Source organism: Sphingomonas sp. MM-1 (assembly GCF_000347675.2).
Taxonomy (GTDB): domain Bacteria; phylum Pseudomonadota; class Alphaproteobacteria; order Sphingomonadales; family Sphingomonadaceae; genus Sphingomonas_E; species Sphingomonas_E fennica.
In genome coordinates, this window is sequence record NC_020561.1 from 343,905 (window position 1) to 399,845 (window position 55,941).

The 55,941-nt window shown below is 67.0% G+C and carries 55 protein-coding genes (2 of these 55 running past the window's edge); 21 read left to right on the forward strand and 34 right to left on the reverse strand.

Going from position 1 to position 55,941, the window contains the following annotated elements:
• On the reverse strand, positions 1–239 hold the start of the coding sequence (locus tag G432_RS01595; protein ID WP_015457059.1) for a peroxiredoxin. Its footprint begins 307 nt before the window's first position; 239 of the gene's 546 nt are visible here — the first part of the coding sequence; the start codon lies at positions 237–239; its stop codon lies off the left edge, out of view.
• Between the two features lie 111 nt (positions 240–350).
• Between G432_RS01595 and G432_RS01600 the strand changes: the two genes are divergently transcribed.
• Complete coding sequence (locus tag G432_RS01600; RefSeq protein WP_015457060.1) at positions 351–1,256, forward strand: hydrogen peroxide-inducible genes activator; 906 nt, start codon at positions 351–353, stop codon at positions 1,254–1,256.
• Between the two features lie 92 nt (positions 1,257–1,348).
• Positions 1,349–1,789, forward strand: a complete 441-nt coding sequence (locus tag G432_RS01605; protein WP_015457061.1) for a DUF6628 family protein — start codon at positions 1,349–1,351, stop codon at positions 1,787–1,789.
• Positions 1,790–1,807: 18 nt separating this feature from the next.
• On the opposite strand, the gene G432_RS01610 is transcribed toward G432_RS01605, so the two are convergent.
• Positions 1,808–3,142, reverse strand: coding sequence for an AmpG family muropeptide MFS transporter (locus tag G432_RS01610; RefSeq protein WP_015457062.1), 1,335 nt, complete (start codon positions 3,140–3,142; stop codon positions 1,808–1,810).
• A gap of 55 nt (positions 3,143–3,197) precedes the next feature.
• Positions 3,198–3,638 carry a response regulator gene (locus G432_RS01615; RefSeq protein ID WP_015457063.1) on the reverse strand — a complete coding sequence of 147 codons (441 nt, stop codon included), beginning with the start codon at positions 3,636–3,638 and terminating at the stop codon, positions 3,198–3,200.
• A gap of 134 nt (positions 3,639–3,772) precedes the next feature.
• Here G432_RS01615 and G432_RS01620 point away from each other — a divergent pair, with 134 nt between their 5' ends.
• The 3 genes from G432_RS01620 to rsmD are packed head-to-tail and all read left to right on the forward strand — an operon-like array spanning position 3,773 to position 6,769.
• Entirely contained in the window at positions 3,773–5,092 is a 1,320-nt protein-coding gene (locus tag G432_RS01620) for a dicarboxylate/amino acid:cation symporter (RefSeq protein WP_015457064.1), read from the forward strand.
• A 44-nt stretch (positions 5,093–5,136) separates the two neighbouring features.
• A complete protein-coding gene (locus tag G432_RS01625) occupies positions 5,137–6,219 on the forward strand; it encodes a pseudouridine synthase (RefSeq protein WP_015457065.1) in 1,083 nt (360 codons plus the stop codon).
• Between the two features lie 4 nt (positions 6,220–6,223).
• Entirely contained in the window at positions 6,224–6,769 is a 546-nt protein-coding gene (gene rsmD, locus G432_RS01630; RefSeq protein WP_015457066.1) for a 16S rRNA (guanine(966)-N(2))-methyltransferase RsmD, read from the forward strand.
• On the opposite strand, the gene G432_RS01635 is transcribed toward rsmD, so the two are convergent.
• From G432_RS01635 to aqpZ, 3 genes are all read right to left on the reverse strand, one after another.
• Positions 6,738–8,012, reverse strand: coding sequence for an MFS transporter (locus G432_RS01635; protein WP_041864753.1), 1,275 nt, complete (start codon positions 8,010–8,012; stop codon positions 6,738–6,740). The genes rsmD and G432_RS01635 overlap by 32 nt on opposite strands.
• Before the next feature lie 52 nt (positions 8,013–8,064).
• Positions 8,065–8,895, reverse strand: coding sequence for a PEPxxWA-CTERM sorting domain-containing protein (locus G432_RS01640; RefSeq protein WP_015457068.1), 831 nt, complete (start codon positions 8,893–8,895; stop codon positions 8,065–8,067).
• A 228-nt stretch (positions 8,896–9,123) separates the two neighbouring features.
• Positions 9,124–9,834: an aquaporin Z gene (gene aqpZ, locus G432_RS01645; RefSeq protein WP_041864754.1), complete on the reverse strand. Its 711-nt coding sequence runs from the start codon at positions 9,832–9,834 to the stop codon at positions 9,124–9,126.
• 123 nt (positions 9,835–9,957) lie between these two features.
• Here aqpZ and G432_RS01650 point away from each other — a divergent pair, with 123 nt between their 5' ends.
• The 3 genes from G432_RS01650 (at position 9,958) to G432_RS01660 (ending at position 15,958) form a co-directional block, all read left to right on the forward strand.
• Entirely contained in the window at positions 9,958–12,255 is a 2,298-nt protein-coding gene (locus G432_RS01650) for an ATP-dependent helicase (protein ID WP_015457070.1), read from the forward strand.
• Between the two features lie 117 nt (positions 12,256–12,372).
• Entirely contained in the window at positions 12,373–13,530 is a 1,158-nt protein-coding gene (locus G432_RS01655; RefSeq protein ID WP_015457071.1) for an LLM class flavin-dependent oxidoreductase, read from the forward strand.
• A gap of 178 nt (positions 13,531–13,708) precedes the next feature.
• Positions 13,709–15,958: a TonB-dependent receptor gene (locus tag G432_RS01660; protein WP_015457072.1), complete on the forward strand. Its 2,250-nt coding sequence runs from the start codon at positions 13,709–13,711 to the stop codon at positions 15,956–15,958.
• Between the two features lie 49 nt (positions 15,959–16,007).
• Here the strand turns inward: G432_RS01660 and G432_RS01665 are convergent, their stop codons facing one another.
• The 6 genes from G432_RS01665 to G432_RS01690 all read right to left on the reverse strand — a co-directional run bounded on the left by G432_RS01665 (position 16,008) and on the right by G432_RS01690 (position 22,502).
• A complete protein-coding gene (locus tag G432_RS01665) occupies positions 16,008–16,538 on the reverse strand; it encodes a nuclear transport factor 2 family protein (protein ID WP_015457073.1) in 531 nt (176 codons plus the stop codon).
• A 128-nt stretch (positions 16,539–16,666) separates the two neighbouring features.
• Positions 16,667–18,970: a TonB-dependent receptor gene (locus tag G432_RS01670; protein WP_015457074.1), complete on the reverse strand. Its 2,304-nt coding sequence runs from the start codon at positions 18,968–18,970 to the stop codon at positions 16,667–16,669.
• A gap of 29 nt (positions 18,971–18,999) precedes the next feature.
• Positions 19,000–19,752 (reverse strand): glutathione S-transferase C-terminal domain-containing protein, encoded by a 753-nt coding sequence (locus G432_RS01675; RefSeq protein ID WP_015457075.1) that lies wholly within the window; start codon positions 19,750–19,752, stop codon positions 19,000–19,002.
• The gene (locus G432_RS01680; RefSeq protein WP_015457076.1) at positions 19,752–20,249 is read right to left on the reverse strand and encodes an SRPBCC domain-containing protein; all 498 of its coding nucleotides are present in this window, start codon (positions 20,247–20,249) and stop codon (positions 19,752–19,754) included. The genes G432_RS01675 and G432_RS01680 overlap by 1 nt, the downstream gene beginning before the upstream one ends.
• 178 nt (positions 20,250–20,427) lie before the next feature.
• A complete protein-coding gene (gene hutC / locus G432_RS01685; RefSeq protein ID WP_015457077.1) occupies positions 20,428–21,132 on the reverse strand; it encodes a histidine utilization repressor in 705 nt (234 codons plus the stop codon).
• Positions 21,129–22,502: a formimidoylglutamate deiminase gene (locus G432_RS01690; RefSeq protein ID WP_015457078.1), complete on the reverse strand. Its 1,374-nt coding sequence runs from the start codon at positions 22,500–22,502 to the stop codon at positions 21,129–21,131. The genes hutC and G432_RS01690 overlap by 4 nt, the downstream gene beginning before the upstream one ends.
• Before the next feature lie 64 nt (positions 22,503–22,566).
• Here G432_RS01690 and hutI point away from each other — a divergent pair, with 64 nt between their 5' ends.
• Genes hutI through hutU form a run of 4 tightly spaced genes read left to right on the forward strand, consistent with a single transcriptional unit; the run spans position 22,567 to position 27,777 of the window.
• Entirely contained in the window at positions 22,567–23,778 is a 1,212-nt protein-coding gene (gene hutI / locus G432_RS01695) for an imidazolonepropionase (RefSeq protein WP_015457079.1), read from the forward strand.
• Positions 23,775–25,298 (forward strand): histidine ammonia-lyase, encoded by a 1,524-nt coding sequence (hutH, locus tag G432_RS01700; protein ID WP_015457080.1) that lies wholly within the window; start codon positions 23,775–23,777, stop codon positions 25,296–25,298. The genes hutI and hutH overlap by 4 nt, the downstream gene beginning before the upstream one ends.
• On the forward strand, positions 25,295–26,116 hold the full coding sequence (gene hutG, locus G432_RS01705) for an N-formylglutamate deformylase (protein ID WP_015457081.1): 822 nt from the start codon (positions 25,295–25,297) through the stop codon (positions 26,114–26,116). Before hutH ends, hutG begins: the two co-directional genes overlap by 4 nt.
• Positions 26,113–27,777 (forward strand): urocanate hydratase, encoded by a 1,665-nt coding sequence (gene hutU, locus G432_RS01710; RefSeq protein WP_015457082.1) that lies wholly within the window; start codon positions 26,113–26,115, stop codon positions 27,775–27,777. Before hutG ends, hutU begins: the two co-directional genes overlap by 4 nt.
• 33 nt (positions 27,778–27,810) lie before the next feature.
• Here the strand turns inward: hutU and G432_RS01715 are convergent, their stop codons facing one another.
• The 8 genes from G432_RS01715 to G432_RS01750 form a co-directional block, all read right to left on the reverse strand.
• Positions 27,811–28,155: a DUF423 domain-containing protein gene (locus G432_RS01715; RefSeq protein ID WP_015457083.1), complete on the reverse strand. Its 345-nt coding sequence runs from the start codon at positions 28,153–28,155 to the stop codon at positions 27,811–27,813.
• Positions 28,152–29,927, reverse strand: a complete 1,776-nt coding sequence (locus G432_RS01720; RefSeq protein ID WP_015457084.1) for a cation:proton antiporter domain-containing protein — start codon at positions 29,925–29,927, stop codon at positions 28,152–28,154. The genes G432_RS01715 and G432_RS01720 overlap by 4 nt, the downstream gene beginning before the upstream one ends.
• Positions 29,924–30,367: an iron-sulfur cluster assembly scaffold protein gene (locus G432_RS01725; RefSeq protein ID WP_015457085.1), complete on the reverse strand. Its 444-nt coding sequence runs from the start codon at positions 30,365–30,367 to the stop codon at positions 29,924–29,926. Before G432_RS01725 ends, G432_RS01720 begins: the two co-directional genes overlap by 4 nt.
• A 42-nt stretch (positions 30,368–30,409) precedes the next feature.
• Positions 30,410–30,955: a CvpA family protein gene (locus G432_RS01730; protein ID WP_015457086.1), complete on the reverse strand. Its 546-nt coding sequence runs from the start codon at positions 30,953–30,955 to the stop codon at positions 30,410–30,412.
• A 68-nt stretch (positions 30,956–31,023) separates the two neighbouring features.
• Positions 31,024–32,388, reverse strand: a complete 1,365-nt coding sequence (radA, locus tag G432_RS01735; protein WP_015457087.1) for a DNA repair protein RadA — start codon at positions 32,386–32,388, stop codon at positions 31,024–31,026.
• Between the two features lie 115 nt (positions 32,389–32,503).
• Positions 32,504–33,799 (reverse strand): dihydrolipoamide acetyltransferase family protein, encoded by a 1,296-nt coding sequence (locus G432_RS01740; RefSeq protein ID WP_015457088.1) that lies wholly within the window; start codon positions 33,797–33,799, stop codon positions 32,504–32,506.
• A gap of 5 nt (positions 33,800–33,804) precedes the next feature.
• A complete protein-coding gene (locus G432_RS01745) occupies positions 33,805–34,809 on the reverse strand; it encodes an alpha-ketoacid dehydrogenase subunit beta (protein WP_015457089.1) in 1,005 nt (334 codons plus the stop codon).
• A gap of 20 nt (positions 34,810–34,829) precedes the next feature.
• Positions 34,830–36,101 carry a 3-methyl-2-oxobutanoate dehydrogenase (2-methylpropanoyl-transferring) subunit alpha gene (locus G432_RS01750; RefSeq protein WP_015457090.1) on the reverse strand — a complete coding sequence of 424 codons (1,272 nt, stop codon included), beginning with the start codon at positions 36,099–36,101 and terminating at the stop codon, positions 34,830–34,832.
• Between the two features lie 431 nt (positions 36,102–36,532).
• Here G432_RS01750 and G432_RS23995 point away from each other — a divergent pair, with 431 nt between their 5' ends.
• On the forward strand, positions 36,533–37,132 hold the full coding sequence (locus G432_RS23995; protein ID WP_015457091.1) for a PEPxxWA-CTERM sorting domain-containing protein: 600 nt from the start codon (positions 36,533–36,535) through the stop codon (positions 37,130–37,132).
• 94 nt (positions 37,133–37,226) lie between these two features.
• Here the strand turns inward: G432_RS23995 and G432_RS01760 are convergent, their stop codons facing one another.
• The 8 genes from G432_RS01760 to G432_RS01795 form a co-directional block, all read right to left on the reverse strand.
• On the reverse strand, positions 37,227–38,579 hold the full coding sequence (locus G432_RS01760; RefSeq protein ID WP_015457092.1) for an ATP-binding protein: 1,353 nt from the start codon (positions 38,577–38,579) through the stop codon (positions 37,227–37,229).
• The gene (locus G432_RS01765; protein ID WP_015457093.1) at positions 38,576–39,277 is read right to left on the reverse strand and encodes a response regulator; all 702 of its coding nucleotides are present in this window, start codon (positions 39,275–39,277) and stop codon (positions 38,576–38,578) included. Before G432_RS01765 ends, G432_RS01760 begins: the two co-directional genes overlap by 4 nt.
• Positions 39,274–39,930 carry a hypothetical protein gene (locus G432_RS01770; protein WP_236626831.1) on the reverse strand — a complete coding sequence of 219 codons (657 nt, stop codon included), beginning with the start codon at positions 39,928–39,930 and terminating at the stop codon, positions 39,274–39,276. The genes G432_RS01765 and G432_RS01770 overlap by 4 nt, the downstream gene beginning before the upstream one ends.
• The gene (locus G432_RS01775; RefSeq protein WP_041865064.1) at positions 39,927–41,135 is read right to left on the reverse strand and encodes an ABC transporter permease; all 1,209 of its coding nucleotides are present in this window, start codon (positions 41,133–41,135) and stop codon (positions 39,927–39,929) included. The genes G432_RS01770 and G432_RS01775 overlap by 4 nt, the downstream gene beginning before the upstream one ends.
• 68 nt (positions 41,136–41,203) lie before the next feature.
• Complete coding sequence (locus G432_RS01780; protein ID WP_015457096.1) at positions 41,204–41,908, reverse strand: ABC transporter ATP-binding protein; 705 nt, start codon at positions 41,906–41,908, stop codon at positions 41,204–41,206.
• Complete coding sequence (locus G432_RS01785; protein ID WP_084673611.1) at positions 41,898–43,397, reverse strand: efflux RND transporter periplasmic adaptor subunit; 1,500 nt, start codon at positions 43,395–43,397, stop codon at positions 41,898–41,900. The genes G432_RS01780 and G432_RS01785 overlap by 11 nt, the downstream gene beginning before the upstream one ends.
• On the reverse strand, positions 43,397–44,860 hold the full coding sequence (locus G432_RS01790) for an efflux transporter outer membrane subunit (RefSeq protein ID WP_015457098.1): 1,464 nt from the start codon (positions 44,858–44,860) through the stop codon (positions 43,397–43,399). Before G432_RS01790 ends, G432_RS01785 begins: the two co-directional genes overlap by 1 nt.
• Before the next feature lie 91 nt (positions 44,861–44,951).
• Positions 44,952–45,884, reverse strand: a complete 933-nt coding sequence (locus G432_RS01795; RefSeq protein WP_015457099.1) for a LysR family transcriptional regulator — start codon at positions 45,882–45,884, stop codon at positions 44,952–44,954.
• 121 nt (positions 45,885–46,005) lie between these two features.
• On the opposite strand from G432_RS01795, the gene wrbA reads away from it, so the two are divergent.
• From wrbA to G432_RS01810, 3 genes are all read left to right on the forward strand, one after another.
• Positions 46,006–46,605, forward strand: coding sequence for an NAD(P)H:quinone oxidoreductase (gene wrbA, locus G432_RS01800; protein WP_015457100.1), 600 nt, complete (start codon positions 46,006–46,008; stop codon positions 46,603–46,605).
• Between the two features lie 92 nt (positions 46,606–46,697).
• Positions 46,698–47,012 carry a hypothetical protein gene (locus G432_RS01805; protein WP_015457101.1) on the forward strand — a complete coding sequence of 105 codons (315 nt, stop codon included), beginning with the start codon at positions 46,698–46,700 and terminating at the stop codon, positions 47,010–47,012.
• Positions 47,013–47,032: 20 nt separating this feature from the next.
• Entirely contained in the window at positions 47,033–47,944 is a 912-nt protein-coding gene (locus tag G432_RS01810) for a pirin family protein (protein ID WP_015457102.1), read from the forward strand.
• Between the two features lie 105 nt (positions 47,945–48,049).
• Here the strand turns inward: G432_RS01810 and mltG are convergent, their stop codons facing one another.
• From mltG to fabD, 5 genes are all read right to left on the reverse strand, one after another.
• The gene (gene mltG, locus G432_RS01815; protein WP_015457103.1) at positions 48,050–49,051 is read right to left on the reverse strand and encodes an endolytic transglycosylase MltG; all 1,002 of its coding nucleotides are present in this window, start codon (positions 49,049–49,051) and stop codon (positions 48,050–48,052) included.
• A gap of 25 nt (positions 49,052–49,076) precedes the next feature.
• Entirely contained in the window at positions 49,077–50,339 is a 1,263-nt protein-coding gene (gene fabF / locus G432_RS01820) for a beta-ketoacyl-ACP synthase II (protein ID WP_015457104.1), read from the reverse strand.
• A 162-nt stretch (positions 50,340–50,501) separates the two neighbouring features.
• A complete protein-coding gene (locus tag G432_RS01825) occupies positions 50,502–50,738 on the reverse strand; it encodes an acyl carrier protein (protein ID WP_015457105.1) in 237 nt (78 codons plus the stop codon).
• A 153-nt stretch (positions 50,739–50,891) separates the two neighbouring features.
• Positions 50,892–51,632: a 3-oxoacyl-[acyl-carrier-protein] reductase gene (gene fabG, locus G432_RS01830; protein ID WP_015457106.1), complete on the reverse strand. Its 741-nt coding sequence runs from the start codon at positions 51,630–51,632 to the stop codon at positions 50,892–50,894.
• 58 nt (positions 51,633–51,690) lie between these two features.
• Positions 51,691–52,626 carry an ACP S-malonyltransferase gene (fabD, locus tag G432_RS01835; protein WP_015457107.1) on the reverse strand — a complete coding sequence of 312 codons (936 nt, stop codon included), beginning with the start codon at positions 52,624–52,626 and terminating at the stop codon, positions 51,691–51,693.
• A gap of 190 nt (positions 52,627–52,816) precedes the next feature.
• On the opposite strand from fabD, the gene G432_RS01840 reads away from it, so the two are divergent.
• From G432_RS01840 to rplI, 4 genes are all read left to right on the forward strand, one after another.
• Positions 52,817–53,170, forward strand: a complete 354-nt coding sequence (locus G432_RS01840; protein WP_015457108.1) for a hypothetical protein — start codon at positions 52,817–52,819, stop codon at positions 53,168–53,170.
• A 122-nt stretch (positions 53,171–53,292) separates the two neighbouring features.
• Complete coding sequence (rpsF, locus tag G432_RS01845; RefSeq protein WP_015457109.1) at positions 53,293–53,697, forward strand: 30S ribosomal protein S6; 405 nt, start codon at positions 53,293–53,295, stop codon at positions 53,695–53,697.
• 14 nt (positions 53,698–53,711) lie between these two features.
• A complete protein-coding gene (rpsR, locus tag G432_RS01850) occupies positions 53,712–53,936 on the forward strand; it encodes a 30S ribosomal protein S18 (protein ID WP_010125005.1) in 225 nt (74 codons plus the stop codon).
• A gap of 13 nt (positions 53,937–53,949) precedes the next feature.
• Complete coding sequence (gene rplI / locus G432_RS01855) at positions 53,950–54,546, forward strand: 50S ribosomal protein L9 (protein ID WP_015457110.1); 597 nt, start codon at positions 53,950–53,952, stop codon at positions 54,544–54,546.
• An 83-nt stretch (positions 54,547–54,629) separates the two neighbouring features.
• Here rplI and G432_RS01860 read toward each other — a convergent pair whose 3' ends face one another.
• Positions 54,630–55,532, reverse strand: coding sequence for a PAS domain-containing protein (locus G432_RS01860; protein ID WP_015457111.1), 903 nt, complete (start codon positions 55,530–55,532; stop codon positions 54,630–54,632).
• A 232-nt stretch (positions 55,533–55,764) separates the two neighbouring features.
• On the opposite strand from G432_RS01860, the gene G432_RS01865 reads away from it, so the two are divergent.
• Positions 55,765–55,941: the 5' end (the start) of a TadE/TadG family type IV pilus assembly protein gene (locus tag G432_RS01865; RefSeq protein WP_015457112.1), read on the forward strand. The gene runs 258 nt beyond the window's last position; only the first 177 of its 435 coding nucleotides appear in the window; its start codon is at positions 55,765–55,767; the stop codon falls past the right edge of the window.

A 55,941-nucleotide genomic window follows, 5' to 3' on the forward strand; every position in this document is an offset into this window, starting at 1 on the left:
GTATCGGTCGAGGCGCCGATCAGCACCGCGTCGCGATCGGCGAAATCCTTCACCAGCTCGCCATAGCCGATGATCTCGGTCGGGCAGATGAAGGTGAAGTCCTTCGGCCAGAAGAACACGACCTTCCACTTGCCGTCGGTCTTCGACAGGTCGATCGTCTCGCCGGCCGGAAGCGCGGACACGCCCTGCTGGACGGGAACGGTTACGCCGGGAAACTGATCGCCAACGGTGAGGGCCATAAGGATGCTCCTTCGAGTGGGTGGGTTGAAACTGACGAGGAGCGATATGGGGGGATAGCATCGAAAGAGCAAATTGATTATTTGTGGCTCATTGATCGACAGAGGCGATGAATGAGCACCTATCTCCCGACGCTGAAACAACTGCAATATCTGGTGGCGCTGCGCGACCACGGGCATTTCGGCCGGGCGGCGGAGGCGTGCTTCGTCACGCAATCCACGCTTTCGGCGGGTTTGCGCGAGCTGGAATCGCTGATCGGCATCACGCTGGTGGAACGCACGCGCCGCGTCGTCCGCTTCACGCCGCTGGGCCTGCGCATCGCGGACAAGGCCCAGCGCGTGCTGCGCGAGGCGGAAGAACTGTCCGATCTGGCGCGGGCGGCCGGAAAGCCGCTTTCGGGCGAACTGCGCATGGGCGTGATCCCCACGATCGCCCCCTTCCTCCTGCCGCGCATCCTGCCCCGCATCCGCGCCGAATGGCCGGACCTGAAGCTCTATCTGCGGGAGGAGACGACAAGCGCCGCCTGCGATTCGCTGCACCGCGGCCATGTCGACTGCGTGCTGCTGGCGCTGCCCTATCATTGCGGCGACATCGAGCATGAGGATCTGTTCGACGACCGGCTGTTCGTGGCCTTCCCCGCCGGCGAGGCGCCGACCGGCAGCAATGCGATCGAGGCCGATGCCATCGACGAGCGGCGCCTGCTGCTGCTGGAGGACGGCCATTGCCTGAAGGATCATGCGCTCGCCGCCTGCAACCGCCCGGAATTGCGGGCGGAAGCCGCGATGCTGGGCACCTCGCTCCATACGCTGGTGCAGATGGTGGACAACGGCCTGGGCGTGACCTTGCTGCCGGAAATGGCGATCAAGGCCGGCATCCTCGACAATACCGATATCATCGCGCGGCCGCTGGATGCGGATCACCCCGCCCGCCGCATCGCCATCGTGTGGCGCAAGGGCAGCCCGCGGGAAAAGGAATTTCGCATGCTCGCCCATGCACTTGCCAAAAGCCATGTCGATTGAGCAGCCACGGATCGTCGCAATCCCCCTTAATTGCGATTGACTCGCAATAGCCGGACTGCTTTCATCCTCCTCCAATCTCGGGAGAGGAAAGCATGCCCGGCGAGACCGTCCATCCGATCGAACTCCTGCCCCACCCCACGCCGATGGACGAAAACCGCCGGCTGCTGCTCTTCGGCATCCGCCGCGTCGCCGCCCATGGGCTGGACGATGCGCATGCCGCCCACGCCATGCTCTGCGGCTTCGGCCTCAGCTTCCGCCGGCCGCTGGTGCTGCTGCGCGCGCTGATGGCGGAAGCCTCGCGCGTATCGAGCCGCCGCATCCTGGTCGCCCCCTGCTGCTGCCCTCGCATGACGGACGCCGAGGCGACCATGCTGGCCGCGATCGGCGTGGCCCGGAACGACGCGCCCGCCGCCCACCGGTTGCTGGCCGGCATGCTGGGCGTCGCCAACTGCCTCGGCGCGCTCAGCAGCGCCCAGGCGCTGGCACAGGCGTTCGAGGATCTGGGCAAGCCGCTGCCTGCCCGGCACGGCTGACTTTCGTCGGGTGCGGGCTCAGCCCGCGTCCATCTTGGTCTCCGTTCCCGCCGTGCCGATCGAACGATCGATCAGGCCGGCCCGCATCATCAGCCAGAACAGGATGATGCCGGGCAACGCCAGCACGGTCGTCAGCAGATAGAAATTCACGTAGCCGACGGCCTCGATCATCGCGCCGGCGCCATATTCGGGGTTGCCGGTCAATATGCGGCCCACCACGCTGGCCGCCGCCGATATCAAGGCATACTGGGTGGCGGTGAAGCGCAGGTCGCACAGCGCGGAGAAATAGGCGACCACGCAGACCCCGCCCACGCCGCTGGCGAAATTCTCGAACCCGATGGCTCCCGCCATGCCGAGGTTGGAATGCCCGGCGGCGGCGAGCAGCGCGAAGCTGAAGTTGGAAACGCCCATCAGGATCAGGCTGAGCAGGACCGATCGCTTGAGCCCCAGCCGGGCATAGAGCACGCCACCCACGAATATCCCGAGCAGCAGCGCCCAGAAGCCGACGCCGACGTCATAGATGGCGATCTCGTCATTGCTGTAGCCGAGATCGTTGAACAGGAGGCGCAGGGTAAGGTTGGCCAGCGTATCCCCGATCTTGTGAACCAGGATGAACAGCAGCACCAGCCAGGCGCCCGATCGCTGGAAAAATTCCACGAACGGCCCGATCACTGCCCTGCCGAGCGACGAGAGCGATTTGCGTTCGCTTACCTCGCGATGCCGTGGCGGCTCGCCCATCGCCAGCGCCACCACCATCGCCGGCAGCGCGAACATGGAACAGGCGATATAGGCAAACGCCCATCCGGTGCGCGCCGCCAGCACGAGCGCCAGCGCGCCCGCTGCGGCCGATCCGATCCGCCAGCCATATTGCGACATGCCGGCGCCCACGCCGAGCTGCCGGGGCTCGAGCTGCTCGATACGATAGGCGTCGATGACGATATCGTAGGTAGCGCCCGCGACGCCCACCAATATGGCGGCGATCGCGGTAGCCATGATGTCCGCCTGCGGATCGACCAGCGCCAGATTGACGACGGCGGCGATGACCAGCGCACCCGCAAGCAGCATCCACGACACGCGCTGCCCCAATCGACCGATCAGCGGCAGCCGGACGCCCTCGACGATCCAGGCCCACAGGAATTTGAAATTATAGGCCAGGAAGACGAGCGAGAATGTCGTCACGCTCTTCTTGTCGATCCCGTCCTGGGCAAGGCGTGTCGAAAGCGTCGCGCCGATCATCGCATAGGGAAAGCCCGATGATATGCCGAGGAACAGGGCCGCCAGCGGGGCGGGCTCGAGATAACGCTTGGTGGCGGCGAGAAAGCCCGGGCGGGCGGCGCTGGTCGTGTCGGTCATCGCCGCGACAATAGCGTCGCGCGCGCCGGCGCAAAGGGAATTGTCGCGGCGTTCGCTACGCCACGGCGCCGCCTTCGCGGTCGTAGAGGACGAGGCCGGCCGGGAGCCGCCTGGCCCTGCCGCCGGAAAGGCGATTTTCCACCGCCTCGATGGCCGCCTTCAGGCCGCGATGGGAATAGGGCTTGGCAAGGCAGCCGACCGCGAAATCGCTGGCGCCGGGCGGGCATGTGCCGGTGACGAACAGCACAGGCACGCCCTGTTCCAGCGCGACGCGGGCGACATCCAGCCCGCTTCCCGCCGAAAGCTTCACGTCCGCCAGCACCAGATCGACCGGCTCGCGCTTCAGCACCTTCACCGCCAATGTCGCTCGATCGACGGTGGCGACCACATGATAGCCGACATCCGACAGGAAATGCTCGCTATCGAACGCGACCAGCGGCTCGTCCTCGACGATCAGAAGCCGCCTTATCGCCCGAGCCCGACCACCGAAGATCATCGCGTCGAACCTCCCTGTCGCCGGGGATAATGGCGCATGGTCGCCAAATGTTCCACCCCTGTTCGAGGCTGGCGGCTTGACCCGGACGCACTTTCCGTCAACGAGTGCCCGCTTTCCAACTCTCGGAGACGTCGGTGGCGAAGCGCCTCACACTCTTCATTCTTGTCGCCATGGTCGCCGGCATCGTCGTGGGCCTCGCGATCAACGCGATGGTGCCGGACAAGGCGCAGGTTGCCGCCATCACGGATTATTTCTCGATCGTCACGGATCTGTTCCTGCGGCTGATCAAGATGATCATCGCGCCGCTGGTCTTCTCCACGCTGGTCGCGGGCATCGCGCATATGGGCGACACGGCGGCGCTGGGCCGGGTGGGCGCGCGGACGATCGCCTGGTTCCTGTGCGCCAGCCTCGTGTCGCTCACGCTCGGCCTGATCCTCGTCAACATCCTCCAGCCGGGCGCCGGGCTCGCCTTGCCGCTGCCGGAGGTGACGGCGGCGAGCGGCGTCGACAAGGCTACCTTCACGCTCAAGGATTTCGTGACGCATCTGGTGCCGAAATCGATCTTCGAGGCGATGGCGACCAACGAAATCCTGCAGATCGTGGTCTTCTCGATCTTCACCGGCGTCGCCATCACCGCCGTGGGCGAAAAGGCCGCGCCGCTGGTGCGCGGCGTCGAGGCGCTCGTGCAGGTGATGCTGCAGATCACCGATTATGTGATGCGTTTCGCGCCCTTCGCCGTGTTCGCGGCCGTCACCAGCGCGCTGGCCAAGGAAGGCGCGTCGATCCTCATCACCTTCGGCTATTTCATGGGCGGGTTCTATATCTCGCTCGTGCTGCTCTGGTCGCTGCTGCTGTTCGCCGCCTTCCTGATCGCAGGCGGGCGGGCGCGCATCCTGTTCCGCTATATCCGCGATCCCATCCTCCTCGCTTTCTCGACCGCATCGTCCGAAGCCGCCTTCCCGCGCACGCTGGAGGCGCTGGACCGCTTCGGCGTGCCGCGCAGGATCGCCAGCTTCGTGCTGCCGCTGGGCTATTCGTTCAACCTCGACGGCACGATGATGTACTGCACCTTCGCGACCATGTTCATCGCGCAGGCTTATGGCATCCATATGTCAGTGGGCGAGCAGGTGACGATGCTGCTGCTGCTGATGGTGACGTCCAAGGGCGTGGCGGGCGTGCCGCGCGCCAGCCTGGTGGTGATCGCCTCCACGCTGGCCTTCTTCAAGATACCGGAAGCGGGCCTGCTGCTGATCCTCGCGGTCGATCATTTCCTCGACATGGGCCGGTCGGCGACCAATGTGGTCGGCAACGCCGTGGCCAGCGTCGTCGTGGCGAAGTGGGAAAAGGCGCTGGAGGTGGTGGAATCGCCGGTCATCGAACCGGCCCGCGCGCCCAGCCATACGCCGGAGAGTGGCCGGCGCGGCCTCGATCTCGATCCGGATGCCAATCGCTGAAGCTGGCGCTGGCCTGAAAGCGCGATCGGGGCTAGGGGATCGCGATGCGACCTCCCCGCCCCCCGCGCGACGATAAACGGCCCAACCGGCAGCGCCCCGGCACCGACCGGCCCGTGAAAAGCCATCCCCCCAAAGCCCGACCCCGCAAGGCGGCGGCCGAGGGAGAGGGCGCCTCCGCCGACAAGCCGCTTCGCGCCAAGAGTCCCTCGGCATCCGCCCGCGATGCGCGCCGCGCCGCCGACCACGCGCTGCGCACCGGCAAGCCCAGGGCCACTCCGCGCCCGAAGGATGGCGTGGCCAAGGCAGGCACCACCGGAACCCCGGCCCGCGACGCCCGCCCCCGGCGCGGCGCGGCGCGGCTGGAACGGGCCGCCGTCCCCGCCCGGCCGGCCACGCCCGTGGCCCCCGGCGAAGGCGATCGGATCGCCAAGCTGCTGGCCCGCGCCGGCATCGCATCCCGCCGCGAAATCGAACGGATGATCGCCGAAGGGCGCATCGCCATCGGCGAGGATGTGGTGGAAACGCCCGCCACGATCCTGAAATCGCTCGCCGGCGTCACCGTGGACGGCAAGCCCGTCGCCGCGCCCGAGCCGACCCGCCTCTTCCGCTTCCACAAGCCCAACGGCGTCCTGACCACCGAGCGCGATCCCAGGGGACGCGCCACCATCTATGATCGCCTGCCGCGCGGCCTGCCCCGGCTGGTGCCGGTCGGCCGGCTCGACCTCAACACCGAAGGGCTGCTGCTGCTCACCACCGATGGCGGCCTGAAGCGCCAGCTCGAACTGCCGGCCACCGGCGTCGAGCGCAGCTACCGCGCCCGCGTGTTCGGCGAGGTCAGCCAGGCGATGCTGGAGGACCTGATCGAGGGCGTGGAGATCGAAGGCGTCCGCTACGGATCGATCGATGCCAATCTCGAACGGCGCACCGGTCGCAACGCCTGGGTGGAAATGAAGCTGAAGGAAGGCAAGAATCGCGAGGTCCGCCGCGTGCTGGAATATCTCGGCCTCCAGGTCAGCCGGCTGATCCGGACCAGTTACGGCCCCTTCCGCCTCGGCGATCTTCCCGTCGGCGCGGTGGACGAGGTGCTGCAGCACGAACTGGTCGCCTTCCGCAAGACGCTGAAGTGAGATCATGCGCATAATCGCAGGCAAATGGCGCGGCCGCACGATCGCCGCCCCTCCGGGAGACGCCACCCGCCCCACGAGCGACCGCACGCGCGAGGCGCTCTTCTCCATGCTGGCCAGCCGGCTCGGCGATTTCGAAGGGCTTCGCATAGCCGATCTGTTCGCGGGATCGGGGGCGCTGGGCTTCGAGGCGCTGTCGCGCGGCGCGGCGCACGCCATTTTTGTCGAGCAAGATCGCAAGGCGGTGGAGATATTGCGCGCCAATGCCGCGAAGCTGGGCGCGGTTGCCGATATCCGGGCGCAGCCTGTCGCCACGCTCGGCCCCGTGTCGCAGCCCCACGATCTACTGCTGTTCGATCCGCCTTATGGCAGCGGCGGCGCGGGCGCGCTGCTGGAGCGCCTCACCCGGCTCGGCTGGGCGAGCCCCGGCGCTTGGGCGAGCATCGAGACGGGCCGGGACGAACCCGTTTCCGCCACCGGCTGGTCCGTGGATGCGGAACGCACCCACGGCAAGGCCAAGCTCACGCTGCTGCGGCGCGACGCAGCGGAATAAGCGCGATCAGGCTGAGCAGCGCGGCCGCGGCGAGGTAGAGGCCGACGGGCACCAGGCCATGGTCCCGCGCCAGCACCTGCGCCACGGCCGGCGTCAGCCCGCCGCCGATGATGCCGCCCAGGTTGAAGGCCATGGACGCGCCGGTATAGCGCACCCGGGCCGGGAACAGCTCCGGCAGCCAGCCGCCCAGCGGGCCGTAGACGAAGCCCATCACCCATAGCGACAAGGCCAGATAGGCGCCAGCCATCAGCAGGCTGCCGCCGCCCAGCATCGGCGCCATCAGCATCCCGGTGACGATGGTGGCGATGCAGCCGCCCATCAGCACGCGGCGGGGATCATGCAGGTCGGCCAGCCAGGCCGCCGCGACGATGCCGGCCGCCATGAACAGGATCGCGACGAGCTGCACCGCGAGGAACGTCTCGCGCGGGTAGCCGAGCGTGGTGGTGCCGTAACCCAGCGCGAAGGCGGTCGCGATGTAGAAGAGCGCGAAGCAGGCGACGACGGCGAAGGTGCCGCCGATCGTTTCCACCGCATGGTTGCGGACCAGTTCGGCGATCGGCACCCGGGCCGGCGGCGCTTCCTCCAGCGCGGCGGCGAAGGCCGGCGTCTCGGTCAGCTTCAGCCGCACCCACAGGCCCAGCATCACGAGCACGGCGCTCGCCAGGAACGGGATGCGCCAGCCCCAGGCGCGGAACTGATCGGGCGAGAGGATCAGGCCCAGCAGCAGGAACAGGCCGTTGGCGGCGATGAAGCCTACCGGCGCGCCAAGCTGCGGCGCCATGCCGAAACGCGCCTTCCAGCCGGGCGGGGCGTTTTCCACCGCCAGCAGCGCGGCGCCGCCCCACTCCCCGCCCAACCCGAAACCCTGGCCGAAGCGGAGGAGGCAGAGCAGCGCCGGCGCGACCCAGCCGATCGACTGGTAGGTGGGCAGGAAGGCGATCGCCATCGTCGACCCGCCCATGATGAGAAGCGACGCAACCAACGTGGATTTGCGCCCGATCCGGTCACCAAAATGGCCGAAGGCCACGGCGCCGACCGGCCGGGCGATGAAGGCCACGGCAAGGCTGGCATAAGCGGCGAGCAGCTGGATGCCGGGATCGGCCGCGGGAAAGAATAACGGCCCGAAGACCAGCGAGGCGGCGGTCGCGTAGATATAGAAGTCGTAGAATTCGACCGCCGTGCCGATCAGGCTCGCCCCCAACACCCGCCTTGTCGAGGGCGCGTTCGCTTTGCTTCCCGTCATCCGGCTCCATCCCTGAAATGCGGGCGGGGATTGGAGCCTCGGGCGCCACGCGTCAAGCCATGGCCGGACGCGCCTTCCTGATCCGCATCGCGCTGCCCACCAGGCCGAAGCCCATGATCATCAGCGCCCAGCTCGCCGGTTCGGGCACCGCGTTCTGCTGCACGAAATCGGTGATCGAGGCCTGCGAATGGCCAAGGATGACGTCACCGGAGACGAGCCGCCCGCCCAGCAGGAAATCGTCGAAGGTGATGCGCAGCGCATTGGTGGCAAGGCCTATGCTGTTCACGCCGTCGCCCCAGCTCGTCTGTTCGTTGAGGACGATGCGCAGGCCCAGGAGGTCGAGCAGCACGGTGTTGGGATCGGGGTTCACGAACAGCGCCGCGTCAATGAACAACCCGCCCAGGCCAAGGCCGGTGAGGTCGAGCCCGGCGATCGTGGTCGCCCCGGTGGCGCTCAACCCGCCCACCGCGCTCACCGATGTGGTGGAGGTGATCGCATCCGCCGTAAGGCCGAGGATAGTCAGGGGCGGCAGGAACAGCACCTGCGTCTCCAGCCCGATATCGATGCCGGCGATCGCGGAGGTGGCCGTGCCCGTCGGCATCACCGGATAAGGCGACGAGGCGGAGCTGGTGACGACCCCGGTGTTGAGCCGCTGGTTGATCGATACGAGGCCGAGGCCGGCGAACTGCAATTGCTGGTCGATCGTCGCCAGCGCGGCGCTGTCGTTATAGGCCGGCGCGGCGGTGCCGTCCGCGGCGGCGAGCGGCCCGATATCGACCAGCACGGCGTTGACCGCGCTCAGCGAGGCGCTCAGCGCATAGGCCGAGCTGTCGACCGTCGTCACGGCATGTGCCGGTGCTGTGATGAAAGGCAGGGCTAGCACGCAAAATGCAGAAAGTTTTACAAGGGATTTCATGATCCTAGCCTCCTGTTTTGGCGACAGGGAATAGGCAGGAACCATGCCAGTCACGGGAATGCGCCATATATGGGCGCAGGCGCACAGCGCGCTGTCAGCGGCCGCGACATGGAAAATACCGAAATGACGAAGGCCCGCCAGCGCCTGCGGACGGGCCTTCCGTTCGACGAGCCGGCCGATACCGGCCGAGGCAGGTTAGCGGGCCGGAGGCGGATCCCCCGCAAGCGCGCGATAGGCGAAGCCGCCCAGCGCACCGCCGATGATGGGGGCGACCCAGAAGGCCCAGAGCTGCTGCAGCGCCAGCCCGCCCACGATCAGCGCCGGCCCCGTGCTGCGCGCCGGATTGACCGATGTGTTCGTCACCGGGATGGAGATGAGGTGGATCAGCGTGAGCGCCAGGCCGATGGCGATCGGCGCGAAGCCGATCGGTGACCGGCTATCCGTCGCGCCGAGCACGACGATCAGGAAGCCGAAGGTCAGCACCGTTTCGATCGTCAGGCCCGCGCCCAGCGTATAGCCGCCGGGCGATTGCGGCCCATATCCGTTCACGGCAAGGCCGTTGGGGCCGAGCACGAAATCGGGCGATCCGCTGGCGATCTGGAGGAGGATGAAGGCGGCGATGATCGCGCCCACCACCTGGGCGACGATATAGGGCACCACGTCCTTCGCCGGAAAGCGGCCGCCGGCCCACAGGCCCACGGTGATCGCGGGGTTGAGGTGGAAACCGGAAATATGGCCGATGGCATAGCCCATCGTCACCACGGTCAAACCGAAGGCCAGCGCAACACCGGCAAAGCCGATCCCGGTTTCGGGAAACTTGGCCGCAAGCACAGCGGCGCCGCATCCACCAAAGACAAGCCAGAATGTTCCGAAGAGTTCAGCCACGAGTCGTTGCATCAAAGGCATCACAACCCCCATTTCGACTTACGGAGAAAGCGAAACTATCACGTATTGTTACGCAGCACGAACATAGAATGCGCGGATCGCGGGAGGTTGCCCCGGCGGGCTCCGTTCCCTAACTGTTCACATGTGAATCACTCGCCCCCTTCCCTGCCCGGCGCGCTGGCCGATCCCGCTTCGGATCCCCCTTATCTGCGCGGCCTCAATCCGCCCCAGCGCGAAGCCGTGCTGGCAACGGAGGGGCCAGTGCTGGTGCTGGCCGGCGCCGGCACGGGCAAGACGGCGGCGCTGACCGCCCGGCTCGCCCATCTGGTGGCGACGCGGCTGGCCTGGCCGTCGGAAATCCTGGCCGTCACCTTCACCAACAAGGCTGCGCGCGAGATGAAGGAGCGCGTGGGCCGGATGCTGGGCGATGCGGTGGAAGGCATGCCGTGGCTCGGCACCTTCCACGCGATCTGCGCCAAGATGCTGCGCCGCCATGCCGAGCTGGTCGGCCTGCAATCCAACTTCACCATTCTCGACACCGACGATCAGCTACGGCTGATGAAGCAGATCATCCTCGCCGAAAATCTGGACGAGAAGCGCTGGACGGCCCGCGCGCTGGGCGGGCTGATCGATCGCTGGAAGAATCGCGGCTGGACGCCCGACGATGTCGATGCCGGCGAGAGCGAGCTGTTCGCCAACGGCCGCGGCCAGCAGCTCTACCGCCTCTACCAGGATCGGTTGCGCGCCGTGAACACCTGCGATTTCGGCGATCTGCTGCTCCACATGCTCGTCATCCTGAAGACGCACCGCGACGTGCTGGAGCAATATCAGCAGCGCTTCCGCTACATCATGGTGGACGAGTATCAGGACACCAACAGCGCGCAGTATCTGTGGCTCCGGCTGCTCGCTCAGCAGCGCAAGAATATCTGCTGCGTGGGCGACGACGACCAGTCAATCTATTCCTGGCGCGGGGCGGAGGTGGCCAATATCCTGCGCTTCGAGAAGGATTTTCCCGGCGCGAAGATCATCCGGCTGGAACAGAATTATCGCTCCACGCCCCACATCCTCGCGGCCGCCGGCGGCGTGATCGCCCATAATGGCGGGCGGCTAGGCAAGGAATTGTGGACCGAGGCCGACGTGGGCGAGAAGGTCCGCGTCATCGGCGTGTGGGACGGGCCGGAGGAAGCCCGCCGCGTGGGCGACGAGATCGAGGCATATCAGCGCCGGGGCGGCAGGCTGGACGATGTCGCCATCCTCGTCCGCGCCCAGTTCCAGACGCGCGAGTTCGAGGATCGCTTCATCGCGATCGGCCTGCCCTATCGCATCGTCGGCGGCTTCCGCTTCTACGAGCGCGCCGAGATACGCGACGCGCTCGCCTATCTACGGGTGATCCACCAGCCGGCGGACGACCTCGCCTTCGAACGCATCGTCAACACGCCCAAGCGCGGGCTGGGCGACAAGGCCGTCGCCAAGGTCCACCAGCTCGCCCGCGCGGAAGGGATTCCGCTGACGCTGGCGGCCGCGCGCATCCTCGACACGGATGAGCTGACCGCGCAGGCGCGGCGATCGCTGGGCAATCTCGTCGGCGATATCGCCCGCTGGCGGGATCGGCTGAACGATCTGCCCCATGCCGAGCTGGCGCGTCAGATGCTCGACGAATCCGGCTATACCGCGATGCTTCAGGCCGAACGCACCGCCGAAGCCGCCGGGCGGCTGGAAAACCTTACCGAGCTGACGCGGGCGATGGAGGAATATGAAACCCTCCCCGCCTTCCTGGAACATGTCAGCCTCGTCATGGACAATGACGCCGATCGCGAGAGCGCGAAGGTGACGGTGATGACGATCCACGCCGCCAAGGGGCTGGAATTCGACACCGTCTTCCTGCCCGGCTGGGAAGAAGGCGTCTTCCCGTCGCAGCGCGCGCTCGACGAAGGCGGCATCGCCAGCCTCGAGGAGGAGCGCCGCCTCGCTTATGTCGCGATCACCCGCGCGCGGCGGCAGGCGACCATCCTCCACGCCGCCAACCGGCGCATCTACGGGCAATGGACCTCCTCCATCCCATCGCGCTTCGTGGCGGAGCTGCCGGCCGAGCATGTCGAAAGCGAAACGACGATGAGCGGCGGCGAAAGCCTGTGGCGGGCGCAATGGTCCGAACAGGCCGATCCGTTCCACGATATCGGGCGCGGTACCGGACGCGGGCCGGGGTGGCAGCGCGCGGCCGCCGCCGGCTACGATCCGTCGCCCAAGCGCGTGGTCGAGGTGCGGGCCTCCGCCACCTCCTACGCCGCCAAGCCGCGATCGGATATCGCCATCGGCCAGCGCGTATTCCACACCAAGTTCGGCTACGGATCGGTCGCCGAGATAGAAGGCAACAAGCTGGAGATCGATTTCGAGCTTTCGGGCCGCAAGCGCGTGCTGGACAGCTTCGTCAATCCGGCCTGAACCCTTTGTAAAACCATCGCTTCCTCCACTCCAACGCGGCTGGTCCAAATGGACGATGCTGCACCTGGGGACTCACGCCATGATCGTTTCAAATTCCATGGGAAGAGGAACGAATCGATGAAATTCTCCATCATCTACGAAGCGCAGATGGCGGACCCCTCGCGCGAGTCCGAGCGCCGCTGCTTCGAGGAGATCGTCGAGCAGGTATTGCTGGCCGAGGAACTGGGCTTCGACAATGTCTGGGCCGTGGAGCACACCGCGCTCACCCAATATGCCCACATGTCGGCGCCGGAAACCTTCCTCGCCTATATCGCCGGCCGCACCACGCGGATCGGCATCGGCCATGGCGTCGTCTGCCTGCCGCCGGCCATGAACCACCCGGTGAAGGTGGCGGAACGCATCGCCACGCTCGACATCCTGTCCGGCGGGCGCGTCCACTTCGGCATGGGCAAGGGCGGCACCCAGCAGGAAGCCGGCACCTTCGGCTACGACCTCGCCGAACTGCAGCCGATGATCGATGAATCGATGTATCTGATCCCGAAGATCCTGAAGGACGGGCACGTCGAGCATGACGGCAAATATATCAAGATCCCGTCGCGCCCGATCCATCCGAGCCCGGTGCAGGATCCGCACCCGCCGATCTATTATGCCTGCACCCGTGAATCGACGCTGGAGCTGGCCGGCCGTCGCGGCATCGGTGCCCTCGTGCTCGGCTTCTCCGGCCCAGAGGAGATCGCCCGCAAGAACGCGATCTATCGGGAGAATTTCAAGAACCGCAAGCCCGAGGATCAGGTCGGCTTCCGCCCGAACGAGCATCTCGCCGCCTTCTGCGCGGCCTGCGTGCTCGACGATCGCGAGAAGGCCCGCCGCATCGGCCTGCGCGGCCAGCGCTTCTTCGCCGAGGCGATCGCCCACTGGTATCAGGGCGGCCCGAAACCGACCGTGGACGTGGATTCGGCCGAGGAGAATGAAGCCGCGCTCGCCCAGACCCGCGAGCATGTCGTGGCCTATATCTCCGAGGAAAAGATCGTCGACGGCGGCGATGCGATGACGAGCAACTACACCGTCGCGCAGGATGCCTATGGCGATGCCGACGATTGCATCCGCTACTGCACGCGGCTTCAGGAAGCCGGCGCGGACGAAGTGCTGTTCCTCTTCCAGATGGGCACCATCCCGCACGAGGCGATCATGGAGACCATCCGCAACATCGGCGAGAAGGTGATCCCGCACTTCCGCGCCAAGGCCGCGCAGCGCGAGGCGATCGCCGCCGAGTAAAGCGATACCGAAGCCTTCCGCTACGGCGGAGGGCTTCGGCGCTTGCGACCAGAACGTATCATTTCGGGCCGCATACAACGCATATCCACCGGATATGCGCTGTCTGTTGTTGCTTTGCGCTCCCCGGACTGCCTAGGCGCCACCATAGGCGCCTGGCGCCGTTCAGGGAGAAACAAAAATGTCTGTTCGCAACCCGCGTGCGCTCCGCGCGCTCCTCATGCTGTCGGCATGTTCCGCCGCCATCGGCTATGCGCCGGCGGCCCACGCCCAGGATGATGCCGTCGCGGCATCCGCGGCCGATAATGGCAGCGACATCGTCGTCACCGCCCGCCGGCGCGAGGAAAAGCTGCAGGACGTGCCGATCGCCGTCACCGCCGTCAGCCAGGCCAACCTCGATTCCCGTGGCTTCGATGCCGTCACCGACGTCCAGCAGATCGCCCCGAACCTGAATTTCACTCCCGGCCAGGGCGGCAATAGCGGCGGTATCGCCGCCTTCGTCCGCGGCGTCGGCGAAAACGACTTCATCATCACCGCCGATCCGGCCGTGGGCCTCTATATCGACGGCGTCTATGTCGCGCGCACCTTCGGCGCGACCACCGAGCTGCTCGGCATCGACCGGATCGAGGTGCTGCGCGGGCCGCAGGGTTCGCTGTTCGGCAAGAACACCATCGGCGGCGCGATCAACGTGGTCAGCCACATTCCCGATGGCACCACCCGTCTCCAGGCGGATGTCCGCTACGGCTCCTACAACACGGTCCGCACCCGCGCGAACGTGGAAACCGCACTGACGGACAAGCTCTCGATCGGCATCTCCGGCCTCGGCGAGTTCGGCGAAGGTTGGCAGAAGATCCCGTCCGGCAAGAATCTGGGCAACAAGAATATCGTCGCCGGCCGCATCACCCTGCATTATGATGGCGGCCCCTTCGATGCGGTGCTGACGGCCGATGGCCTGCACCGCCGCCAGAATTCGGCCGCGCACTCGATGCTGGCCTTCACGCCGACCTTCATCTCCGATCTGCAGAGCGCGCTGATCGCGCCCTGCTGCACGGTGCCCGACCGGATCGACCGGACGGATTCCACGCCCGAGCTGAACCGAGACGACGCCGATTCCGCCAATGTCGGCCTCACCCTCTCGCATGAGCTTGGCGCCGGCACGATCAAGTCGATCACCGCCTATCGCTGGGTGAACGCCGTCTTCGGCCGCGACGGCGATGCCTCGTCCGCCGTCAATTATGCCGGCGACATCCATGATGAGACCGCGCGGCAGTTCAGCCAGGAGCTGCAATATACCACGCCCCTGTTCGGCGATCGCGGCAACCTGCTGGTCGGCGGCTATTTCTTCCGGGAAAAGACGCGGGACGACACCCGGCTGATCGTGGCGGACGGCCTCTATCCGGCGATGATCGAGGCCGGCTTCGATCCGGCCCTGGCCGAGGCGCTCGATCTCAACATCGATTTCCACAACCGCCAGAAGACGACCAACTACGCCGCCTTCGGCAACTTCACCTACGATCTCACCGACGCGCTCGTCATGGAGCTTGGCGGCCGATACACTTATGAGAAGAAGACCTTCACGCAGAAATCGCTGCGCATCTACAGCCAGCAGCCGCTGATCCCCGGTTTCTACCCCTATACGCTGTCGAAGCATTGGGACAATTTCAGCCCGCGCGCCTCGCTCAGCTACAAGTTCCAGCCGGGGGTGCTGGGCTATGCCTCCTGGTCGCGGGGTTTCCGCAGCGGCGGCTTCAACGGCCGTCCCACGGCGGAGGCCGAGATCGGCTCCTACGATCCGGAGCACCTGACCGCCTATGAAGTGGGCGTGAAGAGCAGCTTCGGCCCGGTGACGATCAACCTCGCGGCATTCCGCAACGAATATAAGGACCAGCAGCTGCTGGTGAACAAGACGAACCTCAACGTCACCTACGAGAATGCCGGCAAGTCCCGCATCCAGGGGCTGGAGCTGGAGCTGGACGCGCGCGTCACCTCCCGCCTCCGCGTCAACGGCTCGCTGGGCCTGCTCGACGCCAAATATCTGGAGTTCGAATCCTACATCAACGGCGTGCTGACCGACCTCACCGATCGCAAGCTGAAGCAGGCACCGGACATCACCGGCAGCCTGAGCCTGGTCTACACCCAGCCGATCACCGACAGCCTGGACGCCACCTTCCGCGCGGACGCCAGCTATCGCAGCCTCACCTATATCGACGTCGAGAACTCGCCGCTGCGGGCGCCGGATCATGCGATCCTGAACCTCAGCGCCGATTTCGACCTGCCGTGGGACGGCACGTCGCTGCGCTTCGCGGTGGATAACGTCACCAACAAGCAGGTGCTGACGGCGGGCTTCGACGGATCGGCCACCTTCGGCTTCCGCGAAGGCTTCTTCAGCGATCCCCGGCGTTATTCGGTGACGCTCTCGATCCGCCGCTGATCGGATATCGGGCCCCGGCGGATACGTCCGCCGGGGCCTCTTTTTTTAGTCAGGCCCCGCGCCGGATCAGCCGGAAAAAGCCATAGGAGGGATCGGCCGGGCCGGGCCTGCCGATCTTCGCGCCCTCCAGGAAGGGATGCTCCAGATCGATGATCGACGGCGAATGGATGTTCGCCCAGTCGGCCACGATCACCCGGTGCAGGAACTTCCACCGCCCCTCGCGCCGGGCATATTTGTCGAAATAGCGGCCGCCCACCAGCACATCCATCGGCCCGTCGGGCGTCTTCGCGCGATGCAGCGCCAGCAGATAGACCTCGCCCTCCGCATAATCGCCGTCGATCGCGAGGTTGATGGTCGTCACATTATGATGGAGGATTTCCATCGGCGCCTGGATTTCGGGCAGCTTGTCGATGAACTCCATCGCCGGCCCGCAGAACATCGCGCCATGATCGTCGATCGCATCCGCATGATAGAGCGTGCGCATCTTCTCATGATCGTGGCGGTCCGCCGCCTGGCAATAAGTGGTGATGAGCTGGCGGATCTCCTCCCGGTCCAGCAGGTCCTGAATGCGCGCGTCCATATCCTCTCCCAAAAGCAAAGCCCCTCCCCGGCTGGCCGGAAAGGGGCTTGGCATGCGGATGGCCCCGACCGGGACGATCCGCACATCCGTTTCCGCGCCGGGCAGGCCGCCCGGCGCGGATATTTTCATCAGAAGCGGATGCCGGCGGTGATGCCGTAGGTCCGCGGATCGGGGAAGTAAGCCACGGTCATGCCACCGAAACTCGGCCCGAAATCGATGAAGTTCTGCGGATTGTTCTCCTTGAACAGGTTGCGCACCCAGAAGGAGAACTGCGCCTCGACACCGCCCAGCGGCACATCCGACACCACACCGCGCAGATTGACGATCGTGCGGCCCTGCGACTGCGTGGTCATCGCCGTCTGGTCCGACGGACCCGTCACGTCGATCGCATAGGGATAGGTGTAATATTTCGAGACGTAGTTCAGGTCGCCGATCAGGTTGAACTTTCCCCAGTCTCCTTCCACCACACGCCAGTCCGCACCGATCGAGGCGGTGTATTTCGGCGTGTGCGGGAAGGCACGGTTGTCGGCCACCTGCTGGGGAACGCCGTTCGCGTCATCCTCGATGAACGACTTATACTTGGCGTCGAGGATCGAGAAGGAGGTGTTGAACGTCAGGAAATCCGCCGGCCGAGCGATGGCCTCGATCTCGATGCCACGGATGCGCGCGGCACCCGCGTTGCGCACCACCGAGGCAGCCGCGCCGGAACCGCTGAACACGGCAAGCTGGATATCCTTATGCTCGTCCCAGAAACCGGCGACGTTGAGCTGCAGCTTGTTGTCCAGCATGCGGCTCTTGAAGCCGATTTCGTAGCTGTCGACCTTCTCCGGCTTGTAGGGATTGCACAGTTCCGGCGCGCCCGATGGGCAATCCGTGGTCGGCATGACGACTTCGTTGGTTTCGCCGTTGAAGCCGCCGGACTTGTAGCCGCGGGCATAGCGGGCATAGACGTTGACGCGATCGGTGATCTCGTAACGCACCGTCGCGGCCGGGCTCAGATTGTTATATTTGGCCTTGGGAACATCGCCATAGGCTACGTCGATCAGCGGCATGCCGTTGAAGGCCAGATAACGGCTGATGTCCTTGGTTTCGTGGTTGTAACGCAGGCCGCCGGTCAGCACGAGCTTGTCGGTCGCGTGGAAATCGACCTGGGCATAGGCGGCATAGGCTTCCGTATGCGATCCATAGGTCGAATCATAGTTGGTGGAGTGGAAGAAGAACGCCTGCGGATTGTCCGTTTCCGAATGATCCTTGAAGTAGAACAGGCCCGCCACATAATCGATGCGATCGTCGAACGCCTTGCCGGAAACCTGCAGTTCCTGGCTGAACTGGTGATATTTCACGTTCCGGGCGGTGTTGGCGATATCCAGCGGCGATCCGTCCAGATCGAGATTGTCGTGGAAGCGCAGCTTGCGATAGGCGGTGATCGACTTGATCGTCGCGTCGCCCAGGTCGAGGCTCGCCGTCAGCGCATGGCCCTGCGTCCGCGTCTTTTCATAGACGTCGGCATCGATATGCGCGGTCTTCTGACGATCCTTGTTGGCGAACATGCCGAGCGGAATGCCGGAATAACCCACGCTGTTCGGATCGAAAATGTCGCCCGGCTGACCGTTCTGGTTCACCTTGTAGAGCTGGGCATAGTCCGGCCGCTGGTTGAAGTTCGAATAGTCGTAAGCGTAATCGAGCGTCAGATTGTCGGTCGGCTGCGCGCGGAGCTGGACCATGAAGCTCTGATTGTCGAGATCGTTGGTGTCGGTGATGCCGAAGGCATTGTCTTCCACCTTGATCACGCCGTCGCGCTTCTGGATCTGGCCGGAGACCTTGGCGGAGAAGATGCCCATCTGCGGCAGATCGAGCACGCCCTTCAGCTTCCAGGCATCGAAATTGCCGTAGGTCAGCTCGGCCGATCCGCCCAGCTCGCCGCTCGGCTTCTTGGTGACGAGGTTGACGGCGCCGGCCAGCGTGTTGCGGCCATAAAGCGTGCCCTGCGGCCCGCGCAGCACCTCGATCCGCTCCAGATCGGCGATGTCGAAGATCGAACCCTGCGCCTTGGCGATGTAGACGCCGTCGACATACATGCCGACCGCCGGTTCCCAGGTGATCGCGGGGTTGATCGTCACCGAGCCGCGGATCGCGATCTGGGAGATCGTCTTGTTCGAAGGCGCGCGATCGATCTTCATGTTCGGCGCGACCGAGCCGAGCTGGTCGATCGAGCTGATGTCGCGCGACTGCAGATATTCGGAATTGACCGCCGAGATGGCGATCGGAACCTGCTGCACGTTCTCGCTGCGCTTCTGGGCAGTGACGACGATATCCTCAAGGCCGCCATTGCCGGCCGGGGCATCGGCCGCCGTCTCCTGCGCCAGCGCCGGCACGGTGCCGAACGCCATCGCCAGCGCGAGCAGGCTCGCGCCGCGGTTGAAACGGGTCATATACACTAGATACTCCTCCCAGTCGTCGGTCAGGCCGTCGTTGCGGCACTCAGTTTGGCGGAATGGTCGTGGCGGCCACGTCCGCAAAAGCGGTCGATCGCATCGCTGTCGGCACGGCCGAAAGCGGCGACATCATCGGAAAGCAGGGCATCGAGCGCGGCCACCGCCCGGCCCGTCGCCGGCCGCGCCAGCCCGGCCTCGAACCAGCGGCGCAGCGCCGGAAATTCGTTCCAGGCCCCTTCCCGCTTGAACAGCGGGAAGATGCTGTCGGCGGTGCGGATCCACGGCAGCGTCGCGACATCGGCCAGGCCATATTCCCCGCCCGCGAGATTGGGGCTTTCGGCCAGCCGCCTTTCCAGCACGCCCAGGATGCGCACGGCCTCGCTTTCGTAGCGGCGCAGGCCATAGCCGCGCTCATCCTCCGGCGCGTAGCGGAAGAAATGGACATATTGGCCGAACATCGGGCCGACGGACGCCGTCTGCAGCATCAGCCAGGACATCGCCCGCGACCGCAGATGCGCGTCGGCCGGCATCATCAGGCCGGATGCCTCGGAAAGATAGAGCAGCGCGGATGCGCTTTCGAACACCGCGAAGGGCTCCGCCCCGCGCTGATCGATCAGCACCGGCACCTTGTTGTTCGGGCTGATGGCGAGGAAGGCCGGGTCGAACTGCTGGCCGGCGAACACGTCGACGTGGCGCAGCCGATAATCGAACCCGCATTCCTCCAGCATCAGCACGAGCTTGAGGACGTTGGGGCTGCTCATGCCCAGCACTTCGAACATCAGGCGGCCTTCCGTTCGGAATGGATGGCTTCCGCCCGCGCCTTCAGCGCCCGGGCGGTATCGTCGAAGGCGCGCTTCACCCAGTCGCCGCAGAAACGCATCACATGGATGCCGTTGTCGCCGAAGAAGGCGTCGGTGCTGTTATAGGCGCAGCGATCCGGGCCGAGCGGCTCGATGATCTGGTCGCGCCGGGCCGGATAGGGCCAGATTTCCATGAAGGGCAGCTCCCAAGAAATCAGGCGCTCGGGCTCGATCGCACAGATATATTCCACATTGTCGACGACCTGGCCGGGCACGGTGTAGCTCGCCAGCTTCATGTTCACGGCCGCGCCGATCTCCAGGCGGCTGTCGCAATCGATGCAGAACGGATTCCACGCCTTGTAATTGGCGAAATCCGTCAGGATCTCCCACACGATCGCGGCGGGCGCATCGATCTCCACGCGCTCCGAACGCACCACGTTCGCCGGGTCCAGGTCCATGCCGTCGGTCAGGGCCATTGCCTTCTCCTAAAGAGTCGGCCTTCTTGTCCGCTGGGCGGCGGGCCGTGGGCTTTCCTCTGGCAGCTATCGGGGGGGCGCGTCAATGGCCCAATACGCAAACCGACATTACAAAACGTTCGAATTGACGCTTTGCGAATAAACCGTTGCCAATCCGCCTCAGCAGCCGATCGGAAAATCAGGATTTCGGCGTGAACCGGGCGACCAGATCATAGTCCGATCCCGGATATATCTGGCGGACATGGGTGACGTCCATCTCGCCCCGCCAGGTGCGCCGCTCGATCGAAAGGCAGGCGGTATGCAGCGGTACGTCCAGCAGCGCCGCCTGCCGGGAATCGGCGTTCACGGCGGCGATGCGGTGCTCCGCCTCCGTCCAGGCCACGGCATCCAACAGCCAGGTGCCGGGCGGCACTTTCGCGAAATCGGCATCGGCCGCGTCGGGCACCGCGACAAGGCCGATCAGGCGCTCCTCCAGCGCGAATGGGCGATCATCCGCAAGGTGGAGGCAATCGATCGCAATCAGGTCTCCGCCGCGGGCGAGTTGCGCCTCGCCTTCGGATCGGGGATCGGCCGCGCGCCGCTGCCGCGCGAGCAGCTTCAGCCCATATCGGCGGCCCCGTGCCTCCACTTCGGCGCGTATGTCCGGCACCGCCAGAACCGGCGCATGCACGCGCGGCTCCGCCACGAAGGAGCCGCCGCGCCGGCGCCGCACCACCAGCCCCGCCTCGACCAGCGCGGCGATCGCCTTGTTCACCGTCATCCGCGAACAATCGAACCGGGCCATCAGCTCATGCTCGAAGGGGATGCGATACCCCGGCGGCCAGGCCCCGGAGAGGATCTTCTCCTCCAGATAATCGCGGATGCGGCGGTTGAGCGTGGTCATGCGGCAAGCAGCCTGCCCAGCACCGCCGCATAGCGTGCCGTCACCGCCGCGCGGGCATGGTGCACGCCTTCGGCCACGACCTGCCGGCCGCCGCGCCACACGCCCGCGATCGCATCGCGCCCGCCCGCGAAGATGAAGCTGTCCAGCACGGCATCGTCCGCGCGGCCGATCATCGCCGGATGCGCCGGATCGATCGCCAGCCAGTCCGCCGGGCCGCCTTCGCGCAATCCCGCCACGGCGCCCGTCGCCCGCGCGCCGCCCCGCAGCGCCTCCTCGAACAGGCAGCGCCCGACCGAACGGTTTTCCCCCGCCAGCACGTTGCGCGCGCGATGGTGGAGGCGCTGGCCATATTCCAGCAGCCGCAACTCGTCGGCCAGATCGATCCGCACGTTGGAATCCGTCCCCACGCCCCAGCAGCCACCGGCTTCCCGATAATCGATCGCCGGAAAAAGGCCATCGCCAAGGTCCGCCTCCGTCACCGGGCAGAGCCCCGCCACCGCGCCGGATGCCGCCAGCCTGCCGGTCTCCGCCGCCGTCATGTGGGTGGCGTGGACGAGGCACCAGCGATCGTCGACCGGGGCGTGATCGAACAGCCATTCCACCGGCCGCCGGCCGCTCCACGCCAGGCAGTCCTCCACCTCGCGCACCTGCTCGGCGATGTGGATGTGGATCGGCCCGCCTTCCGCCAGCGGCAGGATCGCCGTCAGCGCGTCGGGCGTCACCGCGCGCAGGCTGTGGGGGGCGATGCCGGTCACGGCATCCGCGATCGGCGCCAGCGCCCGGCGGCTCGCCTCGATCAGGCCGGCATAGCTGTCAACAGTGGAAAGGAACCGCGCCTGCCCCGGCCCGGCCGGCGCGCCGCCAAAGCCGCCCTGCGCGTAGAATACCGGCAGCAGGGTCAGCCCGATGTCCGCCGTTTCGGATGCCGCCGCGATCCGCGCCGCCATCTCGGCCGGGTCGGCGAACGGCCGCCCGCCGATGTCGTGGTGGAGGTAATGGAACTCGCCCACGCGGGTATATCCCGCCTCGATCATCTCAACATAAGCGAGCGCCGCGATCGCCTCCACCTCGTCCGGCGTCAGCCGGCCGACGAAGCGATACATCCATTCCCGCCATGTCCAGAAACTGTCCGATCCCGGCCCGCGCAGGCCGGTAAGCCCCGCCATCGCGCGCTGGAAGGCATGGCTGTGCAGGTTGGCCATGCCCGGCAGGCCGATCGCGATCCGCGCGTCGCCCGCTTCCGCCGCCACGCCCCGTTCGAGTCGCGCGATCCGGCCGCCGGAAACGCCGACGCGCACGTCCCGCGCCCAGCCGTCCGGCAGCAGCAGGCTCGCGAAATGCGTGAAATTCAGATCGCTTTCTCGCTCCACTGGACAGGCTCCCTCGTTCGCGAATATGTATAGACATTATTGCAGTCGAGCGAAAGGGAGGCGGATGACGGAAGGTTGCGATCGCCTGTGGCGCAACGCCCGCCTCGCGACGCTGGCGCCCGGCCTGCCGGGCCTGGGCGAGGTGGAAGACGGCCTCGTCGCCTGCCGCGACGGGCTGATCCTCTATGCCGGCCCCGCCGCCGACGCCCCTGCCTTCAACGCCATCGAGACCATCGACTGCGAGGGCCGCTGGATCACCCCCGGCCTGATCGATTGCCACACCCACCTCGTCCATGGTGGCGATCGCGCCCATGAATTCGAACTGAGGCTGGCCGGCGCTTCCTATGAGGAGATCGCCCGGGCCGGCGGCGGCATCCTTTCCACCATGGCCGCCACCCGCGCGGCGAGTGAGGCGGAGCTTGTCGCCTCCGCCCTCCCCCGCCTCGATGCCCTGATCGCCGAGGGCGTGACGACGGTGGAGATCAAGTCCGGCTACGGCCTCGCCCTCGATCATGAAATGAAGCAGCTGCGCGCCGCCCGCGCGCTCGGCCGCGAACGCGACGTCACCGTCCGCACCACCTTCCTCGGCGCCCATGCCCTGCCGCCCGAATATGCGGGCGATGCCGAGGGCTATATATCGGCGGTCGCGAACGAGATGCTGCCGGCCGTCGCCGCCGAAGGGCTGGCCGATGCGGTCGATGCGTTCTGCGAAGGCATCGGTTTCACGCCCGCGCAAGTCGATCGGCTGTTCGACGCCGCCCAGGCCCGCGGGCTGCCCGTGAAGCTCCACGCCGAACAGCTTTCCAACCTCCACGGCGCGGCGCTGGCCGCCCGCCACGGCGCGCTTTCGGCCGACCATCTCGAGCATCTCGACGATGCCGGCATCGCGGCGATGGCTGCCGCCGGCACGGTCGCCGTGCTGCTGCCGGGCGCCTTCTATTTCGTGCGGGATACGCACCGCCCCCCGATCGATGCCCTGCGCGCCGCCGGCGTTCCCATCGCCATCGCCACCGATTGCAACCCCGGCACCTCGCCCCTCACCTCGCCGCTGCTGGCGATGAACATGGCCGCCACCCTGTTCCGCCTGACCGTGCCCGAATGCCTGGCCGGCATGACGCGCGAGGCCGCGCGGGCGCTGGGCCTGCAGGATCGCACCGGCACGCTGGAGGCCGGCAAGGCCTGCGATCTCGCCATCTGGTCGGTCGAGCGGCCGGCCGAACTTGTCTATCGCATGGGGTTCAACCCGCTCCATGCCCGTATCCGGAGTGGTCGATGACCGAAATCATCCTCAAGGCGGGCGAAGCGACGCTGGCGGACTGGCGCGCCATCTATCGCGGCGCCAATGCGCGGCTGGATGCCGCCACCGCGCCGGCCATCGCCGCCAGCGCGGCCGCTATCGAACGCATCCTCGCCCGCGGCGCCCCGGTCTACGGTATCAATACCGGCTTCGGTAAGCTCGCCAGCGTCCGCATCGGCGACGAGGATCTCGCCACGCTCCAGCGCAATATCGTGCTGAGCCATGCCGCCGGGGTGGGCGATCCCATGCCCGTGCCGATCGCCCGGCTGATGATGGCGCTGAAGCTCGCCAGCTTCGCCCATGGCGCGTCGGGCGTCCGGCCGGAAACGGTGGCGATGCTGGAAACCATGCTGGCGCGCGGGCTCACCCCCGTCATCCCCGCGCAAGGGTCGGTCGGCGCCAGCGGCGATCTCGCCCCCCTGTCCCACATGGCGGCCGCGATGATCGGCGTGAGCGAGATCATCAGCGACGGTATCGCCATGCCCGCGACCGCCGCGCTCGCCGCCGCCGGCCTCGAACCGCTGACGCTCGGGCCGAAGGAAGGGCTGGCGCTGCTCAACGGCACGCAATTCTCCTGCGCCAACGCGCTGGCCGGCCTGTTCGAGGCGGAGAACCTGTTCCGCACCGCCCTTGTCACCGGCGCGCTTTCCACCGAAGCGGCCAAGGGATCGGACGCGCCGTTCGATCCCCGCATCCACGCGCTCCGCCGCCATGCCGGCCAGATCGCGGTGGGCGAGGCGTTGCGCGGGCTGATGGCGGGCTCCGCCATCCGTGCCTCGCACCTCGAAGGCGATGCCCGCGTGCAGGACCCCTATTGCCTGCGCTGCCAGCCGCAGGTGATGGGCGCGGCGCTCGATCTGCTGCGCCAGGCCGGCCACACCCTTGCCACCGAAGCGAACGGCGTTTCGGACAATCCCCTGATCTTCGCCGATACGGACGAGGCGCTTTCCGGCGGCAACTTCCATGCCGAACCGGTGGCCTTCGCCGCGGACATGATCGCCATGGCGATCTGCGAGATCGGATCGATCGCCGAACGCCGCATCGCCATGCTGGTCGATCCCGCGCTTTCGGGCCTGCCGGCCTTCCTCACCCCCCATCCGGGGCTGAATTCCGGCTTCATGATCCCGCAGGTGACGGCGGCCGCGCTGGTTTCGGAGAATAAGCAGCGCGCTTACCCCGCCAGCGTGGATTCCATCCCCACCTCCGCCAACCAGGAGGATCATGTGTCGATGGCCGCCCATGGCGCGCGCCGACTGCTGGCGATGGCGGAGAATGCGCGCGGCGTGATCGCGATCGAATATCTCGCCGCCGCGCAAGGGTGCGATTTCCACGCGCCGCTCAAGTCCAGCGAGGTGCTGGAGGCCGCCCGCGCGCTGCTGCGCGAACAGGTGCCCACGCTGGGCGAGGATCGCCATTTCCACCCCGATATCGCAGCCGCTGCCGCGCTGGTGGCCGGCGGGCGGATCGCCGCGCTTGCCGCCCTGCCCGGTGTGGCATGACGGACTGGCTGGAAATCCATCGCGGCACGGCGCCGCTGGTCGTCAGCTTCCCCCATACGGGGGCGGACATCCCGGCCCATATCGAGGCGGGGCTGGCGTCGCCCTGGATCGGGCGCAAGGACGCCGATTGGTGGGTGGACCGGCTCTACGCCTTCGCGCGCGATCTGGGCGCCACCACCGTCCGCACCCGCCTGTCGCGCACGGTGATCGACGTCAACCGCGATCCTTCCGGCGCCTCGCTTTATCCGGGGCAGGCGACCACCGGCCTCTGCCCTGTCGAGACCTTCGACGGCGAGCCGCTCTACCGGGCCGGCGCCGAACCCGATGAAGCCGCGATCGCCGATCGCCGCACCCGCTATTTCGATCCCTATCATGCCGCGCTCGGCGCCGAGATCGATCGGCTGCGCGCCATCCATCCAGCGATCGTCCTCTACGACGCGCATTCGATCCGCAGCCATGTGCCGCGCCTGTTCGATGGCGCGCTGCCCCAGTTCAACATCGGTACCAATGACGGCCTGAGCTGCGCGCCGGGGCTGGCCGCCGCCGTGGAAGCGGCGTGCGACGCATCGGCCTTTTCGCGCGTCACCAACGGGCGTTTCAAGGGCGGCTGGATCACCCGCCATTATGGCGCGCCGGGCAAGGGCATCCACGCCATCCAGATGGAGCTCGCCTGCCGGGGCTATATGGGCGAGCCCGCCGGCCCCTTCTCCCCCGAAAACTGGCCCACGCCCTTCGATCCCGCGCACGCCGCGCCGCTCGCCGCCGTGCTGCGCGCCGCGCTCACCGCCTGCATCGCCTTCGCCAAGGACCAAGCATGACCCGCACCGACAACAGCCGCGTCATCCGCCCCGCCACCGGCACCGGGCTTTCCGCGAAAAGCTGGCTCACCGAAGCCCCGCTCCGCATGCTGATGAACAATCTCCATCCGGACGTCGCCGAACGGCCGGAGGAACTGGTCGTCTATGGCGGCATCGGCCGCGCCGCGCGCGACTGGGAAAGCTATGACCGGATCGTCGAGACGCTGAAGCGGCTGGAGGACGATCAGACGCTGCTGATCCAGTCGGGCAAGCCGGTGGGCGTGTTCCGCACCCATGCCGATGCCCCGCGCGTGCTGCTCGCCAATTCGAACCTGGTGCCCCACTGGGCGACGTGGGAGCATTTCCACGAGCTCGATCGCAAGGGGCTGGCCATGTATGGCCAAATGACGGCCGGGTCGTGGATCTATATCGGCAGCCAGGGCATCGTGCAGGGCACCTACGAAACCTTCGTGGAGATGGGCCGCCAGCACCATGGCGGCGATCTTTCGGGCAAATGGATGCTGACCGCCGGGCTGGGCGGCATGGGCGGCGCGCAGCCGCTGGCGGCGGTGATGGCGGGCGCATCCTGCCTCGCCATCGAATGCCAGCCCTCGCGGATCGAGATGCGGCTGCGCACCGGCTATCTCGATCACGCCGCCTCGACCATCGAGGAAGCGCTGGCGATCATCGAGAAGGCCTGTGCCGAAAGGAAAGCCGTCTCCGTCGGCCTGCTCGGCAATGCGGCGGAGATATTGCCCGAACTCTATCGGCGCGGCGTGCGCCCCGATCTGCTGACGGACCAGACCTCCGCCCATGATCCGGTGAACGGCTACCTGCCGGTCGGCTGGACGCTGGAACACTGGGCGGAAGCGCGCGAGCGTGATCCCGCCTCGGTCGCGGCGGCCGCGAAGCAGTCCATGGCCGTCCACGTCCGCGCCATGCTCGATTTCCAGGCCGCCGGCGTGCCCACCGTTGATTACGGCAACAATATCCGCCAGATGGCGCTGGAAGCGGGCGTCGCCAACGCCTTCGACTTCCCCGGTTTCGTGCCGGCCTATATCCGCCCGCTCTTCTGCCGGGGCATCGGCCCCTTCCGCTGGGCGGCGCTGTCCGGCGACCCGGAGGATATCGCCCGCACCGACGCCAAGGTGAAGGAGTTGATCCCGGACAATCCCCACCTCCACAACTGGCTGGACATGGCGGCCAAGCGCATCCACTTCCAGGGCCTGCCCGCGCGCATCTGCTGGGTCGGCCTCGGCGACCGGCACCGGCTGGGCCTCGCCTTCAACGAGATGGTGGCATCGGGCGAGCTGAAGGCGCCGATCGTCATCGGCCGCGATCATCTCGACAGCGGCTCCGTCGCCAGCCCCAACCGCGAGACGGAAGCGATGGCGGACGGATCGGATGCGGTGTCGGACTGGCCGCTGCTCAACGCCCTCCTCAACACCGCCAGCGGCGCGACCTGGGTGTCGCTCCACCATGGCGGCGGCGTGGGCATGGGCTTTTCCCAACATGCCGGCATGGTGATCGTGGCGGACGGCACCGAGGCCGCCGCGCGCCGGCTGGAACGGGTGCTCTGGAACGATCCTGCCAGCGGCGTGATGCGCCATGCCGATGCCGGCTACGACATCGCGATCGATTGCGCGCGCGAGAAGGGCCTCGACCTGCCCGGCATCCTCTGAAAAGGCGGGGCCGCCCCGATGCGGCCCCTTATCTCAGCGCCGGAACGCCGCCAGCGCCAGCAGCAGCCATCCGCCGATCATGGCGACGCCGCCCAGCGGGGTGATCGCGCCGAACCAGCGTGGCGCGCCGAAAGCCATGGCGTAGAGCGTGCCGCTGAAGACCAGCGCGCCCGCCAGCATCAGCAAAGCCGCGCCCCTGCCCCGTGGCAGGCCCAGCGCCGCCAGCGCGGCGGCGGCATGGACGAGCTGGTAGGTCGCGCCCGTGCGCAGCCATTCCACCGCCTTGCCCGATGCGCCATGCGCGCCGAACGCGCCTGCCGCCACCGCCAGCGCGCCCGAAAGCCCGGCCAGCGCCACCAGCCATCCCCCGCGTTTCATCCTTCCTTGATCTCCTCCATGGGATTGCCCGGCCGGAACATCATGTTCTTGGCGGTGCGCAGATCGCCGGACTGGCTTTGCAGTTCCAGCCGGATGGCATCGCGCTCGCGATACTCATCCTCGACGCGATCGATCTCCTCGGCCGGAATGCCGACGGCCTCCAGCGCATGCCGCCCCATCAGCACCGCGGATTCGAACATCTCGCGCACCGATGCCGCCAGATCGAGGCCGCTCAGCGACATCAGGGACCGCCGATCATAAGCGCGCACCAGGATCGCCGCATGCGGGAAGGCGGACATCACCGTCTTCAGCTCGTCCCGGCTTAGGGTGCGATCGTCGATACAGAAGATGATCGCACGGGCCGTCTCGGCGCCAGCGAGCCGCAGCAGATCGAGCCGGCGTCCGTCGCCATAATAGACCTTCATGCCGAAATCCTGGCCGCGATCGATCGTCGCGGCCGCATTGTCGATCAGCGTGACGTCCACCGCCTTGGCCATCAGCATCTGCGCCACCGTCTGCCCGAAGCGGCCATAGCCGACGACGATCGCCGATCCTTCCGCGCCCGCGTGCGGCCCTTCCAGATCGCCCCGATCGGCCGCCTTCTTGTTCACGAAACGACGGGACAGCATCATCAGGAAGGGCGTGGTCGCCATCGAAAGCGTGACGACCGCGCCGAACAGGCTGGCAGCCTCCGGCGCGATGAGCTGCGCCGCCTTCGCCTGGGCGAACAGCACGAAGCCGAATTCGCCGCCCTGGCTCAGCAGCAGGCCAAGCGCGAAGGCCTGCCGGCTCGCCAGGCCGAACAGACGGGCAAGCACGAAGATAACCCCCGTCTTGATCGCCACCACGGCCGCCGCCAGCGACAGCACGAAGACGGGGCGCATCGCCACCGCGTTCAGATCCAGCAGCATGCCGACGGCGAGGAAGAAGAGACCCAGCAATATCGTGCGGAACGGCTCGATATCGGCTTCCAGCTCATGCCTGTAGGGCGAATCGGCCAGCATCATGCCGGCGATAAACGCGCCCAGCGCGGTCGAAAGGTGGAGCGCCTCCATCACGGCGGCGGCCGTCATCACCGTGAACAGGCCGGCGGCGATGAACAGCTCGCGCTCGCCCAGCCCGCCAATCAGGCGGAACAAAGGGTTCAGGATCAGCCGGCCGAACAGCACCAGGCCGATGATCGCCCCCACGGTATAGACGGCCAGCAGCCAGCCCGGCGGCGCCGAAGGATCGGCCGGCGCGCGGGAAAGGGCCGCGATGATCGTTATCAGCGGCACGATCGAAAGATCCTGGAACAGCAGGATCGAGAAAGCCTTTTCGCCGAAGGGCGTGCTCAGCCGCCCCGCCGATCGCAGCATCGGCAGCACCTGCGCCGTGGAGGAGAGCGCCAGCGGCAGGCCCAGTGCGATCGCCGCCGCCATCGAAAATCCGGTGCTGGCGAACAGGAAGGCGGAAAGCGCCACGCCGCACAGCGCCACCTGCGCCAGCCCGAATCCGAAAATGTCCCGCCGCAACCGGAACAGCCGGCTGGGATGGAGGTCGAGGCCGACGAGGAACAGCAGCAGCACGATGCCAAGCTCGGCAATGCCAAGCTTGCCTTCGGCATCGCCCACCAGCCCCAGTCCCTGCGGCCCGATCAGCGCGCCTGCGACGAGATAGCCGAGCACCGCGCCCAACCCGAGCCTGCGGAAAAGGATGACGAGCACCAGCGCCGTGCCGAGCAGCACGACGCCATCGCGCAGCAGCAGGGTGGTCACATGTTCCTCGTTCACGCCACCGTCTCCGTCGCGCGGGCCACGGCCTCGGCCACGGCTTCGAAGGCGAGCCTGATGGATGCGTGCCGCGCCTTGTGCGGGCGGGCGGGCGCGAAGATGTCGAGGCCCGGCCACGCGCCGGGATCGTCGCGCTCGCCGGCCAGGAACGCCGCCAGTGCATCGCGCGCGGCCGCAAGCTCGGCGGCGTCGCGGCCGATGGCGTGGCCGCCCATGATCGCGGCCGAAGCCTGGCCCAGCGCGCAGGCCCGCACATCCTGCCCCAGGGCGACGATCCGGCCCTCGCCATCCACGGCGACATCCACCGTCACCCGGCTGCCGCACACCGGCGATCGCCGCTCCACGCTGGCATCGGCATGGTCGAGCCGGCCGAGATGGGGAATGGCCGTCGCCAGCCGCAGGATATCCTTATTGTATAGCGCGCTCGACATGAGCGCCATTTAGGCGCCGCAGCCCGCCAGCGTCACCCCCGCAGCGCGAATTTATCCGCCGCTGGCATTATCCTGCGCGGCCTTGCCGTCATCCTGCCCACGCGTGCGCATCTCCACGAAATCGACGATGGCGCGGCTGCTGGCGTTGAGCAGCGGGAAGGTGCGCGATTCGCGCACCCAATCCGGCCGCTCGGCTGCCGCGCCGTAGATCACGCTGTTCACCAGCCCGACGGCGAGGAACAGCAATGTCGCCACGATCAGGCCCTTGATACCGCCGAAGCCGAAGCCCAGCACGCGATCCACCGGCCCCAGCACCGATTGCCGCACCTGCCGGCCCATGCGCCCGGCGATCAGCTTGCCCGCGACGAACACCGCCAGGAAGATGATGGCGAAGGCCAGCACCGCCGCCCCCATTTGCGTGCCGACCGGGCCGGCCAGCATCGCCGTGACCGGGCCATGCCCCGCCTTCACCGCCAGGATCGCCGCCACCCAGGCGAACAGCGACAGCATCTCGGCCGAAAAGCCGCGCAGGCCGCCCATGATGGCGCCCCCGCCCATCAGCAGGAGGACGACGATATCGAGTGCCGTAAGATTCATGCACGCCTGCTACGGCATTTCCCGTTCGACTGGCGATCCCATAACGCCATCCCGCCGATAAAATCTTCCTATCCCCGCCCCAGCAGGTGATCGACCAGCCCGCCCAGCGTGGCGAATTCGGCGAGGCGCAGCGCGCCATTCTCGCTGCCCTTGGGCACCAGCGCGCCGGTAAAGCCCAGCTTCGCCGCCTCGCGCAGGCGGAGGCCGCCATGGGCCACCGGCCGGACCTCCCCCGAAAGGGCGACTTCGCCGAACGCCACCGCGTCGGGCGGCACCGGCCGTTCCGCCAGCGCCGAAATCAACGCCGCCGCCACGGCAAGGTCGGCCGCCGGATCGGACAGGCGATAGCCGCCCGACACGTTCAGATAGACTTCCGCCGTGGAGAAACTCAGCCCGCAGCGCGCCTCCAGCACCGCCAGGATCATCGCAAGTCGGCCCGAATCCCAACCCACCACGGCGCGCCGCGGCGTCGCCCCGCTCTGCAGGCGGACGACGAGCGCCTGGATCTCGACCAGCACGGGCCGCGTCCCTTCCATCGCGGGGAACACCGTGGCGCCGGCAATCTCCTCGCCCCGATGGGTCAGGAACAGGGCGCTGGGGTTCGTCACCTCGTCCAGCCCGCCCTCGGCCATGGCGAACACGCCGATCTCGTCGGTGCCGCCGAAGCGGTTCTTGATCGCACGCAGGATGCGATATTGGTGGCTGCGCTCACCTTCGAAGGCCAGCACCGTATCCACCATATGCTCCAGCACGCGCGGGCCGGCGATCGTGCCGTCCTTGGTGACGTGGCCGACGAGGATCAGGGCCGTGCCCCGTTCCTTGGCAAAGCGGATCAGTTCCTGCGCGGAGGCGCGGACCTGGCTCACCGTGCCCGGCGCGCCTTCGATCACGTCGGAATGCATCGTCTGGATCGAATCGATCACCAGCAGCGCGGGCGCCTGCCCCTGCCCCACCGTCGCCAGGATATCACGGACGGACGTGGCGGAGGCGAGCTTCACCGGCGCGTCGCCCAGCCCCAGCCGGCGGGCGCGCAGCCGCACCTGATCGGCCGCTTCCTCGCCCGAAATATAAGCGACATCGCCGCCGGCCATGGCGATCCGCGCGGCCGCCTGCAGCAGCAGGGTCGATTTGCCGATGCCCGGATCGCCGCCGATCAGCGTGGCGGAGCCGGCCACCAGCCCCCCGCCCAGCGCGCGATCGAACTCGGCGATGCCCGTCGCCATGCGCGGCGGCAAGGCCACGTCCGCGTCCAGCCCCGCCAGCTCGAACACGCGGCCGCCGGTCCGCAGGTCATGCCGGGCGGAAAAGACGGTGACGTTGGATGCTTCCTCCGCCAGCGAATTCCATTCGCCGCAATCCACGCACTGGCCCTGCCACTTGCTCGTGGCGCTGCCGCAGGCCTGGCAGACATAACGCTTCTGGGGCTTGGCCATGATGCTCCCGATCCCGAACAGATCGGGAACATAGCTGGGCATATCGGGGGATGCAACGGCCGGCGTTCACCAGCCGATGACCGTCATCCCGACGAAAGCCGGGATGGCGGAAATCTCAATCCACGAACAGCAGCGCCGGCGTCTCCAGCAGCCGCTTCAGCGCCTGCACGAAGCTCGCCGCATCCCAGCCATCGACGACGCGATGGTCGCAGGAGATGGAAAGGTTGATCAGCTTGGCGACCGCGATCTCGCCGTCGCGGATCACCGGCCGTTCCACCATCTTGTTGGGGCCGATGATCGCCACTTCCGGCCGGTTGATGACGGGCGTGGTGGCGATGCCGCCCAGCGGACCGAGCGATGTGAGCGTCAGCGTAGAGCCTGAAAGCTCCTCCGACTTCGCCTTGCCGTTGCGCGCGGCATCGGCCAGCCGGCGGATCTCGTCGGCAAGCTGCCAGACGTTGCGATCCTGCGCGTCGCGGATCACCGGCACCATCAGCCCGGCATCGGTCTGCGTCGCCATGCCGAGGTGGACGGCGCCGTGGCGCGTCACCACGCCCGCCTCGTCATCATAGCGCGCGTTGATCATCGGGAAATCGGGCAGCGCCTTGCAGATCGCGACGATCAGCAGCGGCAGCATCGTCAGCTTCGGCCGGTTGCCGCGCGTGGCGTTCAGGTCCGCGCGCAGGTCCTCCAGCTTGGTGACGTCGATTTCCTCGACATAGGTGAAGTGCGGGATGTGGCGCTTGGATGCCGCCATATTCTCCGCGATCCGCCGCCGCATGCCGATCACCCGGATCGCCTCGTCGGCCCGCGCGTGCCCGGCAGGGCGATAGCCCTGGTTGTAGGTGAGGAAGGCATCGAGATCGGCATGCCGCACCCGATCGCCCTGCGCCGGCTTCACCAGCGCAAGGTCGATGCCCAGATCCCTGGCGCGCTGCCGCACCGCCGGCGACGCCAGCGGCTTGCGGCCATGCTCCGCCTCGCTGGTGGGTGCCGGTGCCGGTGCCGGTGCCACTGCCGCCTCCGACGTGGCGGGCACCGCCGCAACCGGCGCGGGCCGGGGTTCCGGCACGGGATCGGGCTTCACCACCTGCGCCGCCTCGTTGGGCGCGGCCTCGAAGGCGGGCTGCGGCGCGCTGGCCACTGCCTCGACGGTTTCGGCCACCTCGCCTTCCACCTCGAATATGGCGAGCGCGGAGCCGATGGCGAGCATGTCGCCCACCCCGCCGCCAATCTCCACCACCTTGCCGGCGACGGGCGCGGTCATTTCCACCGTCGCCTTGTCGGTCATCATGTCGGCCAGCGGCTGGTCTTCCTCCACCACATCGCCCACCGCGACGTGCCAGGCGACGATCTCCGCCTCGGCGATGCCTTCGCCGATATCCGGCAGCTTGAACGTGAACCTTGCCATCATCCTCAATCCTGCATCACGCGCTTCAGCGCTTCGCCAAGCCGCACCGGCCCCGGGAAATAGGCCCATTCGAGCGAATGGGGGTAAGGCGTGTCCCATCCGGTCACGCGCTGCACCGGCGCTTCCAGATGGTGGAAGCAATGTTCCTGCACGAGGGCCGAAAGCTCCGCCCCGAAGCCGGAGGTCTTGGTCGCTTCATGCACCACCACGCAGCGCCCGGTCTTCTTCACCGATTCCGTGATCGTCTCGATATCCAGCGGCACCAGCGTGCGCAGGTCGATCAGTTCGGCATCGATGCCCTTTTCCTCGATCACCGCGGCGGCGACATGCACCATCGTGCCATAAGCCAGCACGGTCACGTCATTGCCCGGCCGCACCACCGCCGCCTTGCCCAGCGGCACCTTGTAATAGCCTTCCGGCACCGCGCTGGTCGGATGCTTCGACCAGGGCGTGACGGGGCGATCATAATTGCCGTCGAACGGACCGTTATAGATGCGCTTCGGCTCGAAGAAGATCACCGGATCATTATCCTCGATCGCGGCGATCAGCAGGCCCTTGGCGTCATAGGGGTTGGACGGGATCACCGTCTTCAGCCCGGCGACGTGGGTGAAGATGCCCTCGGGCGACTGCGAATGGGTCTGGCCGCCGAAGATGCCGCCGCCGAAGGGCGATCGCACCGTGATCGGCGCGGTGAACTCGCCTGCCGAACGATAGCGCAGCCGCGCCGCTTCGGAGACGATCTGATCCAGCGCCGGATAGATATAATCGGCGAACTGGATCTCCGGCACCGGCCGGAGCCCATAGGTGCACATGCCGACGGCGACGCCGATGATGCCGCATTCGGTGATCGGCGTATCGAACACGCGGGTCTTGCCGTGCTTCGCCTGCAAGCCTTCGGTCGCCTTGAAGACGCCGCCGAAATAGCCGACATCCTCGCCCATCACGACGATATCGGAATCGCGGGCCATCATCACGTCCAGCGCGGAATTGATCGCCTGGATCATGTTCATGGTCTTGGTGGACGTATCACTCATATGCCGGCCGCCTCGCGTTCCGCGGTCATCTGGTCGCGCTGCTCCTTCAGGTGCCAGGGCATTTCCTCGAACACATCCTCGAACATGCTGTCGAACGGCTGCTTCAGCCCGTCGGCGAGGATGCCGAGCTTCTCGGCCTCCTTCTGGGCGGCGCGCACTTCCTCGGCCACCTCGACATCCATCGCCGCCTGGCGATCCTCGTCCCAGGCGCCGATCAGGATCAGATGCTGCTTCAGGCGGGCGATGGGATCGCCCAGCGGCCATTTCACCTTTTCCTCGGCCGACCGGTATTTGGTCGGATCGTCCGAGGTGGAATGCCCTTCCGAGCGATAGGTGAAATGTTCGATCAGGGTGGGGCCGTAATTGTTGCGCGCCCGCTCCGCCGCCCATTCGGTGGCGGCATAGACGGCCAGCGCGTCGTTCCCGTCCACGCGCAAGCCGGCAATGCCATAGCCCACCGCGCGCGCCGCGAAGGTGGTCGCCTCGGCGCCCGCGAAGCCGGAGAAGGAGGAGATCGCCCACTGGTTGTTGATCACGTTCAGGATCACCGGCGCGCGATAGACGGAGGCGAAGGTCATCGCCGAATGGAAGTCGCCCTCCGCCGTCGATCCCTCGCCGCACCAGGCGGCGGCGATGCGGGTATCGCCCTTCGCCGCGCTGGCCATCGCAAAGCCCACCGCCTGCGGATATTGGGTGGCGAGATTGCCCGATATCGAAAAGAAGCTGGCATCGCGCGCCGAATACATGATCGGCATCTGCCGGCCCTTCAGCCGATCGCCCTTGTTCGAATAGACCTGATACATCATGTCAATCAGCGGCCAATCGCGCGCGATCAATATGCCCTGCTGACGGTAGCTGGGGAAAACCATGTCGTCGCCAGCCAGCGCATAAGCGGCGCCGATCGCGGTCGCCTCCTCGCCGGTGCACTTCATGTAGAAGCTGGTCTTGCCCTGGCGCTGGGCGCGATACATGCGATCGTCATAGGCCCGCGTCAGCGCCATGTGGCGGAGCATGCGGATCAGCCGCTCTGGCGAAAGCTTCGGGTCCCATGGGCCGATTGCGCGGCCTTCATCGTCCAGCACGCGGACCAGCGTATAGGCATGGCCCGTCATCGCCGACGGATCGGCATCGATGGCCGGGCGGTCCACCGATCCCGCCGCCGGAATCTCGAAATCGTTGAAATCCACGATATCGCCGGGCCGGAATCGCGGCTCCGGCACATGCAGGCTCAAGGGGCGCAGGTTGCGCCTGTCCGAGTCGTTTGGCACCGTCCAATCTCTCCCGTCACTTACCGGCCATTCCGGCCGCACAGCGCCTGCCACTCCCGAAAGTCGGGAGGTGTCGCTTTGTCGAATATTATACAGTGGCGCAACATTGTTTCAACGACGATAATCGGCCTTCGGAGGCCCATCTTCCCTCCGAAAGAGGGAGACGCCCGGGAACCGACTTTTGTTGCCCTGCAACGATTTACCGAACGGACGCCTGGCGCCTCCATCCTTCGAAAGCGGCAAAGCGTGTCATTTATCCGACTGAATTCATGGGATAAATGACAGGCAGATTACATCCACCCATCCGCCCTTTCCCACCGGACGGCGCAAAATCCCCGAAATCGCCCCGCCGGATGTTGCGTCGCAATAGATCACAAGAGTAGCACTCCCTTCGAGCGAGGGGGCCCGCCTGTGAAAAAAGGATCAGGAATATGGGGACTTTAAGAAAACTCGCGCTTCCGGCTCTGCTGGCTTTAGGGATCGGCACGGCGCCGGCGCAGGCAGCCCTCGTCACCAACGGGGATTTCGAAACCGGCGACTTCTCCGGCTGGACCCAGGGTGGGGATTTCGCCACCGACAATGTGTTCACGGCACCGGGCCATGTCTATGACGGCACCTACTCGGCCGCGCTCGGCACCCTGACGGGCAGCACGCTCAGCCAGGTCCTGAACGTGGTCGCCGGCCAGACCTATACCCTGACCTTCGTTCTGGCCAACGCCCCCGGCAATACGAATGCCAGCGGCAACAACGCCTTCAGCGTGACGCTGGGGGATGAAACCTTCAGCCTGCCGGACAATTTCGTCGCGTTCGATTACGGCACGTTCACGATCGAGGCGCTCGCCACGTCTGACACGCTCAACCTGGCCTTCTCGTTCCTCAACAACCCGTCGGACTGGTTGCTGGACAATGTGACGGTGGAAACCGCCGCCAACGCCGTGCCGGAACCCACGACCTGGGCAATGCTGCTGGTCGGCTTCGGGGTGGTCGGCACCAGCATGCGCCGGCGCCGCCAGGTCCTTTCCTTCAGCTAGGCGCGGAAGGGCGGACCGGACCGCCCGACGCTCAGGGGCAATTCATTCGGGAGGGGCCGTGGAGATATCCGCGGCCCCTTTTTCCGTCCGCCGGTCAGGCGCCCGCGTTGCGGACCGGCAGTCGGCACACCGCCTCCAGCCCCCCGCCCGCGCGATTGCGGAGGATCAGCGTGCCGCCATGCTCGCGCGCGATCGATCGGGCGATGGTCAGCCCCAGGCCGATGCCGCCCGTCTGGCGGTTGCGCGATGGATCGCCGCGCTCGAAGGGCTGGAACAGCCGGTCGATCTGGGATTCGTCGATGCCGGCCCCGCGATCGGCGACGATCGCCACCGCCTCCTGCCCCTCGCGGATCAGGGAAAGCTCCACCCGTTCGCCATAGGCCACGCCATTGTCGATCAGGTTTTGGAACAGGCGGGCCAGCGCCAGCCGGTCGCCGCGCACCTGCGCCGGATCGATCCGCCCCACCGAAACCGGGCGGCCCATGTCCGCCTCGTCATGCGCCAGCCCTTCCAGCAGCGATCCCAGCTCGACATCGGCGATCTCGTTGCTGCTGGTCGATCCGCGGACGAAGCCGATGGTGGCGGCAATCATGGCGCGCATCTGCTCGATATCCGCCTGCACCTTGTCGCGCACGTCGTCCGGCGCCGCCTCGATGCGGAAGGCGATGCGGGCGAGCGGGGTGCGCAGGTCGTGCGCGATCGCGCCGATCATCGCCGTCCGTTCCGCCACATAGGCGGCGATCCGTTCCTGCATCAGGTTGAGCGCGTGGGCGGTCTGGCGCAGCTCGGCCGGCCCCTCCTCCGCCACGCGCGGCGCCAGGGGATCGTGCCCCATCCGTTCGGCGGCATCGGCGAAGCGGCGGATCGGCCGGGTCAGTCGCCGCGCGAACCACCAGGCGAGCGGCAGCAGGGCGATCGCCGAAAGCGCGAACCATAGCAGGATGCGCCGCTGCCATGCCGCGATCAGCGGGCGCGGCGGCGTGTTGACGACCCGCCAGCCGTCCGCGCGCTCCACTGCCGCCGTCACCGTCCCGAAGAACAACGGCTCGCCGCGCCGCATCGGCACCAGCCGGTCGCCATGCCGGTGGCGATCGTTACCGAAGGAAGCGCGCTGATCCGGCTCGAAGAACAGCCGCACCTGCGCTTCCGGCCGGCCGAGCCGATCGGCCAGCCTGCGGGTGAAGGCCGGATCGCTCGTCATCCCTGGCGCCTGCACGGGCATGGGGCGGCGATCCTGCACGATCAGCACCCTTTCGCGGTCGCCGCGCTCCCGCCGTCCGCCCGCCAGCGCATCGGCGACGTCGCCCAGCCGGTTGAAATCGGGCCGGGGCGGATCGAGCACGACGAACATCGCCAGCGTCACGATCTGCGATGCCGCCAGGCTTGCCAGCACCAGCAGCAGGGTCTGCCAGAATATCGGCAGCCCGCGAGGGCGCGGCAGCCTCACTCGTCCACCACCTTCAGCGTGAACATATAGCCTTCGTTGCGGATGGTGCGGATCGGATCGTCATGGCCCAGCTTCTTGCGCAGGCGGCTGATCGTCACGTCGATGGCGCGATCGAACACGTCGCTGTCCAGCCCTTTGCCATGCTCGATCAGCATGTCGCGGGTCAGTACGCGCTGCGGCCGATCCAGAAAGGCGTTGAGCGTGCGGAATTCGGCATCGGTCAGCGGCGCCGGCGGCTGCCCGCGCCGGGATACGCTGCGGTCGACGATATCGAGCGTCCAGTCGCCGAACCGGCGCACCGGCCCCGTCGACGCCCCCGATTGCTCCGCCCGCCGCCGCAGCACGGCGCGGACGCGGGCCAACAGCTCACGGGGATTGCAGGGCTTGGGCAGATAATCGTCCGCGCCCACCTCCAGCCCGATGATCCGGTCGGTATCCTCGCCCATGGCGGAAAGCATGATAACGCCGGGGCCGCCGGGCTTGTGCAGCCGGCGCAGGATCGAAAGCCCGTCCTCCCCCGGCATCATCAGGTCGAGCACGACGAGGTCGAAGCGCCGCTCCGCCATCAGCGCGTCCATCTCCTGCCCGTTGGCGGCGCTCGCCACCTCCATGCCGTTGGCGGTCAGGAAATCCGCCACCAGCGATCTCAGCTCGGCATCGTCATCGACGACGATGATGCGCGGTGCCGCTTCGGTCATCGCCCTTTCCCCCGTACCGGGACCTCCGGCGCCGGATCGGCCGGCATGCAGTTGGTGGCCGCCGCCTGCGCCGGCGTCATCGGCAATCCCGCCAGCGTCAGCGCGCCGGCATTGGCGGTATCGAGGCCCGTGAAGCGCTGCTGCGCCGCCGATCGGAACTCGGCCAGCGTGATCGCCCGGTTGAAATCCTCATCCGCCGATATCACCGGCTGGGGGATGTTGATGAGGGACCAGCGCCCCGCTCCCAGCGGCGCGCCATAGGCCGGGATGTCCTTCTTCTTGATCTTGCGGTTGCCCATCCCCGTTCCTGGGCCCCGCGCGTAAAGCCGGATTTCGGGGGCGATATCGCGTTCGTAACGGATCACCTCGTCCGGGATGATCTCGCCATCCCTGTCGGCATCCAGCACCGCGAAGAAGCGATCGGCATCGGCCAGGAACTCGGCCCGCGTCAGCCGCCCGTCGCCGTCCCCGTCCGCCTTGGCGAACCAGAGCCCCACCGGATAGGGATCGTCCGGCCCGGCGCGGAACGGCTCGCCCATGGGCGCGATGAAGAGCTGCGGCCCCTTGGGCGGGCATGGCGGCAGCTTCGGCTTGGCGGCGGCCGGCATGGCGGCCGCCATCGCCAGCAGGACCAGCGGGGACCAGCGCATCATTCGTGCCTCAAAGCCTCGATCGGATTGAGCGAGGCCGCCCGCCGCGCCGGGAAATAGCCGAAGATCACGCCGATCCCCGCCGAAAAGGCAAAGGCCAAAAGGTTGATCTGCGGATCGAAGATGAAGGGCACCTTCAGCACCGGCGCCAGCGCCATCGATGCGATCAGCGCCAATATCAGCCCGATGATGCCGCCAAGGCAGGCCAGCGCCACCGATTCCACCAGGAATTGCAGCAGCACCTCGCGCCCCACCGCGCCGATCGCCAGCCGGATGCCGATCTCGCGGGTCCGCTCCGTCACCGAAACCAGCATGATGTTCATGATGCCGATGCCGCCCACCAGCAGGCTCACCGCCGCCACCGCGCCCAGCAGCGCGGTCAATATCTGGGTGGTGCCGGAAAGCGTCTCCGATATCTGCTTGGTGTCGAAGATGTTGAAATCGTCTTCCTTGGCGCCGGTGATGTTCCGCCGCTCGCGCAGCAGCTTGGAAATGCTTTCCTGCACGGTGGTGGAATCATAGGCCTCGTCCACCGAAACCATGATGTTGCGGATATCGCGATTGCCGGTGAAGCGGCGCTGCACCGTCTTGATCGGCATGATGATCACGTCGTCCTGATCGTTGCCGAAGCCGCCCTGCCCGCGCGTCGTCAGCGTGCCGATCACCTCGCAGGATACGTCCTTCACGCGGAAGCGCTGGCCGATCGGGTCCTCGCGGCGAAACAGGTTCTGCACCACGGTGCTGCCCAGGATGCACACCGCCTTGCCGGCCTGTTCCTCGGCGGGCGTGAAGATACGCCCCTCGCTCAGGTTCCACTGCTGCGCGGTGAAATAATCGTCGGTCGTGCCGTTGATCGTGGTGGACCAGTTGGCCGCGTTGCGGATCGCCACGCCGGTGGATTGCGCCTGCGGCGCCACCGCCCGCACCCCCGCTATCTGGGTGCGGATCGCCTCCACGTCGCGTTCCTTGAAATCGGGCGGCTGCGGCCCGCCGCCGCCCCGGCCGAAACCCTGGCCGGGCCGGATCTGCAGGATGTTGGCGCCCAGGCTGGAAATGCTTTCCTGCACGGCCGCGGTCGCGCCATTGCCCAGCGTCACCATCGTCACGACGGACATGACGCCGATCACGATGCCGAGGATCGTCAGGAAGGATCGCAGCAAATGCCGCCGGATCTCCCGGATCGCCAGTGCGACGGTGGTGCCCAGCAGCCGCAGCGGCCCGCTGGATCGAGCGCGGATCTCGGCCGCGGCATTCGCAAGCTCGGGGGTGTGGAGGTTCATGATGTCAGCGCCCCGTGGTCGATCCGCTCGATCAGACCGTCCTTGAAATGGACGATGGTGTGGGCATAGGCCGCCATGTCGGGCTCGTGCGTCACCATCAGCACGGTGATGCCGCTGGAACGGTTCAGGTCCGTCAGCAACTCCATGATCTCCACCGATCGCGCGCTGTCCAGATTGCCGGTCGGCTCGTCGGCCAGCAGAACCTGCGGATGGGTGACGATCGCGCGGGCGATGGCCACGCGCTGCTGCTGCCCGCCGGAAAGTTCGGCCGGGGTGTGATCCCACCAGTCGGCTAGGCCCACCTTGTCCAGCGCCGCCATGCCCATTTCCCGCCGCGTCTTCCCGTCCTCCCCGCGATAGAGCAGCGGCAGCTCGACATTCTCGAGCGCGCTGGTGCGGGCCAGCAGGTTGAAGCCCTGGAACACGAAACCCAGATAGCGCCGCCGCAGCAGCGCCCGCTGGTCGCGATCCAGCGATTCGACATGGTGGCCGCGGAACAGGAACTCGCCTTCGGTCGGCACGTCGAGGCAGCCGAGGATGTTCATCATCGTCGACTTGCCGGAACCGGACGGCCCCATGATCGCGACGAAATCGCCCTCCTCTATATCCAGGTCGATCCCCCGCAGCGCCTGGAAGGCGGTGGCGCCGCTGCCGAACGTCTTGACGACGCTGCGCAGACGGATCAGCGGCTCACTCGCCATCGGCCCCACCCGCCTGCCGCCCTGCCGGGCGGTTTGCGCCGCCGGATGCCGGCCTGCCGCCATTCTGGTCGCCGGCGCCGCCCGCAGAGGCGGGAGCGGCAGGGGCCTGGCCATTGCCGCCCTCGCCGCCGCTTCCGCGTGATCCGCCCCGCTTCTCGCTGACCTGCCCGGCGGCGAGCTGCCCGGTGATCACGTCCATGCCCTGTTTGATGTCGGGGCCGGTCACCTCGGTTTCGCTGCCGTTGGAATCGCCCACCGTCACCTTGATCGGCCTGGGCTTCCCGTCCTGGCCCAATATGTAGATGGTCTGCTGGCTGCCCCGGCCGATGCTCACCTCGCGCGTCGCGCGGTTGCCGCGCCGGGGCGGACGCGGGCTCAGCACGCTGGTCAGTCCGCCGCCCTGCGATCCCGCGCCGGCCCGATCGGGCGTGAAGCGCAGCGCCGCGTTCGGAACCAGCAGAACGCCGGTCTTCTCCGTCGTCACGATGTCGGCGGTCGCCGTCATGCCCGGGCGGAGCAGCTCGTCGTCATTGGCCACCGTCAGCCGCGCGACATAGGCGACCACGCTGGATGACGTTGCCGTGGTGGTCGAGGAGGAAGATGTGCTGCTGGCATTGGCGCCCAGGTCGACCCGCTCGATCACCGCCGGGAAGGTCCGGCCGGGGAAGGCATCCACCTGGAAGGTCGCGCGCTGGCCCTTGCGGACCTGGCCGACATCCGCCTCGTCCACCTTCACCTCCAGCCGCATCCGGCGCAGATCCTCGGCGATCTGGAACAGCACCGGCGCGTTGAACGATGCCGCCACCGTCTGCCCCGGCTCGATCTGGCGGGAAAGGACGACGCCGTTGACCGGCGATACGATCAGCGCCTTCGAATATTGCGTCTGGTCGGACGAAAGCTGCGCGCGCGCCTGCTCCACCTGCGCCTCGGCCGTCTTCACCCCGGCAAGCGCGCGGGCATTGTCCGCCCGTGCCGTATCCAGCTCGGTGGCGGAAGGCACCTTGCCCTTGGACAGGCGATAGACCTCCAGCAGGCGGTTCAGGTTCGCGCGGCTCTGGTCCGCCGTCGCCTGGGCCTGCATCACATTGGCCTGCGCGGAAGCGAGCGCCGCCTTGCTCTGGTTGATCGAATCCTGCAACCGCGAGGTATCGAGCTTGGCCAGCACCTGGCCCTTGGTCACCCGATCATTATTGTCGACGAACACCTCGGTCACCATGCCCGAAAGCTCCGAGCCCACGTCCACCTGGTTGGTCGGCAGGAGGTTGCCCGTGGCCGAGACCGTCACCGTCAGGTCGCCGCGCCGAACCGTCTGGGTGGCATAGGCCACCTGCGGCGCGCTCCCCACGATCATGCGCCAGAGGATCCAGGCGATCAGCAGCACGGCCACGCCCACCGCCGCCCATTTCAGGTAGGTGAGCGGCTTGGACGCGGCCTCGACGCCCAGAAAGGCGTCGATATCGGATTTGTTGTTGGCGGTCGGCTGGTCCATCATGGCCTCGTCGAAAGGGCGGTCGCGGGTATCGGCGCGGCCTCCCAGCCGCCCCCCAACGCCTTGTATAGCTGCACGGTCGCATTGGCGCGGTCGGCGCGGGCCGATGCCCGGCTATCCTGCGCGGAAAGCAGGCTGCGTTCGGATTCCAGCAGCGCCTGGAAGTCGATAAGGCCGGCGCGATACTGGCTGCGCGCATAGATCACGGCATTCTCCGCCGCCTCCGCCGCCGCGATCACCTCGCGCTCGCGCCGCTCGGCATTGGTGAGCGCGGTCAGCGCATTCTCCACCTCCTCCAGCGCGGTCAGCACCGTCTGGCGGTAGGTCGCCAGCGCGGCATCGGCGCTGGCCCGCTGCCCTTCGATCTGGGCGCGGATCTGGCCGCCGTTGAAGATCGGCGCCGTGATCCCGGCCACCAGATTGCCGATCATCGCACTCGGCAAGTCGCCCAGCGAGGTATCCGAACCGCTGAACGATCCGCTGAGGCGCAGTGCGGGGTAGAGCTGCGCGGTGGCGACGCCGATGCGCGCGGTCTCGGCGGCAAGCGTGCGTTCGGCCGCCGCGATATCCGGCCGGCGCTGGACGATCTCGGCCGGGATGGCCGCCCCGATCGCCTCCGGCGGCAGCGGCACCGCCTGCGGATCGCGCAGCAGCCCGTTCACCGCCCCCGGCGCCTCGCCCAGCAGCACCGCGATCCGGTTCACCGCATTATTGTAGCTGGTTTCCAGATTGGGGATCGTCGCGGCCGTGTTCGCGCGAAGCTGGCGGGCCTGCTCCAGGTCCAGCGAGCTCACCAGCCCCGCCTGCACCCGCCAGCCGACGATCTCCACCGTCTCGTCCTGCGTCGCGAGGTTGCGGCGGGCGATATCCAGCCGCACCTGCGCCAGCCGGGCGGCAAGGTAATTGAGCCCGACTTCGGATGCCACGCTGACCTGCGTGAAATGCAGGTTCGCCTCGGAGCTTTGCGCATTCGCCCGCGCCGCCTCGATCGACCGGCGGATGCCGCCAAATATGTCGGCCTCCCACGATGCGTCGAAGCCCGCCCGGAAGATGGTGGTGTCGCCGCCGCGCGATATGGTCTGCCCGGTGCTCGGGTCCACATAGGTGTTCCCGTCATTGCCGATGCTGCGGGAAACCGATCCGCTGGCGCTGAGGCTGGGCAGCGCCCCGCCCTGTGCCTGCCGCAGCGATGCCCGCGCCTGCCGCAGCCGCGCGCCGGCCACCGCGACGTCTAGGTTCGCGGCCAGCGACTTATCGACAAGCTGGGTCAGCACCGGATCGTCGAAGCTGGTCCACCAGCGCGCCAGATCGATCTCGGCGCCGGGGCGCTCGGCCAGGAAACGCTCGGGCACCTTCAGGTCCGATGGCGCCGGCGCCCGATAGTCCGGCCCCACGGCGCAGGCCGAAAGCAAGGCCAGCAACGCCGTCGCGCCGATCGGCCGCAGGGTGGGTGCGATTGTCATAGATCAGCCATTGATAACCGATTCTTGCCCGGATGTTTCAGCCTTGAAACGGAAGTGGGCCCGTCCGGCCCACGCATCGTCGACGCCATCGTCATTTTCCCTCTTCGTCAACGCCGTGCGCCCATGGCGCCCGCACGAAGCGGCGCGCCAGGAAATCGATCAGCGCCGTCACCCGCGCCGGCCGCACCGTGCCCGGCGGCGTCACCACATGAAGCGCGGCCGGCTTGCTGGACCAGCCCGGCAGCAGTTCGATCAGCCTGCCGGATCGAAGCTCGTTCCAGATCAGGAATTCCGGCTGGATCGCAAGGCCCAGCCCCTCCAGCAGCGCCGGCACGACGATATCGCCGTTATTGACGGTAAGCTGGCCGTGCGCGCGCACCGTCACCTCGCCTTCCAGCGGATGTTCGAAATGCCACAGCGTCGGATTGGCAAGGTGGGAATAGAGGATGGCATGATGCTTCTCGATATCGCGGGGATGCTCCGGCGCGCCATAGCGCTGGATATAAGCGGGCGATGCCACCAGCGGCCGCCGCACCGCGCAAAGCCGCCGCGCGCGCAGCGAGGAATCGGCCAGCACGCCGATGCGGAGCGCCACGTCGATCCCCTGGGCCACCAGGTCGATATAATCGTCGCTCAGCCGCACATCCACGGAAACCTCGGGATATTTCTCAAGGAATTCCGGCAGGATCGATCCAAGATGCTTGATCCCGAACGACATCGGCGCCGCCAGCTTCACCTGCCCGCGCGGCGCGGCCGACCGTTCGGAAATCTCCTCCTCGATCGCTTCGCCTTCCGCCAGGATGCGGGTCGCCCGCTCCAGCGACGAGCGCCCGCTCTCCGTCAGCGAAAGCCGGCGGGAGGTGCGATGGAACAGCGGCGTGCCCAGCCGCTGCTCCAGCCGCTGCACCGCCTTGGATATGGTCGCCTTGGAAAGGTTGAGATCCGCCGCCGCGGCGGAGAAGGAACCAAGATCCGCCACCTTGGCGAAGATCGCCCAGGCTTCGAAATCGGGGAGATATGCCATGCCAAGAATCCGAAACGATGCGTTTCGATCATGGCCATTTTCGCAACGATGAAAAGCCCTATTCTCATCGCCAACAGGGCCGCACCGGGCGGACCCGCGGTTCCCAGCGAGGGAGGCATTCATGGCCAAGGTTCTGGTTCTCTATTATTCCACCTACGGGCACGTCGAAACCATGGCGCACGCCATCGCCGAAGGCGCGCGCGAAACCGGCGCCCATGTCGATGTGAAGCGGGTGCCGGAAACCGTGCCGGAGGAATTCGCCCGCGCCAACCATTTCAAATACGATCAGGACGCCCCGATCGCGCAGGTTTCCGACCTGGCCGATTATGACGCGATCATCGTCGGCACCGGCACGCGCTTCGGCCGCATCTCATCCCAGATGGCCGCCTTCCTCGATCAGGCCGGCGGGCTCTGGGCCTCGGGCAAGCTCAACGGCAAGGTCGGCGCGGCCTTCACCTCCACCGGCAGCCAGCATGGCGGCCAGGAGACCACGCTCTTCTCGATCATCACCAATCTCCTCCATTTCGGGCTGGTGATCGTCGGACTGCCCTACAGCTTCCAGGGCCAGATGAAGAATGACGAGATAACCGGCGGCGCGCCCTACGGCGCCACCACCATCGCCAATGGCGACGGCTCCCGCCAGCCGAGCGAGAACGAGCTGGCCGGTGCCCGCTTCCAGGGCCGCCACGTCGCGGAAATCGCCAACAAGCTGTTCGGCTGAGAAAGCCGGCACCCCGGCGGGCCTTCGTTCCCTCCCCCTCCCACGAAGGCCCGCCCCCCCTTTTTCTCCGATACCCGATCATGGAGGATGCCATGGCCACCTTTCCCGCCGATGCCCCCACGCTCAGCAAGCTCGAATGGCAAGCCGTCGCGATCGGCCTGCGCGAAGTGGATGGCTGCGGCTGCGGTAGCATCGAGCCGCCCTCCCGCTTCCGCCGCCTGTGGACGGCATTGACCGGCGCGGAAGCCGTCCGCCCCCTGGCCGATCCCCGGCTGGAAGCGTTGCGCCGCTTCGTCTGCCGGCTCCGCCGTAGCGGCGAGGATGTGGAAAAGCTGGGTCAGGAGTTGATTGCGCTCGGCTATAGCCGCAATCAGGTGAGCGCGATCGCCGCCCTCGATCGCCCCTGAACCGAACGGAGAGAGCGCCCATGTCCGAACTTCCCGATATCGAACATGTCATCCTGCCGCCGGTGCGCGATCTGGGCGATGGCTTCAAGGTCCGCCGCGCGCTGCCTTCGGCCAAGAAGCGGATGGTCGGCCCGATGATCTTCTTCGACCAGATGGGGCCGGCGACCTTCCATTCGGGCGAGGGGCTGGACGTGCGTCCCCACCCCCATATCGGCCTCGCCACCGTCACCTATCTGTTCGAAGGCGAGATCCTGCACCGCGACAGCCTGGGCTCGGTCCAGCCGATCCGTCCGGGCGCGGTGAACTGGATGACGGCCGGCAGCGGCATCGTCCATTCCGAACGGACCGGCGACGAAGTGCGCGCGTCCGGCGGCCCGCTCTACGGCATCCAGACCTGGGTGGCGCTGCCGGCCGCGCTGGAGGAGACCGCGCCCGCTTTCTCCCACCATCCCGACGCCACCATTCCCCAGATCGAAGGCGAGGGCCTTACCCTGAAGCTGATCGCGGGCGCGACCGCGGGCGCCCGCTCGCCCGTGCCCACCGTGTCCGACATAGTCTATGGCGATCTCCAGCTTCTTGACGGCGCGCGCTATTCCTTCCCGCGCGAACATGTCGAACGCGCCATCTACGTCGTCTCCGGCAGCGTCTCGATCGCCGGGCAGGAAGGCCGCTTCGGCGAGGCGGAACTGGTGATCTTCCGCCCCGGCGCGGAGATCGTCGTCACCGCCCACGGCCCCACCCGCCTGATGATCGTCGGCGGCGAGCCTTTCCCCGAAAAGCGCTACATCTACTGGAACTTCGTCTCCTCCAGTCCCGATCGGCTGGAACAGGCCAAGGCGGACTGGCGCGAACGCCGCTTCCCCGACGTGCCGGGCGAGACCGAATTCATCCCCCTGCCGCCGGAGCCTGAGGCCAAGGTCCGCTATCCATAGGCGCGGCCGCCAACAGCTCCGGCCCGAACGCCGCCGCCACATCATCCATCATCGGCGGTGATGCGGTGGCGGTTCGGCCACCGGTAGCGAAGGCCGGGTGCCGCCCTACATCTCACCGCGTTCGCGGCGGATCTTGTACCATTTCTGCACATTCGCATTGTGCTGTTCCAGCGTGTCCGCGAACACATGGCCGCCCTTGCCGTCGGCCACGAAATAGAGCGCCTTGCTGGGCGCCGGATCGAGCACCGCCTCGATCGAGGCCAGGCCAGGATTGGCGATCGGCCCTTCGGGCAGGCCCTCGATCGCATAGGTATTATATCCGTTCACCGCCCGCAGCTCGGATTGGCGGATGCGGCGGCCCAACGGCTTGCCCTGGGTGATCGGATAGATGGTGGTCGGGTCCGCCTGCAGGCGCATGCCGATGCGCAGGCGATTGGAATAGACGGCGGCGACCGTGCGCCGCTCGGACGGCACGGCGGTCTCCTTCTCGACGATCGAAGCGAGGATCAGCGCCTCGCGCGGGCTTTTCACCACCGTCGTCGGCTTGCGCGCCTTCCACGCCTGGGCCAGCGCCCTGTCCATCGCCGCCTGCATCCGCTTCAGCACGGCCGAGCGCGCCTCGCCGCGTTCGAAGCTGTAGCTGTCGGGCAGCACCGATCCCTCGGCCGGCACCGCCACCTCGCCGGTCAGCAGCGGTTCCTTCATCAGCCGCTCGCGCACCAATATCGATGGCATGCCTTCCGGCACGGTGACGAAACGCTGCTTCACTTTGCCGCTTTGCAGCATCTCCAGGATCTGCGCGCCGCTGGCATGGGCCGGCACTTCATATTCGCCGGTGCGGATCGGGGCGTCCGATCCGAAGAATCGGGCGAAGCGCAGGAAGGTCTGCGCCGATCGGATCGCGCCTTCCTCCTCCAGCACTCTGGCGGCGGAGGTCAGGCTGGAACCTTCGGAGATCGTCACGGATATCGGCTTTTCCGCCGGTCCGCTGATCCCCCAGTCATACCAGAAATAGCCCGCCGTCCCGATCGCGACGGCGATCACGATCAGCAGGAGGCAGCCGATGCGGCCACCGGAGGAACGCTTGCGCCTGCGCTTGCGGGCCATATCCCGTTCCTCCGATAGGAGCCGATCAGATCGCGCGCATCACCAGCGAGGCGTTGGTGCCGCCGAAGCCGAACGAATTGTTCAGCACGGCCTTCACCTTCCGCTTCTTGGCGACATGCGGCACCAGGTCGACGCCCGCGCAGCCCTCGCTCGGATTGTCGAGGTTCAAGGTCGGGGGCACGATCTGGTCGCGCATCGCCAGGATGCAGAAGATCGATTCGACCGCGCCGGCGCCGCCCAGCAGGTGGCCGATCGCCGATTTGGTGGAGGACATGGAAAGCCCGCCGATCGCATCGCCGAACAGGCGGCGCACCGCGCCCAGCTCCAGCTCGTCGCCCAGCGGGGTCGAGGTGCCGTGGGCGTTGATATAATCGATATCGTCCAGCGACAGCCCCGACTTGCGGATCGCCATCTCCATCGAACGATAGGCGCCCGATCCTTCCGGGTGCGGCGCGGTGACGTGATAGGCGTCGCCCGAAAGGCCATAGCCGATCACTTCCGCGTAGATCTTGGCGCCGCGCGCCTTTGCGCGTTCATATTCCTCGAGCACCACCACGCCCGCGCCTTCGCCCATGACGAAGCCGTCGCGATCCCGGTCATAGGGGCGCGATGCCTTTTCGGGCGTGGCGTTGAAGGCGGTGGACAGCGCCCGCGCCTGCGCGAAGCCGGCGATGCCGATCGGGCAGATCGCGCCTTCCGCGCCGCCGGCAAGCATCACGTCGGCATCGTCCATCGCGATCATCCGCGCGGCGTCGCCGATCGAATGGGCGCCAGTGGAGCAGGCGGTGACGACCGCATGGTTCGGCCCCATCAGGCCATATTTGATCGAAACCTGGCCGGAAATCAGGTTGATGAGCCGGCCGTGCACGAAGTGCGGGGAAACCCGGCGCGGGCCTTTATGCTCCAGCACCAGCGATTCGCTCTCTATGCCCGGCAGGCCGCCGATGCCCGAACCGATCGAGCAGCCGGCGCGCAGGCGCTCGGCCTCGCTCATCTCCGTCAGGCCCGCATCCTCGAGCGCCTGGCTCGCGGCGTCGATGCCGTAGACGATGAACGGATCGACCTGCCGCTGCACCTTGTGATCGACGCGCTTGTTGGCGTCGAAGGTTCCATTGGTGCCGTCGCCGCGCTTCACTTCGCAGGCGATGGTGCAGGCATAATCGCTCGCATCGAAGCGGGTGATCTGGCCCGCGCCCGATTTGGACGCGATGATATTCGCCCAGGCGGTCTCGACGTCCGCCCCAAGCGGCGTCACGAGCCCCAGTCCGGTCACGACCACGCGGCGCATGGCATCCTCCAAGAATCGATCAGAAAAATGCGTTCAAAAAACAATGTGGCAAAAACGAAGCGGCTCCGCGCCCCCAATATATGCCGGGGTCGGGGAGCCGCTGTTTTTCCCGGCCCGACCGGATGATCCGGCCGGGTCCGCTGGCTCAGCCCAGCCGGGCCTTCAGCCCTTGTTCGCGTCGATATAGCTGATCGCGTCCTTCACGGTGGCGATCTTCTCGGCCGCGTCGTCGGGGATCTCCACGCCGAACTCTTCCTCGAAGGCCATCACCAGTTCGACGATGTCGAGGCTGTCGGCGCCCAGATCGTCGATGAAGCTCGCATCCTCGTTCACCTTGTCGGCCTCGACGCCGAGGTGCTCGACAACGATCTTCTTCACGCGCTCGGCGGTCTCGCTCATATTCCCAACCTTCCTTAGGGTCTGTTTGCCGCTGCCTAACGGGGCGGCCTCAACTGTGCAAGCTTGGTTTGTTCCTTCGAACTTACAAGCCCGGTTTGCGGGGAGTCTTCCCCGCACTGCGGCAATGCGACGCACAACGGCGCCGCATCACGTTCAGATCATCGCCATGCCGCCGTTCACGTGCAGCGTCTGGCCGGTGACATAACCGGCCTCGCGGCTGGCGAGATAGACGACGGCGGCGGCCACATCCGCCCCTTCGCCCAGCTTGCCGGCGGGGATCTTGCCCAGCAGCGCTTCCTTCTGCGCGTCCGGCAGCACGTCCGTCATGGCGGATGCGATGAAGCCCGGCGCGACGCAGTTCACGGTGATGTTGCGGCTGGCCAGTTCCTGCGCCAGCGCCTTGGACATGCCGACGAGGCCCGCCTTGGACGCGGCATAATTGGCCTGCCCCGGATTGCCCGTCTGCCCCACCACCGAGGTGATGGAGACGACGCGGCCGAACCGCGCCTTCATCATCGGCTTGGCCGCCGCGCGGATCAGGCGGAAGGCGGCTTCGAGGTTGATGCGGATCACCTGATCCCATTCCTCGTCCTTCATCCGCATGGCAAGGTTGTCGCGGGTCACGCCGGCATTGTTGACGAGGATGTCGATCTTGCCGCCCAGCGCCTCCACCGCCGCGGGCACCAGCCCGTCGACGGCGGCCGCATCGCCCAGGTTGCACGGCAGCGCAACATGATCGCCGCCAAGCTCGGCGCGGAACGCCTCCAGCTTCTCCACATTGGAGCCGGATACCGCCAGCCGCGCGCCCTGCCCGGCCAGCGCCTTGGCGATCGCCGATCCGATTCCGCCCGATGCGCCGGTCACCAGCGCGGTCATGCCTGTCAGGTCGAACATTCTGCTTTCCTTTCCGTCATCCCGACGAGCTTCGCATCCGGGCATCCGCCCGGACCGGTCAAAGAGTCTTCAGCAGCGCCTCGATGTCGTCCATCGCGATCACGCTGGTCGCGTTCGCGTCGGCGGCGGTGCGCTTCACCATCGGCCCCACCACCTTGCCGCCGAACTCGACGAAATCGTGCACGCCCGCCGCGAACATCGCCGCGATGCTCTCGCGCCAGCGCACCGTGCCCGTCACCTGCTCCACCAGCAGCCGGCGGATCGTATCCGGATCGGCGACGGGCGCCGCCGTCACATTGGCGTAGAGCGGCACCAGCGGCGCGCGGAGATCGACATCGGCCAGCGCCTCGGCCATGGCATCGGCCGCCGGCTGCATCAGCGGGCAATGGAAGGGGGCGGAGACCGGCAGCAGCACGCCGCGCTTGATGCCGTGATCCTTCACCATTGCCACGGCCCGCTCGATCGCGCCGCGCTGGCCGGAAATCACGACCTGGCCGGGATCATTGTCGTTGGCCACGGTGCACACCTCGCCCTCGGCCGCCGCCTCGGCCAGCGCGCGCGCCTTGTCGAGATCCGCGCCCAGCAGCGCCGCCATCGCGCCCTCGCCCACCGGCACGGCCGCCTGCATCGCCTGCCCCCGCCGCTTCAGCAGCCGGGCGGTGGTCGCGAGATCGAGCGCGCCCGCCGCGCACAGCGCGCTATATTCGCCCAGCGAATGGCCGGCGACATAATCGGCCTTGTCGGCCAGGCGGATACCGCCTTCCTTTTCCAGCACGCGCAGCGTGGCGATGGCATTGGCCATGATCGCCGGCTGGGCGTTCTCGGTCAGCGTCAGGTCCGCCTCGGGGCCTTCGGTCATCAGGCGGAAGAGATGCTGGCCCAGCGCCTCGTCCACCTCCTGGAACACCTCGCGCGCAGCCGCGCTCGCGTCGGCCAGCGCCTTGCCCATGCCGACCGCCTGGCTGCCCTGCCCCGGAAAGATGAATGCGCGCATGGCTGGAGAATCCGTCCTGAATGTCCCTGAGAAGGCGCCGCGTTAGAAACTGGCCCGCCCGATGGCAAGATCGGACGACATATCCGCGCCGTTCGTCGCATCCCGCTCATCATTTTTCAGCGCTGACATGCAAATGCCACTCGTCCGCACTAATATGCCTGCGCGGAGTGGGGAAGTGGAGTTCAAGCGTATGACCAGCTACCGCCTATTTCTTTGGTCGCGGGAGGAAAACCGCCTTCAGCAGAAACATATCGCCACGGCGGGGGCCGACGGCGCGGGCCTGCTGGAAGCGTTCGACCATATCGGCCGTTCCATGCTCGGCGGGATGAGGAGGGAGGGCGATCCGTCCGCCTGCCCGCCGCGCCCCAGCAAGATCGCCCGCGCGCGCCGCCACCTCATCGCCGCCCGGCGCCTGCTGGAGGATATGGGCGAACATATGCTGGCCCAGCGCACGGCCGCCCCGATCGCGGAACTGGAGCGACGGGACGGCGATGGCGACGGATCGCCGCTCACCGCTTGTCTTTTGCCGCGCCTTCCGGCATAGGCGCGCTCACGTCATGGGCGGAGGCCACGCGCCTTCCGCCCTTGTCGTCTTGAAGAAAGCCGGAGGGGCGATCGCGATGGGCGCGGTCGTCAGCGATCGGCGGAACATGAAGGACACGCGACATGCCTCTGTACGAGCATGTGTTTCTCGCGCGTCAGGATCTGGCCCAGGCCCAGGTCGACGCGCTGGCGGAAACCGCCACCAAGATCATCGAAGAAGGCCAGGGCAAGGTCGTGAAGACCGAGACCTGGGGCTTGCGCGGCCTCGCCTATCGCATCGCGAAGAATCGCAAGGCGCACTATGTCATGCTCGAGTTCGAGGCCCCCGCGGGCGTCGTCGCCGAGCTGGAGCGCCAGACCGCGATCAACGAAGACGTCATCCGCTACATGACCATCAAGGTCGATGCGCATGAGCAGGGTCCGTCCGCCATGATGCGCCGTAACGAGCGCAATGAGCGTGACAGCCGCCGCGGCGACCGCGGTGGCGATCGTCCCCGTCGCGACCGCGACGAGCGTGACGCGGCCTGAGGGAGAACATAAACATGGCACGCCCGTTTTTCCGTCGCCGCAAGAGCTGCCCCTTCTCCGCGAAGGACGCTCCCCGGATCGACTATAAGGATGTCCGTCTGCTCCAGGGCTTCGTGTCCGAGCGCGGCAAGATCGTTCCCAGCCGCATCACCGCGGTTTCCGCCAAGAAGCAGCGCGAACTCGCCAAGGCGATCAAGCGCGCCCGTCACATCGGGCTTCTCCCCTACATCGTGAAGTAAGGAGCTTACCGCAATGGAAGTCATCCTGCTCGAACGCGTCGAGAAGCTGGGCGCCATCGGCGATGTCGTGACCGTGAAGAACGGCTACGCCCGCAATTTCCTGCTTCCGCGCAAGAAGGCGCTCCGCGCCAACGAAGCCAACAAGAAGGTGTTCGAGGCGAACCGCGAGCGCCTGATCGCCGAAAACGCGCAGCGTCGTGAAGCCGCCGTCGCCGATTCGCAGGGCATCGACGGCAAGACCGTCACGCTCATCCGTCAGGCGTCGAACGTCGGCCACCTTTACGGCTCGGTCTCGGCCCGCGACCTTTCGGAAGCGCTCGAAGCCGAAGCGATCAAGATCGCCAAGAGCCAGATCGTGCTCGATCGCCCGATCAAGACGATCGGCCTGCACGAAGTGAAGATCGCGCTTCACCCGGAAGTGTCGGTGACGATCAAGGTGAACGTCGCCCGCAGCCCGGAAGAAGCCGAGCTGCAGGAACAGGGCGTCGACGTCATGGCCTCGATGTTCGAACGCGACGCCGCCGGCTTCACCGAGGATTACGATCCCAACGCCGAACCCGGCGAGATCGCCGCCGAGGAAGCCCCGGCCGAGGAAGAAGCGGAGGGCTGATCCCCCGTTTCTCCCACATGCGGGAAAGAAAAAGGCCGTCCGGAGCGATCCGGGCGGCCTTTTTCCTGCCTGCCGTCCCGCGCTCACGCCAGCGGCGTCACCACCAGCACGGCACCGCTGCTCGAATATTCGCCCTTCAGGTCGGCCAGGCCGATGCGCACCGGCAGTTCCCCGCCGCGATTGACGAGCAGTTCGGTATCGAACGCCGCGGGGCCGGCGCCGCTCAGCACCGCCTCCACCCGCTCGCCCGCCTCCACGCGGCGCTTGAGCGGCAGGATGTCGGTCAGGCGCACGCCCGCCAGCGTCTGCGGCGTGAAGCCCGCCATCGCCGCAAGCTGATCGTCCACGCGGGTGAAGGTGCCGCGCGGGCTCAGCCAGCCATGGCCGATGCCGCCATGGGCGGCGGCGGCGGCCGTCGCGGCCGATATCGCGACATTCTGCCGCCGCATCTCCACCTCGTCCCCGGCATTGCGGAAAAGCACGGCGGCACCGCGCCCGAACGGGAAGGTCTGCAGGTGCAGCCAGTCATCGGGCGAAGCGAAGGAGGGCGCGTCGAACGCTCCCGTCTCGCCCGATCGCACCGCGCGCGCCAGATAGGTTTCCAGCAGCGAATGGGACACGCCGGGGTATATCTCGCCCAGCTTCCGCCCCATCAGCAGATGGCGATGCCCGCGCAGATAGCAGGCGGCCACCGGGTTCATCCGGGTCACGGCCAGATCGGCGTCGAAGGCGATGAAGCCCTGCGCGATCAGATCGACCACCGCCTCCAGCCGCTGGTCCGCATCCACCCCGTCCGGGCCGCTGTCGTTGCTGGCGCCCGCGCCTTCCACCAGCGCCCGATAATTGGCGGTGGAAAGCATCACCAGCCGTTCGCGGCCGTGATGCGTGATGAACAACGGCCCGGTCGCCACCCTATCCTGCCAGCGGCCGAACTTTCGGACCAGTTCCGCCGAAGTAACGCTGAGACGATCTATCGCATGTGTCATTGGTCATACCCCAGTTAACCAAAAGAACACGCAATGACTGGGAAAATTTGGTTTACGAAAACTTGCCGACCATGCCCCGGTCATATCCATTCCGGACTTAGGCGACGGATATCCGCCGATCCCTTGCTCCATAATGGATCGGTATATTGTGCATGGCCCAGCGGAATGCCGCCAACCGCCTTCTAAGCACGCCGCCTTATCTTGGTCCGCAACCGGCAACGGGAGGGATCGGATGATCGGCGCAACGGCGAAAAAGGTGAAGATCGGGGGAGCGATTCGCGGCGATCGCGGCGCGGCGGCGGTGGAATTCGCGCTGGTGGCACCGCTCTTCCTGCTGATCCTGCTCGGCGTCGTCACCTATGGCGGCTATTTCTGGCGGGCGCATTCGCTTCAGCAGGTCGCCAACGAC

What these genes read in the sequence shown, in the direction of transcription:
- G432_RS01600 (WP_015457060.1), top strand. Translation starts at nt 351, where the DNA reads ATGAGCACCTATCTCCCGACGCTGAAACAACTGCAATATCTGGTGGCG.
- G432_RS01605 (WP_015457061.1), top strand. Translation starts at nt 1,349, where the DNA reads ATGCCCGGCGAGACCGTCCATCCGATCGAACTCCTGCCCCACCCCACG.
- G432_RS01610 (WP_015457062.1), bottom strand. Translation starts at nt 3,142, where the DNA reads ATGACCGACACGACCAGCGCCGCCCGCCCGGGCTTTCTCGCCGCCACC.
- G432_RS01615 (WP_015457063.1), bottom strand. Translation starts at nt 3,638, where the DNA reads ATGATCTTCGGTGGTCGGGCTCGGGCGATAAGGCGGCTTCTGATCGTC.
- G432_RS01625 (WP_015457065.1), top strand. Translation starts at nt 5,137, where the DNA reads ATGCGACCTCCCCGCCCCCCGCGCGACGATAAACGGCCCAACCGGCAG.
- rsmD (WP_015457066.1), top strand. Translation starts at nt 6,224, where the DNA reads ATGCGCATAATCGCAGGCAAATGGCGCGGCCGCACGATCGCCGCCCCT.
- G432_RS01635 (WP_041864753.1), bottom strand. Translation starts at nt 8,012, where the DNA reads ATGACGGGAAGCAAAGCGAACGCGCCCTCGACAAGGCGGGTGTTGGGG.
- aqpZ (WP_041864754.1), bottom strand. Translation starts at nt 9,834, where the DNA reads ATGCCTTTGATGCAACGACTCGTGGCTGAACTCTTCGGAACATTCTGG.
- G432_RS01655 (WP_015457071.1), top strand. Translation starts at nt 12,373, where the DNA reads ATGAAATTCTCCATCATCTACGAAGCGCAGATGGCGGACCCCTCGCGC.
- G432_RS01660 (WP_015457072.1), top strand. Translation starts at nt 13,709, where the DNA reads ATGTCTGTTCGCAACCCGCGTGCGCTCCGCGCGCTCCTCATGCTGTCG.
- G432_RS01665 (WP_015457073.1), bottom strand. Translation starts at nt 16,538, where the DNA reads ATGGACGCGCGCATTCAGGACCTGCTGGACCGGGAGGAGATCCGCCAG.
- G432_RS01670 (WP_015457074.1), bottom strand. Translation starts at nt 18,970, where the DNA reads ATGACCCGTTTCAACCGCGGCGCGAGCCTGCTCGCGCTGGCGATGGCG.
- G432_RS01675 (WP_015457075.1), bottom strand. Translation starts at nt 19,752, where the DNA reads ATGTTCGAAGTGCTGGGCATGAGCAGCCCCAACGTCCTCAAGCTCGTG.
- G432_RS01680 (WP_015457076.1), bottom strand. Translation starts at nt 20,249, where the DNA reads ATGGCCCTGACCGACGGCATGGACCTGGACCCGGCGAACGTGGTGCGT.
- hutC (WP_015457077.1), bottom strand. Translation starts at nt 21,132, where the DNA reads ATGACCACGCTCAACCGCCGCATCCGCGATTATCTGGAGGAGAAGATC.
- hutI (WP_015457079.1), top strand. Translation starts at nt 22,567, where the DNA reads ATGACGGAAGGTTGCGATCGCCTGTGGCGCAACGCCCGCCTCGCGACG.
- hutH (WP_015457080.1), top strand. Translation starts at nt 23,775, where the DNA reads ATGACCGAAATCATCCTCAAGGCGGGCGAAGCGACGCTGGCGGACTGG.
- hutG (WP_015457081.1), top strand. Translation starts at nt 25,295, where the DNA reads ATGACGGACTGGCTGGAAATCCATCGCGGCACGGCGCCGCTGGTCGTC.
- hutU (WP_015457082.1), top strand. Translation starts at nt 26,113, where the DNA reads ATGACCCGCACCGACAACAGCCGCGTCATCCGCCCCGCCACCGGCACC.
- G432_RS01715 (WP_015457083.1), bottom strand. Translation starts at nt 28,155, where the DNA reads ATGAAACGCGGGGGATGGCTGGTGGCGCTGGCCGGGCTTTCGGGCGCG.
- G432_RS01725 (WP_015457085.1), bottom strand. Translation starts at nt 30,367, where the DNA reads ATGGCGCTCATGTCGAGCGCGCTATACAATAAGGATATCCTGCGGCTG.
- G432_RS01730 (WP_015457086.1), bottom strand. Translation starts at nt 30,955, where the DNA reads ATGAATCTTACGGCACTCGATATCGTCGTCCTCCTGCTGATGGGCGGG.
- radA (WP_015457087.1), bottom strand. Translation starts at nt 32,388, where the DNA reads ATGGCCAAGCCCCAGAAGCGTTATGTCTGCCAGGCCTGCGGCAGCGCC.
- G432_RS01740 (WP_015457088.1), bottom strand. Translation starts at nt 33,799, where the DNA reads ATGGCAAGGTTCACGTTCAAGCTGCCGGATATCGGCGAAGGCATCGCC.
- G432_RS01745 (WP_015457089.1), bottom strand. Translation starts at nt 34,809, where the DNA reads ATGAACATGATCCAGGCGATCAATTCCGCGCTGGACGTGATGATGGCC.
- G432_RS23995 (WP_015457091.1), top strand. Translation starts at nt 36,533, where the DNA reads ATGGGGACTTTAAGAAAACTCGCGCTTCCGGCTCTGCTGGCTTTAGGG.
- G432_RS01765 (WP_015457093.1), bottom strand. Translation starts at nt 39,277, where the DNA reads ATGACCGAAGCGGCACCGCGCATCATCGTCGTCGATGACGATGCCGAG.
- G432_RS01770 (WP_236626831.1), bottom strand. Translation starts at nt 39,930, where the DNA reads ATGATGCGCTGGTCCCCGCTGGTCCTGCTGGCGATGGCGGCCGCCATG.
- G432_RS01780 (WP_015457096.1), bottom strand. Translation starts at nt 41,908, where the DNA reads ATGGCGAGTGAGCCGCTGATCCGTCTGCGCAGCGTCGTCAAGACGTTC.
- G432_RS01785 (WP_084673611.1), bottom strand. Translation starts at nt 43,397, where the DNA reads ATGGACCAGCCGACCGCCAACAACAAATCCGATATCGACGCCTTTCTG.
- G432_RS01790 (WP_015457098.1), bottom strand. Translation starts at nt 44,860, where the DNA reads ATGACAATCGCACCCACCCTGCGGCCGATCGGCGCGACGGCGTTGCTG.
- G432_RS01795 (WP_015457099.1), bottom strand. Translation starts at nt 45,884, where the DNA reads ATGGCATATCTCCCCGATTTCGAAGCCTGGGCGATCTTCGCCAAGGTG.
- wrbA (WP_015457100.1), top strand. Translation starts at nt 46,006, where the DNA reads ATGGCCAAGGTTCTGGTTCTCTATTATTCCACCTACGGGCACGTCGAA.
- G432_RS01805 (WP_015457101.1), top strand. Translation starts at nt 46,698, where the DNA reads ATGGCCACCTTTCCCGCCGATGCCCCCACGCTCAGCAAGCTCGAATGG.
- G432_RS01810 (WP_015457102.1), top strand. Translation starts at nt 47,033, where the DNA reads ATGTCCGAACTTCCCGATATCGAACATGTCATCCTGCCGCCGGTGCGC.
- mltG (WP_015457103.1), bottom strand. Translation starts at nt 49,051, where the DNA reads ATGGCCCGCAAGCGCAGGCGCAAGCGTTCCTCCGGTGGCCGCATCGGC.
- fabF (WP_015457104.1), bottom strand. Translation starts at nt 50,339, where the DNA reads ATGCGCCGCGTGGTCGTGACCGGACTGGGGCTCGTGACGCCGCTTGGG.
- G432_RS01825 (WP_015457105.1), bottom strand. Translation starts at nt 50,738, where the DNA reads ATGAGCGAGACCGCCGAGCGCGTGAAGAAGATCGTTGTCGAGCACCTC.
- fabG (WP_015457106.1), bottom strand. Translation starts at nt 51,632, where the DNA reads ATGTTCGACCTGACAGGCATGACCGCGCTGGTGACCGGCGCATCGGGC.
- fabD (WP_015457107.1), bottom strand. Translation starts at nt 52,626, where the DNA reads ATGCGCGCATTCATCTTTCCGGGGCAGGGCAGCCAGGCGGTCGGCATG.
- G432_RS01840 (WP_015457108.1), top strand. Translation starts at nt 52,817, where the DNA reads ATGACCAGCTACCGCCTATTTCTTTGGTCGCGGGAGGAAAACCGCCTT.
- rpsF (WP_015457109.1), top strand. Translation starts at nt 53,293, where the DNA reads ATGCCTCTGTACGAGCATGTGTTTCTCGCGCGTCAGGATCTGGCCCAG.
- rpsR (WP_010125005.1), top strand. Translation starts at nt 53,712, where the DNA reads ATGGCACGCCCGTTTTTCCGTCGCCGCAAGAGCTGCCCCTTCTCCGCG.
- rplI (WP_015457110.1), top strand. Translation starts at nt 53,950, where the DNA reads ATGGAAGTCATCCTGCTCGAACGCGTCGAGAAGCTGGGCGCCATCGGC.
- G432_RS01860 (WP_015457111.1), bottom strand. Translation starts at nt 55,532, where the DNA reads ATGACACATGCGATAGATCGTCTCAGCGTTACTTCGGCGGAACTGGTC.